The sequence below is a fragment of the Paenibacillus sp. HJGM_3 genome (assembly GCF_045062745.1).
GTDB lineage: Bacteria > Bacillota > Bacilli > Paenibacillales > NBRC-103111 > Paenibacillus_AA.
This window is the reverse complement of the sequence record NZ_JBJGED010000006.1, coordinates 230,687-288,357: the sequence shown is the minus strand read 5'-3', so window position 1 is coordinate 288,357 and position 57,671 is coordinate 230,687. Positions and strand designations below refer to the sequence as shown.

The 57,671-nt window shown below is 51.5% G+C and carries 41 protein-coding genes and 1 pseudogene (2 of these 42 running past the window's edge); 30 read left to right on the top strand and 12 right to left on the bottom strand.

The window, feature by feature from the left end:
- The 5 genes from ACI5FR_RS09695 to ACI5FR_RS09675 all read left to right on the top strand — a co-directional run.
- A protein-coding gene (locus ACI5FR_RS09695) for a Wadjet anti-phage system protein JetA family protein (RefSeq protein WP_405453663.1) crosses the window boundary here: on the top strand, positions 1-254 show its end. 1,162 nt of this gene lie to the left of the window's left edge; the window shows 254 of its 1,416 coding nt (coding positions 1,163-1,416); its start codon lies off the left edge, out of view; it ends in the stop codon at positions 252-254.
- Positions 235-882, top strand: coding sequence for a DUF4194 domain-containing protein (locus ACI5FR_RS09690; RefSeq protein ID WP_405453661.1), 648 nt, complete (start codon positions 235-237; stop codon positions 880-882). Before ACI5FR_RS09695 ends, ACI5FR_RS09690 begins: the two co-directional genes overlap by 20 nt.
- A complete protein-coding gene (locus tag ACI5FR_RS09685) occupies positions 879-4,277 on the top strand; it encodes an ATP-binding protein (RefSeq protein ID WP_405453658.1) in 3,399 nt (1,132 codons plus the stop codon). The genes ACI5FR_RS09690 and ACI5FR_RS09685 overlap by 4 nt, the downstream gene beginning before the upstream one ends.
- Positions 4,270-5,526, top strand: a complete 1,257-nt coding sequence (locus ACI5FR_RS09680) for a Wadjet anti-phage system protein JetD domain-containing protein (RefSeq protein ID WP_405453655.1) — start codon at positions 4,270-4,272, stop codon at positions 5,524-5,526. The genes ACI5FR_RS09685 and ACI5FR_RS09680 overlap by 8 nt, the downstream gene beginning before the upstream one ends.
- 452 nt (positions 5,527-5,978) lie before the next feature.
- Positions 5,979-9,173 carry a DUF3427 domain-containing protein gene (locus ACI5FR_RS09675; protein WP_405453652.1) on the top strand — a complete coding sequence of 1,065 codons (3,195 nt, stop codon included), beginning with the start codon at positions 5,979-5,981 and terminating at the stop codon, positions 9,171-9,173.
- Here the strand turns inward: ACI5FR_RS09675 and mutT are convergent.
- Positions 9,163-9,561: an 8-oxo-dGTP diphosphatase MutT gene (gene mutT / locus ACI5FR_RS09670; protein WP_405453649.1), complete on the bottom strand. Its 399-nt coding sequence runs from the start codon at positions 9,559-9,561 to the stop codon at positions 9,163-9,165. The genes ACI5FR_RS09675 and mutT overlap by 11 nt on opposite strands.
- 541 nt (positions 9,562-10,102) lie before the next feature.
- On the opposite strand from mutT, the pseudogene ACI5FR_RS09665 reads away from it, so the two are divergent.
- A pseudogene (locus ACI5FR_RS09665) lies at positions 10,103-10,453 on the top strand (DUF7737 domain-containing protein); the annotation flags it as partial.
- A 174-nt stretch (positions 10,454-10,627) separates the two neighbouring features.
- Here the strand turns inward: ACI5FR_RS09665 and ACI5FR_RS09660 are convergent.
- From ACI5FR_RS09660 to ACI5FR_RS09650, 3 genes are all read right to left on the bottom strand, one after another.
- Positions 10,628-10,822: a ribbon-helix-helix protein, CopG family gene (locus ACI5FR_RS09660; protein WP_405453646.1), complete on the bottom strand. Its 195-nt coding sequence runs from the start codon at positions 10,820-10,822 to the stop codon at positions 10,628-10,630.
- Between the two features lie 476 nt (positions 10,823-11,298).
- Positions 11,299-11,586 (bottom strand): hypothetical protein, encoded by a 288-nt coding sequence (locus ACI5FR_RS09655; protein WP_405453643.1) that lies wholly within the window; start codon positions 11,584-11,586, stop codon positions 11,299-11,301.
- 221 nt (positions 11,587-11,807) lie between these two features.
- A complete protein-coding gene (locus ACI5FR_RS09650) occupies positions 11,808-12,200 on the bottom strand; it encodes a DUF6223 family protein (protein ID WP_405453640.1) in 393 nt (130 codons plus the stop codon).
- A 303-nt stretch (positions 12,201-12,503) separates the two neighbouring features.
- Between ACI5FR_RS09650 and ACI5FR_RS09645 the strand changes: the two genes are divergently transcribed.
- The 17 genes from ACI5FR_RS09645 to ACI5FR_RS09565 all read left to right on the top strand — a co-directional run bounded on the left by ACI5FR_RS09645 (position 12,504) and on the right by ACI5FR_RS09565 (position 40,555).
- The gene (locus ACI5FR_RS09645; protein ID WP_405453637.1) at positions 12,504-13,409 is read left to right on the top strand and encodes a 3'-5' exonuclease; all 906 of its coding nucleotides are present in this window, start codon (positions 12,504-12,506) and stop codon (positions 13,407-13,409) included.
- Between the two features lie 339 nt (positions 13,410-13,748).
- Positions 13,749-16,811, top strand: a complete 3,063-nt coding sequence (locus ACI5FR_RS09640) for an AfsR/SARP family transcriptional regulator (RefSeq protein WP_405453634.1) — start codon at positions 13,749-13,751, stop codon at positions 16,809-16,811.
- Positions 16,812-16,922: 111 nt separating this feature from the next.
- Positions 16,923-23,360, top strand: coding sequence for an InlB B-repeat-containing protein (locus ACI5FR_RS09635; RefSeq protein ID WP_405453631.1), 6,438 nt, complete (start codon positions 16,923-16,925; stop codon positions 23,358-23,360).
- A gap of 641 nt (positions 23,361-24,001) precedes the next feature.
- The gene (locus ACI5FR_RS09630; RefSeq protein ID WP_405453628.1) at positions 24,002-24,478 is read left to right on the top strand and encodes a MarR family winged helix-turn-helix transcriptional regulator; all 477 of its coding nucleotides are present in this window, start codon (positions 24,002-24,004) and stop codon (positions 24,476-24,478) included.
- Between the two features lie 59 nt (positions 24,479-24,537).
- On the top strand, positions 24,538-25,722 hold the full coding sequence (locus ACI5FR_RS09625; protein ID WP_405453625.1) for an ArsA family ATPase: 1,185 nt from the start codon (positions 24,538-24,540) through the stop codon (positions 25,720-25,722).
- Between the two features lie 9 nt (positions 25,723-25,731).
- Entirely contained in the window at positions 25,732-26,340 is a 609-nt protein-coding gene (locus tag ACI5FR_RS09620; RefSeq protein WP_405453622.1) for a hypothetical protein, read from the top strand.
- Complete coding sequence (locus ACI5FR_RS09615) at positions 26,333-26,602, top strand: hypothetical protein (protein ID WP_405453620.1); 270 nt, start codon at positions 26,333-26,335, stop codon at positions 26,600-26,602. Before ACI5FR_RS09620 ends, ACI5FR_RS09615 begins: the two co-directional genes overlap by 8 nt.
- A gap of 85 nt (positions 26,603-26,687) precedes the next feature.
- Entirely contained in the window at positions 26,688-27,242 is a 555-nt protein-coding gene (locus ACI5FR_RS09610; RefSeq protein WP_405453617.1) for a hypothetical protein, read from the top strand.
- A gap of 39 nt (positions 27,243-27,281) precedes the next feature.
- Positions 27,282-29,036: a sensor histidine kinase gene (locus tag ACI5FR_RS09605; protein ID WP_405453614.1), complete on the top strand. Its 1,755-nt coding sequence runs from the start codon at positions 27,282-27,284 to the stop codon at positions 29,034-29,036.
- The gene (locus tag ACI5FR_RS09600) at positions 29,029-30,636 is read left to right on the top strand and encodes a response regulator transcription factor (protein WP_405453611.1); all 1,608 of its coding nucleotides are present in this window, start codon (positions 29,029-29,031) and stop codon (positions 30,634-30,636) included. Before ACI5FR_RS09605 ends, ACI5FR_RS09600 begins: the two co-directional genes overlap by 8 nt.
- Positions 30,637-30,823: 187 nt before the next feature.
- Positions 30,824-31,774 (top strand): ABC transporter permease, encoded by a 951-nt coding sequence (locus tag ACI5FR_RS09595; RefSeq protein WP_405453609.1) that lies wholly within the window; start codon positions 30,824-30,826, stop codon positions 31,772-31,774.
- Positions 31,775-31,784: 10 nt separating this feature from the next.
- Positions 31,785-32,753, top strand: a complete 969-nt coding sequence (locus tag ACI5FR_RS09590) for a carbohydrate ABC transporter permease (RefSeq protein WP_405453606.1) — start codon at positions 31,785-31,787, stop codon at positions 32,751-32,753.
- A 70-nt stretch (positions 32,754-32,823) separates the two neighbouring features.
- Positions 32,824-34,377, top strand: a complete 1,554-nt coding sequence (locus ACI5FR_RS09585; protein ID WP_405453603.1) for an ABC transporter substrate-binding protein — start codon at positions 32,824-32,826, stop codon at positions 34,375-34,377.
- A gap of 72 nt (positions 34,378-34,449) precedes the next feature.
- Positions 34,450-35,232, top strand: a complete 783-nt coding sequence (locus tag ACI5FR_RS09580; RefSeq protein WP_405453600.1) for a Nif3-like dinuclear metal center hexameric protein — start codon at positions 34,450-34,452, stop codon at positions 35,230-35,232.
- A gap of 14 nt (positions 35,233-35,246) precedes the next feature.
- Positions 35,247-36,503, top strand: coding sequence for a CynX/NimT family MFS transporter (locus ACI5FR_RS09575; RefSeq protein WP_405453597.1), 1,257 nt, complete (start codon positions 35,247-35,249; stop codon positions 36,501-36,503).
- 21 nt (positions 36,504-36,524) lie between these two features.
- Positions 36,525-38,384 carry a heparinase II/III domain-containing protein gene (locus ACI5FR_RS09570; RefSeq protein WP_405453594.1) on the top strand — a complete coding sequence of 620 codons (1,860 nt, stop codon included), beginning with the start codon at positions 36,525-36,527 and terminating at the stop codon, positions 38,382-38,384.
- 2 nt (positions 38,385-38,386) lie between these two features.
- Positions 38,387-40,555, top strand: a complete 2,169-nt coding sequence (locus ACI5FR_RS09565; RefSeq protein WP_405453591.1) for a Sip1-related alpha-galactosidase — start codon at positions 38,387-38,389, stop codon at positions 40,553-40,555.
- A gap of 146 nt (positions 40,556-40,701) precedes the next feature.
- On the opposite strand, the gene ACI5FR_RS09560 is transcribed toward ACI5FR_RS09565, so the two are convergent.
- Positions 40,702-41,844 carry a Fic family protein gene (locus tag ACI5FR_RS09560; protein WP_405453588.1) on the bottom strand — a complete coding sequence of 381 codons (1,143 nt, stop codon included), beginning with the start codon at positions 41,842-41,844 and terminating at the stop codon, positions 40,702-40,704.
- A gap of 273 nt (positions 41,845-42,117) precedes the next feature.
- Here ACI5FR_RS09560 and ACI5FR_RS09555 point away from each other — a divergent pair, with 273 nt between their 5' ends.
- Complete coding sequence (locus ACI5FR_RS09555; RefSeq protein ID WP_405453585.1) at positions 42,118-43,068, top strand: SEC-C metal-binding domain-containing protein; 951 nt, start codon at positions 42,118-42,120, stop codon at positions 43,066-43,068.
- 33 nt (positions 43,069-43,101) lie between these two features.
- Here the strand turns inward: ACI5FR_RS09555 and ACI5FR_RS09550 are convergent, their stop codons facing one another.
- Positions 43,102-44,004, bottom strand: a complete 903-nt coding sequence (locus ACI5FR_RS09550; protein WP_405453582.1) for a phosphotransferase — start codon at positions 44,002-44,004, stop codon at positions 43,102-43,104.
- A gap of 1 nt (position 44,005) precedes the next feature.
- Entirely contained in the window at positions 44,006-45,028 is a 1,023-nt protein-coding gene (locus tag ACI5FR_RS09545) for a phosphotransferase (protein ID WP_405453579.1), read from the bottom strand.
- A 207-nt stretch (positions 45,029-45,235) separates the two neighbouring features.
- Here ACI5FR_RS09545 and ACI5FR_RS09540 point away from each other — a divergent pair, with 207 nt between their 5' ends.
- The 6 genes from ACI5FR_RS09540 (at position 45,236) to ACI5FR_RS09515 (ending at position 52,669) form a co-directional block, all read left to right on the top strand.
- On the top strand, positions 45,236-46,990 hold the full coding sequence (locus tag ACI5FR_RS09540) for a methyl-accepting chemotaxis protein (protein ID WP_405453576.1): 1,755 nt from the start codon (positions 45,236-45,238) through the stop codon (positions 46,988-46,990).
- A 716-nt stretch (positions 46,991-47,706) separates the two neighbouring features.
- The gene (locus ACI5FR_RS09535; RefSeq protein ID WP_405453573.1) at positions 47,707-48,537 is read left to right on the top strand and encodes a vWA domain-containing protein; all 831 of its coding nucleotides are present in this window, start codon (positions 47,707-47,709) and stop codon (positions 48,535-48,537) included.
- Positions 48,538-48,548: 11 nt separating this feature from the next.
- Entirely contained in the window at positions 48,549-49,319 is a 771-nt protein-coding gene (locus ACI5FR_RS09530; protein ID WP_405453571.1) for a protein phosphatase 2C domain-containing protein, read from the top strand.
- A gap of 4 nt (positions 49,320-49,323) precedes the next feature.
- A complete protein-coding gene (locus ACI5FR_RS09525) occupies positions 49,324-51,516 on the top strand; it encodes a protein kinase domain-containing protein (RefSeq protein WP_405453569.1) in 2,193 nt (730 codons plus the stop codon).
- 38 nt (positions 51,517-51,554) lie between these two features.
- Complete coding sequence (locus ACI5FR_RS09520; RefSeq protein WP_405453566.1) at positions 51,555-52,109, top strand: DUF6143 family protein; 555 nt, start codon at positions 51,555-51,557, stop codon at positions 52,107-52,109.
- On the top strand, positions 52,106-52,669 hold the full coding sequence (locus tag ACI5FR_RS09515; protein WP_405453563.1) for a DUF6143 family protein: 564 nt from the start codon (positions 52,106-52,108) through the stop codon (positions 52,667-52,669). The genes ACI5FR_RS09520 and ACI5FR_RS09515 overlap by 4 nt, the downstream gene beginning before the upstream one ends.
- A 51-nt stretch (positions 52,670-52,720) precedes the next feature.
- Here ACI5FR_RS09515 and ACI5FR_RS09510 read toward each other — a convergent pair whose 3' ends face one another.
- The 5 genes from ACI5FR_RS09510 to ACI5FR_RS09490 all read right to left on the bottom strand — a co-directional run.
- On the bottom strand, positions 52,721-53,536 hold the full coding sequence (locus ACI5FR_RS09510; protein ID WP_405453560.1) for a hypothetical protein: 816 nt from the start codon (positions 53,534-53,536) through the stop codon (positions 52,721-52,723).
- Between the two features lie 172 nt (positions 53,537-53,708).
- Positions 53,709-55,853 (bottom strand): MMPL family transporter, encoded by a 2,145-nt coding sequence (locus ACI5FR_RS09505; RefSeq protein ID WP_405453558.1) that lies wholly within the window; start codon positions 55,851-55,853, stop codon positions 53,709-53,711.
- 171 nt (positions 55,854-56,024) lie between these two features.
- A complete protein-coding gene (locus tag ACI5FR_RS09500) occupies positions 56,025-56,270 on the bottom strand; it encodes an AbrB/MazE/SpoVT family DNA-binding domain-containing protein (protein WP_405453555.1) in 246 nt (81 codons plus the stop codon).
- A 39-nt stretch (positions 56,271-56,309) separates the two neighbouring features.
- Complete coding sequence (locus tag ACI5FR_RS09495; RefSeq protein ID WP_405453551.1) at positions 56,310-56,810, bottom strand: hypothetical protein; 501 nt, start codon at positions 56,808-56,810, stop codon at positions 56,310-56,312.
- Positions 56,807-57,671: the 3' portion of an FAD-dependent oxidoreductase gene (locus ACI5FR_RS09490; protein ID WP_405453548.1), read on the bottom strand. Its footprint extends 344 nt past the window's final position; only the last 865 of its 1,209 coding nucleotides appear in the window; its start codon lies beyond the right edge, outside the window; it ends in the stop codon at positions 56,807-56,809. The genes ACI5FR_RS09495 and ACI5FR_RS09490 overlap by 4 nt, the downstream gene beginning before the upstream one ends.

Sequence of the window (57,671 nt, the reverse complement as noted above, 5' to 3'; positions counted from 1 at the left end):
CTGTGGCAAGAATACGAGCCTATGTAGATAGCCTATTTGCTTCGGGCAACAACGAAGTCAGTAGTGAGACGATCCCAGTTGACAACGATACCGATTTTATTTTACTGATTCTAGCTATTATCCGCGCTAATGAACGTGGTATGGCATATAAGGTTCAAATGAAGGAAGGGCGCCATGAGAAAAACGGATACACCATTCCGAATCTAACAATCAGCAGAAAGGAGGCAAAGCATCTTGTGGAGCGAGAAATATGAAGCACTTACTAGTTACGAAAAGGGCGAGTTTAAACGACTTGCGAATTATCTGCTATCCCACACCTATATGGTGCGATATGAATTTCAGCCATCGCAGCAAATGACATTGCCTAGCTATGATTACCAGAATGCGTCACGTTTGTTCGGAGTCTTACGGGATTATTTTGTTGTTACAGGTTGGCGTCTTGAGAAAGACGACCATTACGGCATTATGTCCTTAGTCAACATTTACGACCACAATCGCTTTAGAATCGATCGATTCACTACACTCTTTCTATATACATGTCGTCTCATATATGAGGAAGAACGTGAACAAGCGAGCAGTTTCCACACTGTGAAAACGGATACTCAGGCAGTCGTAGAGAAGATGCAGATGCTTGGGCTTCTGGAAAAAGGGAAAACGACTCAAAAAGAACGTATCGATGCTCAGAGGACACTTGCTCATTATAACATTATACAAAAGATGGAAACTTCTACATGGAACAGCGAAGGAAACCAAATTCTCATTCTTCCATCCATTTTGTCTATTGTCTCTAATCAGGGAATCAATGATATGATGGCAGAGTTAGAGGAACTTCGCAAAGATGATGTCGACAAGACGGAGACGGGACAGGAGGATGCGGAATGAAACTGATGACTAAACTACTGCTGATTCATTGGCACTACTTTGTCCATGAAATGATCGAGTTCGATAAAGTAAATTTTCTGACCGGCAAAAACGCGTCTGGAAAGTCGACAATTATGGATGCGCTTCAGTTATTGCTATTGGCCGATACGAGTGGCAGTTTCTTTAACAAAGCTGCTAGCGGACGGGGGAATCGAACCTTGAGCGGGTATTTGCGTGGCGAATTGGGGGACGATGAGAACTCTGGTTTCAAATACCTGCGAGACGGCCGTTTTACAAGTTATATTGCCATAGAGTTTTATGATGAGGAAAAGAAGAAATATTTTACTGCCGGGTGTTGCTTTGACACCTACTCGGAAAACGACATGCAAAAACTATTTTTCCGATTTGATGGATCCATACCGTCCAATGCACTCGTTGTTAACCGAAAACCGATGGATATTACAGCTCTTAGGACTTATATCAAAGAAAGATACGTAGGACATAGCTATACCACTGATGTAAACCGGGACTTCAGGAATGATCTGTATGGAAAACTTGGGGGATTGCGTGATCGCTTCGGGCAATTGTTGAAAAAGGCTGTTTCGTTTAATCCGGATGTGGACATCCAGCAGTTTATTTCCGATTTCGTATGTGATACGCAGCAAACAGTCGATGTCAGCCGTATGCAAGAGAATATTAGAAGCTATAAGAGATTGGAACAAGAAGCTGATGTACTTAAGGAACGTATTGCCTTGCTTGATCAAATCGTTACTGCTCATCAGAGTTTTGTATCTCACCAACAAAATGAAATGCTCTACTCTTATTTAGTGGACCGGGCTCGGGCTGGTATCATAACGATGGCCTTAGAAGTTGAAAAGAAAAAGGCAGCAGAATATACAGCGCAGGTTTTCGCTCTGAACGGTACATTGGAAGCGGAATTTGAACGGCAAATAAAAATGCAGGAAAAACGTGATATATTACAAGCCCAGTATCTGAACAATGAGCAGACTCAAACCCTGAAACATCTTCAGGCACAGATTGAAGAAAAGGAACTACGAAAAGACGAACTGAAGAAGGAATATGACAAGACCTCGGCAATGCTTGCAAAAAGCGTGGCGTCGTGGCGTATAAATTTGGGTGGAATGATTCGAAAGATAGATGAAATCGATATTTCTTCTCTGAACCCTCTATTGACTACTCGTATTCATGATTTGGTTGCTGGAGGTCAAGAATTCTTCGTCAATTTTGGCACAATTGGTAATTGTGATGCTGGAGCTATTTTGTCAGTAGGTGAGGAAGGGCTTATCCATATCGCTGAAACTGCTGATGCAATGCGAATAGAGTCCGGTGGGCTCGTTTCCCGGTTTTCCGAAGAACAGCAGAAGATTGTTGATGAACGCAAAATGTTGCAGACAGAGCTGCAATCCCTTGAGAGTGGCGTGTATCGCTTCCCGCAGGATGTCTTGGATCTCAAGGAAGCGGTATCAGGGCGGTTACGTGCTAAAACGGGGACAACTGTGAAAGTCGTAATCGTGGCGGAAGCAGCGGAAATAAGGAATAATCGCTGGCGTAATGTCATCGAAGGGTACCTTCATACGCAAAAATTTTATCTCATTGTCCCTCCTGTACATTTCGACACTGCGCTACATGTGTATGACGAAATCAAACGAAAGCGTAGTATCTATGGTACCGGAATTGTAGATATTGAAAGTATTAAGAAAATAAATCCTACTGTGAACCCCGGTAGCTTAGCAGAAGAACTCGACACCAATGATGCCAATGTGCGACTATTTTTGGATTATACTCTCGGCCGTGTGAAAAAATGTGACCGCGTCGGTGACTTGCGTCGGCATCGAACATCAATTACTGACGAAGGCATGATATATCAGAATTTCGTTGTAAGAGCTATGAATCCGGAAAGATGGGAGAAACCAGCCATAGGTCAAGGCGCGATTCGGCAACGTTTGGAAGATGTGAGAAGAGAGATAGCAGAACTAACCGATAAAATAGGCATCTGCTCTTCCATCAAGACTGCCTTCCAACTGGGTAGCGGCCTAATGTCCATAAGTATATCAGAAGTCGGACAAATAGTATCAGCCGCAAAAAACGTCGGGATGATTCCGGAGATTGAGCGGGATATTGTCCTTTTGAAACACGATTTGAAGTCCGTTGATAAGAGCGTTGTTGAAGCCCTACAGGAGCGTATTCGGAGCTTAGATCAAATGTTGAATACGTTGCGTGAACAAATTGACGGATATAAAGACCAATGCAGCACCCTCAAAGAACGCTTGCGAGTATGTCAAGACGAGACGATATTGAAATTGTCCGAAGAACTCTATGCCATGGAGAAGCAGTTATTCGAAAAATTCGAAACGGAATGGCTAGAAAATATAGGGAAACCGAGATATGAACGTGAGCTACTTAGTAGAGGCAGCGCTGTCGATATTGAAAGGGCCTTTCCGCGAGAGCTCAGCCGCTCAACAAATGCCAGAACTGCGATGTGGGACGAGTTGCGAAACTTGCGCCGACAATACAACGATAAATATCTTATGGGTTACGATATTAATGCCTTGCAGAACGAGACCTTCGACAACGCGTGGCTCGAGCTTAGCGATAATAAGCTTCCAGAGTATCTGTCACGTATCGAGGACACACGAAACAAAGCCTTTGAGCAGTTTCAGGAGGATTTTTTAAGCCGCTTGCAAAACAACATTAATGATGCCAAAAGACAAATTGACGGACTCAATAGCGCTTTAAGTGGAAGTTCTTTTGGTGAGGATACATATCGATTCCGTATTATTCCCAAGCCTGAATATAAGCGGTATTATGATATGATCATTGATCCAATGCTGCTAGAGGGTGGATACAATCTATTGTCCGATCAGTTTAATACAAAATACAAGGACGAGATAGCAGAATTATTCGCCATCATAACAAATGAAGGAACTGGATCCAAAACTCAGGAACGCGAAGATTATGAAAAACGTGTTCAAGCCTTCACAGATTACCGTACATATCTATCATTCGATTTGGAGGTTATGAACAGTGAGGGCGAATCGCAGCGTCTTTCAAAAACGCTAGGTAAAAAGTCAGGCGGCGAAACGCAGACGCCATTTTATATAGCTGTATTGGCTTCGTTTGCTCAATTGTATAGGGTTGGTAGGGATAAGATTGCAAACACATCTCGAATAATCCTGTTTGATGAGGCCTTTTCTAAAATGGACGGGGAGCGTATAGTGCGTAGCGCTGAACTATTGCGTCAATTCAATTTTCAAGTTGTGCTTTCTGCGCCACCCGATAAAATTGGAGATATTGCCACTCTCGTTGACAGGAATCTACTTGTGTTACGTGAAGGCAAGCGGGCATGTGTTCGCAGCTTTGATCCTAGAAAGCTAGAGGACCTTGAGTATGAGTGAACTGTATAGGCACCAGCTGATAACAGCATTACTAGACAAATACGAACGCAGTAGTTATTTTTCTGAGAGAAAACGCCCTTCTCGCCGAATCATGTTTAATTTATACGATGGTGGGCAGACGGATTTCCCCGAATATGATATTGAACAATTTGAAAAACGTACGATGATTAATAATGCGGTACTGTCTTTGAATGAGGAGCAGCTCGTTTCCTATCAGTGGATGCGTGGGGAAGAAAACCACATCATAGCAAAGGTCTGGCTGAATATTGAAAATATATCCTCAGCATATACCCTAATCGGTAGAAAGCCAAAGGGTGATGAAGTAGACGACGTGTGCCTTGAACTATTGGATGCCATGGAAATTGTCCAAAGTGACTGGGCCAAGCAGTTCCTAGCCGAAACATATGAAGCTATTTCTAGCAGACGCTCAATTGGAAACAAATTACCCGCCGACAAAAAAGAACGCACAGATCTCATTCGTGCAATATGTTTTATTGAACAATTGGGCGAGCTAGAAATACTTGAGCGAGTTTTTTCGATACACTGTTTCGGTGATTCAAAAAGATTTGAGAAGACGGTAAAAACTCGGCTGCTCGGCATATTGTCAAAATACTTGGATTCCGTAGATGAATCTGAAGATGGACTTCTTAGACAAGTAGGAATTTCTAAGTATCCCGAGCAGATGGAGTTTTGTGGGCACGTCAGCATCATATTTGGTAATGAAGCCGTAGATTTTTCACCGTTAACTTTTGGGAGTACTGTGAGTACAACAGATTTTCAAAGAGGACACCTAAAAGTTTCTCCCAAAATAAAAAGTGTGATTTCAATCGAAAATCGGGCAAACTACATAGAGTATATCTATAAGCAAAAAAGTGAACATGAATTGGTTATATTCCACGGAGGGCAATTCAGCCCGGCAAAGCGGAAGTTTTTACAAAGCATTGCGAATACCATACCAAACACTTGCAACTGGTATCATTGGAGCGATATCGATTACGGTGGATTCTCGATGTTAGCAAGATTGAGGCAGGAAATCAAGCATAATGTCATTCCTTACCGTATGAATAAATCGGAGTTGGCAAAGTACTCTTCATTGACAGCATCAGTGACGCCCAAATACCTTGAGAAGCTTGGCAGCTTGAAGTTGCGTAAAGAGCTTAACGATTGCCAATCCTGCATCGACTTTATGATTGAAAAACGTATTAAGTTGGAGCAGGAGGCTATGTTGACAAACCTATTTTCAGAATAAAGATTAGGTACTTTACGAAACTGGACATCGACGGTTAGGGTGTTTTATCACTCTGCGGATAGGTCTATAATTCTTAACGAACTGCTCGGGCGATGGTGATTATGTAAGGTTTTGCCGACGTGGACGTTCATTTTTGGGGGATTATGCTATTCTCGGCGAGAATCACATATGTTAACCAACTCTTTATAAGTTTTTATTTTAAAGATAAATTAACCAGGGAAGGAGACGCCGAGGCGTCTGTTTTTTTATTTGGTTGAAACACTTTTTGATATGTTTTTAGCTACTTGGAATAGTCATTTTCCCTAAAGGCGGATTTCACTTTTAGGACAACAGCTCACTTTAGTTTTGAACGTCGATCCAATACTGGAAGGGATAACAAATAAAGTGTCGAATTTTGTAAATATAGCTGCATTGATACATGTAAGTATCACAACGATAGCGGAGGAACAACAGTGAAGCGGGAAGAACATGGAATCTTTGAGGAGATTTTTCATAAGAACAGGTCTTATCCAGCTAATCAACATACATTTAATCTTCACCCTGCTAAGCATACGACGTCGTTAATTCAGCAAGTGTTGCGAGATCTATCTGATACGTTCAAGTACTACGAGGAGAACAACCAGTTCCATGAAATCCTCATGTTAACGAATCAACTCAAAAGGCTTCTTCCAATAAACAGTGACCATGAAGTGGATTTGCCGCTAAAGGCAATTCATTATCGAAATGATGAAATGGAGATTCCTTTGTATCCAGAGTTCTTTTTATCCAATCCCTTGTTAATTACGAACTCTAGTGCTGACAACATCCATCTATTTAAGGCGCTAAAATATGAATTGCTAACGGCAGACCATGCGTATTTCATGGTGAGCTTTGTTCGTTGGTCAGGCTTGCAACTCCTGCTAAGAGTCATTGACGATTTTAGAGTAAACAATCCAAATCGTAAGATAATGATTCTAACCTCTACATATTTGAAAATTACTGAGCCTAAGGCGCTGCGACGTCTTCTTGAGCTGCCGCATATAGAAACTAAGGTTTTTGACTCGGGCAAGGTTTCCTTTCACACAAAGGCTTACTTGTTTGAAAGAACTTCGAATTTGCATACGGCGATAATTGGCTCGTCCAATCTGACGTATTCCGCGCTACATACAGGTCATGAATGGAATGTGAAATTACCGGGAACTACGTTTCATTCTATCTTTGAGAGTGCCCATAAAGCTTTCGCGAAGTATTGGAAGGACCCTCATGCGATACCACTGACGACCACGCTTATTGATGCATATGAGAAAGAGTATAACAATAAGAAAGTCATGCTTGTAAATCCGTATGTCGCGGCGCAGCATGTAGATTTCACAGAAAATGTAGCATCCCCCCAAGAATCACAAGAGCAAATCATACCGAACAAAATGCAGCGTGGCGCACTTCAGGCTCTACAAGAAACAAGACAAAACAAGCACTACAAGGCCGTAGTAATAGCCGCGACTGGTACAGGAAAGACATATTTGTCGGCTTTTGATGTGAAGGATTTTGGAGCTAAAACGATGCTCTTTCTTGCACACCGTGACGAGATTCTTGAGAGCTCGATGAAGACTTTCCAACAGGTATTTGGTCATGTAGACCTTTATGGCAAGTTAACGGGCACAAGTAAGGAAGGACATAAACCGTTTCTTTTTAGTACTGTTCAGACCTTATCACGAGATGAAGTTTTAAGCATATATCAATCAGACCACTTTGAGTACATTATTGTCGATGAGTTTCACCATGCTGAGGCTTCTACATACAAGAAGGTACTGGATTATTTTAAACCCAAATTTCTGCTTGGGCTCACTGCCACTCCGGAAAGGATGGACGGCAGGGACGTGCTTGCCCTCTGTGATCATAATGTTGTGTACGAGATCCGCTTAAGGGACGCGTTGGAGGAAGGACTACTTACTCCGTTTCGTTATTTTGGACTCGGGGATCCAACGGTTAATTACGAAGATATCGGGACTCAGAGCAATGGGCTGTTTATTGAAACTGAGCTAGTCAGAGTGCTCAACACTCACGAACGTGTGGATTACGTGATCCAAATGATTCGTAAATATGGTCACGATGGACACTATATGAAGGCACTTGGCTTTTGTGCTTCCATTGAGCACGCCAAATATATGTCTGACGAATTCAACCAACGGGGTTTCAGTGCCGGATATCTTACCGGAAATGATTCTCCAGAACTTCGGCAACAGTTGATTCGAAGATTAGAGGAAGATGCGGATCCTCTTCAAATCATTTTCACCGTTAACATTTTCAATGAGGGTGTTGATATACCAAAGGTCAATGTAGTCTTGTTCTTAAGGCCGACTGAATCCGCAACGATTTTCATTCAGCAGCTTGGCCGTGGCTTAAGAAGGGTGCAGGGTAAAGAGTATGTTACGATTCTCGATTTTATCGGCAACTATCAAAAATCGTTTATCGTACCGTTAGCACTGTCAGGTCAGCATAATCATAAAGCTTTTGACCGAGACTCACTCCGTGTTGCAATTGAAACGGAGTTCGCTGATTTACCAGACGGCTGTTTTGTAGATTTAGAGGAGATATCACGAAAGCAAATTCTAGCTAAAATAGAGACGATTCGCATGGATCGTGATCTCATGCTGATGGATCTTTATAATCAGTTCCGCAAAGAACTAGGGCGTTCTCCGGAAGTTGAGGACTTTTTATATGTTGACGGTGCTCCAAGCTTACATTTCTTCGTAACGAAGTATGGCTCGTGGGTGGAGACTAAGAAAAAAATGAAGGATCTCAATGATTTCGATAATCGCATTCTAAAGGACGAGCTCCTCCTACAAGTAATACAGCGGTTAGAGACTATGCTTCCAATTAAGTGGCCGTATGAGTTGTCTGTATTAGGACTTGCAATAGAGAAGGGCTTGGTTAGTTTTGAAGATGTAGTAGCTGATTTAGAGTTTAGATTCGCTATCCACATAAGTATAGAGCAACAAGCTAATAAAATTTACAGGGCAATGACGAAGCTTGCTGATGTGCAGTCAAGGCAGAATTGGTCATTTGGAATGGCCGATCATGGTAAGTTCTGGCTTGCTCCAGCTATTAGGGAGATGCTCGCCGCGGATCCATTAGTAAAGAAATATGTCATTGAAAGAATTGAATATGGATTGGGAGAGTTTAGGCGGGTTTACCGTCCAAGTACTTTCTTCCATAGCGAGAAAAATGTGATTCTATATCAGAACTACACTCGGAATGATCTAATTTATTTGTTTGAGTCTGAAGCGAAGGAAGGATCTTGGCGTGAGGGAGTAAGTCGGGTTGGTAATCACTATCTACTGTTCATTAATTTGAACAAAGGGGAGCGAGTGGCCGAACACCTGATGTATCACGATTACTTCGTGGATCAGCAGCATTTTCATTGGCAGAGCCAGAATGCTACTTCACACGATTCGACTGTTGGGCAAAATTATATCCATCACCAAACGCGAGACATTCATATCCATTTGTTTGTTAGGAAGTTTGAGAAGATGCACGGGGCGGTGCTGCCATTTACTTATTTGGGTGAAATAGATTATGTAAGTAGTCATGGGGATAAACCGATGAATATCACATGGAAACTTCAGCAGCCTATCCCGGAGGCGTTATATCTGGATTTTATGCGCTAATGTACTTCTTGAGCTCATGAATAGTGGGGATGTCGGCTGGAGCCCAATTCAGCGAATCCAGTTCCGTGAGAGGTAACCATATTAGCTTCTCATGTTCTTTAGGAACGGGAGTGCCTTGTATGATTGCGGATCTATAAGTAATCAGTCTAACGATGACAGTTGGATACTCGTGTGTAGCGTCAGCGATAAGTTCGCTCACTTCGATCGTGCAATCTAATTCCTCTTGGATTTCGCGAATAAGGCTTTGCTGTGGCGTCTCACCAGTTTCGATCTTACCTCCGGGAAATTCCCACATACCTGGGAGTGACATCGATTGGGAGCGGAGCGCACAAAGAACTTCGCTATTGTCGTTAAAGATTACTGCGCCTACAACATTAATTTTTTTCATGTTAGGGTCCTCGCTTAATTTCTTGTTTTTATTTAGAATAGCAGCACACATATAGGAGTTCAAGTTACCACAGAGCGGAGCGAAGTCGATGATCGTATATGAAGCTAAGATGGGTAAGTTGATCGATAGTTAATTCTCTTCATTCAGGCTAGGAACGTTACCTCGATTATGCTTCAGACCATAAGAAACTTCGACTATTCGGGAGTGACGCTCATCTAAGTAAAGAAGAATTCGATAGCATTCAATCAATCCTAATTGATGAAACTCGCTTCCGTTAAATAACTCCTTCTTCACATCAACGGGCGAAGTATAGCCTTTAGAGGTGAATTTAGTAATAAGCTACTTTAAAAATAGGAGGCGTAGATAAGCTAAAAGATAGATGAAATTTTTGTGGAGAATTACAAATTTGTACTTCAAAATATATTGTCATATCAAAGGTATTGTACCAGGGAATTGTGAATTATAACGAAGACAATAATGAAAAAATTCTTTCTTCTAAAATATTTTCAGAATTTGCTCAGGTCCTGACGGCTCACGGAGCGATCCGGAAGCGAGCCTGACAACGATCGAGCTTCGAAAGGTGATCATCACGGAATCCCTGAGACTTCTGAAGATTACCAATGTGAGGCTGGAAGGAAACTTCGCTCGGATTGCAGGTTCACTCGGGGAGTACGGCGTGCATCTCGGGAGCGGAACTGTACAGAAACAAGCGGCCGGCACCTTGTACATCCTACCGGTTCATTCGCAGCATCGGGGGAAGTTGTTCCTTCCGTTTATGGATGAGGACCCGAAGACATCCGAGATTTTGTCCAAAATCGTGATGCTTGCGCAAGATACAAAGATCAAAGATCCGCATATTTTGGAGCAGCTTAGAGAGAGGCAATACATATAAAAATCTGGGGCGGGTTCAACGAACCCGCTTTTTGAATTTATCACGAAACAACCCTCTACTCCTGGTTTGGAGTTGAGGGTTGTTGTTTATTTTTAACTACCGCGTATACACGTCCAACAACAGCGGCGAATTGTGGTTTTGTCGAGTCACGATTCCCAACCACCGTTATAAGACTTAGGAACCTGTAGAGTCAATAAATCTCGCATTTTTAAGAGCATATTCTAAAGCCATATTAACTATTTCGTTACGGGAACGATTACTCTTTCGGGCAAGTTCATCCAATTTCTCCTGTACATGCTTTTCTATGCGAATCGTCATTGTAACAGTCTTATCCTCTCTGGGGGTAATAATAAACTCGTCATTATTCATAAAATCACCTCACGTATCAGTATAGAAAGAAAGTGAGGAGTTAAAACATAACACAATTTGTGTTATAATATGATTACAAAATGTGTTCTATTTTGAACTTGTTGTACTTATGAGCAAATGTACAAATATGGGAGGAGAACATAAACATGACCGAAGATCGAATTGTGACCGTAGTTCTGTTTGGCGTTGCCCTTATTGGAATTGCTATTATAACCATAATGGAGATTAGGTTTAGGAAAGCCAACAAAGATCGGTTCCGAATCAAATGATTGGTATACAAACCTTTTGAAGGAAAAGCCGGCAGACGGGCGGAACGAGCCTGCTTACCTGCCGCACATCCTGCAAACCGTTGCGCGATGTCTCGGGAAACCAGCCGAAGAGGTGGCTAAGGCTACGACGGAGACAGCGGCGGAGTTTTTCGGTATTTGAGATATATAAAAGCTCAAGCGCCGGGCTTCCCTGACCGACGCTTGAGCTTATTTTCTTCTATAGAACTTTTCCCAGTTCTGAATGACTTCAGCCTGAGTTGATAATCGATCTTGCAGCCATGGGGATGTGTTCCATTCGCGTATCGCTTGCTGTCTGGTTTTAAAAAAACGGTAATCGCAAATAGTCCAGGAACAGAACAACTTCCGATACCATTTTCCGTTTTGAACGTCATCTGTGAAGCGGCGCACGGCCTTGCTGGCCTGCTGTTTACTCCAGCAGGTACCAGGCGTATGGTGGTCTGTCCATACGGGTGATTTTTTTACACTCTTGCTCATTTGGCGCTCTAACCCTCCTTATGGGAAGCTAGAGGCCGTCTAATATCTTCATTTTTCACCTCATCTAAAGTTTGTTGTTTTCTGCATATATAAACGCCGCGGATAAAAATATGTTTCTTATAACGGTAATATTTAGTTGGCAGACTTTTGTTGTGTGGAGAATACTGGATAACCTTTTACCTGAGGATAAATTCAGATCAAGATATTCAAACCCATTTAGGTCAGCCAGCACGGCGGGAGCGGATCAGAGTGATACCGGCAAGAACTAAGCTAAGGATCCCCATCACGATGGCGATGACAGCCGCAGCTCTTCCGTCGCCAGTGCCGTAATCACCAGGGAACATGGTCATATGAATGAAAGCATAGATAATCACGACCAGCGCCACCCCTACGGATATGATGGCCCCGTTTCGCCCACCATTGCCAATACGACGGATGGAGCGGGATAGAGACAGCCCAGCGAAGATAGCGTTCGCCAGCCCCACAAACGCGTCTACCGTGGACCAGATTCGCCCGGTCGTGATTACATATCCGACTTTATTTTCAGCATAAGCAATCGTTGGTATGAGTAGAAGCGCACAGAGTATTCCGAATGAAACTAGTTTCATTTTCATATGCTCATTCCTCCTCTTTATTGTTTTTACAAACTGAATCTATATCAGCTTTCACTTTACACAACAAATGTCGAGAACTTATGCAGATCTTCCCTATTTTGCATGGATTTCTTTCAGAGAAAACAAAAATCTTATCTAGAAGGTGAGGAGTATGGATCATAATTCTGAAGAGTTTAGACGGCATTGGGAGAAGGTAATAGCTGAAAACAGGAGTAAGTTGCTGCAGATCAAGCCGGAGGAAGGTTTTAGGAACCACCCCTGGTTCACGATATTCTCGCGGAGGGGCTTACGGGAACGGCTCGTGTGCTAACCAAGTCCAATGATGAAGCTATGCAGGTCGCTGGGTTGCTGGTGAAGCATGGCATGCAGGCCAAACTGATTCAGTCCAATGATGGATTTAGCTTGTATAATCTGCTCGAGGTGCGGTATTTTCTAAGTCAGCTTCATCTGGATCAAGGCATTTATATGATTAGCGACGAGGCTTGGGCTGCTGCCGAGAGGAATTTGGCGGAGAAATTCTACAGCAGTTCGAACCTGGAGCTCTGCATGAACCTCATTCGGGATTTTGAAGCGGCCAATCCAAGGAACAAGTACGTATCCGATCTAGATTTGTTCATCCGAGAGTCCAGCCTGGAAGACTTCTTCCGGGCTAACACCGAGACCATTCTGGTATCCACCATTCATAAGGCGAAGGGTCGAGAGTTCGACCATGTTTTTCTTATGCTGGATCAGTTCAACGTTGGAACGGAAGAAGCATTACGACAGCTATATGTCGCCATGACCAGGGCTAAACGCAACTTGACGATTCACTATAACGGGAGATACCTGGATTTCATCCGAACCGATCATCTTCAGACCGTCGATGAGGATCAAGCTTGTTTGCCGCCTGCTCAATTAGCCGTGCAGTTGACATATCGGGATGTATGGCTGGACTTTTTCCTAAGCTGTCAGCCTTTGATTTCACAGCTTAATAGCGGGGATGTGCTCACCGTTGATGGAGATTGCTGTAGGAATGCTAAAGGACAAGCCGTCGTAAGATTTTCAAAGCAATTGCTAAACAAGATCGAGGCGCTGAAGAAAAAACGATATGAGCCTACGCTAGCCAAAATCAGGTATATTGTATTCTGGCAGAAAGAGAATGTGGACTATGAGGTTCGGGTTGTGTTGCCGGAGCTGTATTTTGAGCAGGTGGAGGATCGGAGGTACTAGGAGCTGCGCCTTTTGGAGTATTTCGATGATATTGCATCCTAAAAAAATCGTGACGCAATTCCTACGTTCTTAAGCCATGAAAATAGCTGCATAAGGAGAACGTATCGATATCGATCTCGAAGCGATCGGTCAACAAAGCTGCCCGGGGCACTCTAATGAGTGCTCTTTGTTTTATTTCAAAAACTTCAAGGAGCAGGAGAAGTAGGGGAAATCATGTACAGGAATATAAGGCAGAGATGTCGAAATAACACGAATCGCTGATACTCTGTCTTTCATTTTCTGGAGGGCTGTCCCATGTTTGCCGCAACAAAATTACATATCCCTCAAGAACGACACGCGATGGTAGCACGAATGGAGCTGCGGAAACTGCTTGACGAAGGCATGGGCGCGAAGCTGACGCTCTTATTCGCTCCGTCCGGCTACGGGAAAACGACGGCGTTAAGCGAGTGGGCGAAACAGTGCGGCAAGCTTGTGGCATGGGTGTCGCTGGGCAGGCAGGACGACGATTGGTCCACCTTCTGGAGCATGGTGATCGCTTCGATCCGGAATCGCGTCGACGGCTTCGGCCTGACCGTAAGTCCGCTGCTGGAGGAGGGGCCTTCGGCTTCTTCCGCATCGGTGGAGCCGGCGATGACAGCCCTGTTGAACGAACTGAATCGAATGACCGGCGAGTTGGTCGTCATGTTCGACGATTATCATCTCGTCTCGACACCGGCTATCCAGCATTCCATGAGCTACTTGCTGGAGTACCTCCCTCCTCATATTCATATTTATTTCGCAAGTCGTAACGACCTCCCCTTTCCGACGGCAAGATGGTTGGCCAAAGGGGAGATGCGCCGGATTACGATCGAGGAATTAAGGTTCCGACCGGAGGAAGCGCATGAGCTCTTCCGAGAGACGACGGAGTTGAATTTGTCGGCGCAGCAGCTCCATATTCTATACAATCAAACCGAAGGCTGGGTTAGCGGCTTGCGGCTTGCGGCCATCGCGCTAAAGCGGAGCGACGATGTGGCTGAATCGATTCGTCAATTCAGCGGCCGTCAGCAGCACATATCCGATTACTTGCTGGAGGAAGTCATTCGCGATCTGCCGGAGGCGATGCGCGATTTTCTGCTGCAAACCTCCGTGTTAAGCCAGATGAATCATAGCTTGTGCGAGGCCGTGACCGGACAATCGAATGGTCAGCGGCAGTTGGAGCAGCTGGAGAAACTTCAGTTATTCATCGTTCCGTTGGACGACGAACGCAACTGGTATCGCTATCACCATCTGCTGTCCGATTTTCTCCAGTCGATGCTGGCTCGAACAGCGCCAGAGCTGTGGGTCCAGGCGAATAGGCGTGCCGCACAGTGGCTCGACAATAGCGGGTTTATCGTAGAAGCGGCGGAGCATTATTTGGCGGGACGGCAGTATGAAGAGGTTGTTCGCCTGATCGAGGCGCATCTGTTCAAGCTTCTAGGGGGCGGTAAGAACACCGTGGTCGCTCGTTGGGTCATGCAAGTGCCCGAGTCGTACATAGCGGACAGGCCGCTGGTCGAGCTGTTCTATATGCTCGTGATGATCGGCGTTCGCCAGTTCCATAACATACCGGATCGAGCGGAACGGCTTCGAGTCCGTTTCGAAGCGTTGAAGGGTCGGATGGACGCTGACGTTTGGCGCATGACGATGGGGGAAATCTATTATTTTTGCGGGACCGCGGCTTATATAAGAAAAGACCTTGAGGGCACGGCCGACTATTTTATTCGAGGGGACACGCTAGTCCGCGAACAAAGCCTCTTCATTCAAGGCGGGAACAATAAGCATTATTCGATTGAAGAGTTCGATGACCATCTGAGTTACGTTAACGATTATCAGGGTGCGGCACGATTGTTCGCTACGATGATTGCGTATTGGCAAAACCGCAGGAACCATCCGTTCGCGACGGCGATGTACGCATCTTATGCCAAAGTATTGTACGAATGGAACCGGCTGGAGGAAGCGCAGGAATGGCTGGACGGAATCATGCATACAGAAGGCTTCGCGCCGGTTCCTCGCAATCGGTTTCAGCTGTTCGTGGCAGCTTCGAGAATTCAGCAAGCGAAGGGAAATGCGCGAGAAGCCGTTACGCTGCTTGAACAACTGAAGCTGGAGATCGACTCGCCCGACTATGCGATCTTCATCCGTAAGATCGAAGCGGAACAGGCGAGCTTGGCGGTGCGACAAGGCGATATGGTGTTCGCCCGGCGGTGGCTGGATCAATGCGGAATGTCTCACTCCGATGAGGCCATGTTGGACACCGTGTCCGAACAATTCGCGCTTGTTCGCGTTCTGGCCGCCTGCGGACGATTCGAACCGGCGTTGACTCTTGCTGAGCGGTTGTATGTTCTGTTGGCGAAGGAAGATCGTCTGCGCGACAGCATTCATGCGCTAATCTTGATAAGTACAACGTTGCATCGCGGCGGGCAGATCGAGCAAGCGCTTGAGAGTCTGGCTACCGTGTTGCGTCTCGCAGAACCGCAACAGTTTATTCGCAGCTTCGTGGATGAAGGAGCGGCGATGGCGGAGCTGTTGACGATCTATGTACGTTCGAATGGAGATGGGGGCGCGGCGAAGGGAGCGAGTTATGCGCGCTCCGTCCTGCAAGCCTTTCCTGATTACCGCGCGACTCCGCGAATGAGAATCCGATGCTTCGGGCGGCTTCGCGTAGAGTCGGAGACTGGTGTCGCGATCAAGTGGCGGACTTCCAAATCCGAGGAATTGATGGCCTTTCTAGTTCACCATCGCGGTGCGGCGGTGAGTCGAGATCGCATTCTCGATGCACTGTGGGGAGGGGTGAATGTGGAGCGGGCTGGCGCTCAGTTCCATACCACGACCTCCTATCTGCGCAGAGCACTCAGTCAAATCGGGTTTGCCGGCATCGTGCAGCACGTGGATAACGGTTACCGTCTCGATATGCGTTCCATGAACTGCGATCTCGAGGAGTGGGATCGCTTAATGGCGGTCGGGACGGAGATTATGGATGTAGCGCTGCGCGACTATTCCGGTGAGCTTATCGATTTTTACGGGGAGGGGTACTTGGCAGGTGCTCCATACGACTGGGCATGGCCCATACGAATGCGGCTGGAAGGCGAATACGTCGCGATGCTGCTTCGACTCCATGAACGCCTGAAGGAGAACGGGCAGCTGGAGGCCGCAATAGAGTTGCTTAAGCAGGCGCTTACACACGATCCGATGAACGAGTCCATTCATGAGTCGCTGATTCGCTTGCTCGTTCTGACGGATGACCGGGTCGCGGCGATCAAGCAGTATGAGGCGCTCAGAATGATGCTGCTGACTGAATTCGGGATCGAGCCGAAGGAAGCGGTCAGGAGGTTGCTCGATTTCGAAGGGGGGCAAGACGAGTTCATGCGTGAGGGAAATACATAGTGCAGTCGCTCTATCGCCATCATTCTACGCAGATCGCGATTTGTTTAGGTTTTGTTTAGGTGGGCTGTGCTATGTTGAAGGATATTGTCTGAAAGCGGAGGGGAAACCGCCTTGTACAAACGTTTATTAAGTGTTTTTCTATCGATCACGCTTCTCGTAGTGTTAGTACCCACTCAAATCTTCGCAGCTGAACGCGATGCCGTTAAGGTCCCTGCGACAATCAATTGGCATGACCTGTCGCCGAATACAACGGTGGCCGCTGTGAACGGTTCAGGTGGACAACCCTCCGTACAGCCTTCTTTCGGCGATGTCGAGCCAACGGACTGGTTCTATAACGCGGTCACCTATGTACAGCAGAACGGCATATTCAACGGTACTGGGAATGATAGCTTCTCGCCTAGCGGGACAATGACTCGTGCCATGTATGTGACAGTACTTGGGCGAATGGCGGGAGTCGATGCAAGCAAGTATACGGCTGCTACATTTGCTGATATCCAGGCAGATGCCTGGTATGCGCCTTATGTACAATGGGCTGTTGAGCAAGGCATAACGAGCGGTACGGGTAATGATAGTTTTACACCGGACATGGATATAACCAGAGAACAGATGGCTACGCTGACTTTGCGTTTTTTCGAAGCCTATCATATCCCTTACCAGACGAACGCCAGCGTAACGACGAAACCGAAGGACTTATCCAGCATTTCTCCATGGGCGGTTGATGCGATCGTCAAGCTCTGGCAGGCAGGGTTGCTTACGGGAGATGCTAACGGCAATTACAATCCGCAATCCAAGGCGACCCGTGCCGAGGCAGCTACTTTTGCCATGCGCAGCAACGAGGTTGTGAAGACAGCTGCCCCTACAGAACCAACTAAACCAGCAGAACCGACAAAAACGCCAACGCCAACGCCAACACCAACAAATGGAGGCTCGAACCCTGGAGGCGGCGACACCGAACCGAACACCACCAGCTACACCGTTACGTTCGAGACCAACGGCGGCTCCGCGATCAATAGCCTCACGCTGTCTCCCGGCGCAAAGCTGAATAATCTCCCGGCGCCGCGTAAGGCAGGGTCTATCTTCCAAGGCTGGTACAAGGATAGCGTCCTTACCCAAGTGCTGCTTAATGACGATGTCGCGAGCGGCAATATGACGCTGTATGCCAAATATATTGAGAGCGTCGATAGAGCGGTTCAAAGTGTTCCTAGCGTAACCGTGCTGGACCAAGCGCCGAGCTTCACGATCGGAGTGAACGATGCTACGGGCAGAATGACGGCAAGCCAAGTAAAAGCTGCGATGGAGTTCGGGTCTCCGGCCAATCCTCAATTCGCGGGTATTGCCGTCACCGGTGCGAATGGTCATTTCACGGTAGCGTCCGCCGCCCAAGACGGCAATTTCGAGGAAGGCAACACGTATCAGCTCACGCTGAAAGACACCAACCTGTCTTACCAGGGTCAAGATGCTACGACGACCCTATATGTGTTCAACATCGCCAAGCAAGAGGTGCTGAATGTACCGCTGAATCCGGACATGATCTATCTTCCATTCGCAGACGTATCGCATATGCTGCTTGATGGCGCGAACGTGGACTCTCCAGCGATTCCGGTAATGACGACAGGTGTAGGCAGTGGAGCAACGCTTAACGAGTCGAATACGGGTAGCGGCACCTTCAAATATTCCGGGGATAAAGAGATTCAAGCCGGCGATATCGTCGCGATCTATGAAGGGGTTCGTCCCGATCTGCGGACAGCCGAGACAAGCGGTACCGATAACGGCAATGTCGCTTACATCCGGATTACGGCGGTCAACGGCGACACTTACACCTATACCCATGCGGATTCCAAGCAAGTGTTGACTAAACCGGATGTTCTGCCCGTGAGCACATCGGCGGACACGGATGGAGACACGGCCAACCACTCCATCACCGTCGTGCAGACCGTGATGAACTTTAGCGGCAGTCAGTATGCGCCACTCGGTCTGAACGAGCTCACGGTGGTTAATGTGGGCGACTTCATCGCTTTCTACAATGGAGCATTCACTAATGAAGCCACTTCGGCGGGTTACGGGCGCATCACGTCGATTATGCATGATGCCGAGATGGATATCATTACGTATACCGATGCCACTCTCGATCAAGTCACGAGCGCTCTAGATGTCTATCAGCAACAAACGCTGGATGGGAATCGGCTATTGTCCGATTCGGATATCGCCACGCTCGAAGGGCGGATTATGCAGCAAGCGATAGCCAGCGGGTTCGTGAAGGAAGCAGCCGATTACTTAGCGGCTGTGGCGCTGCAAACCGACGCGGTCAAGAAGCGTTCCGAAGTGAAGGCGCTATCGGCTGCTTCGGGTTCCAACGTCAGCGTGGAGAACCTGACCGTCGCACCTTCCATAAGCGATCAGTTGAGCAATCTCTCTCGATCCGGTATAAGCGTCACGCTTCAAGTACGCGCAGATATCGTTATACATCTTAACGAGGAGAGTGATCTCGTCATCCATCTCACCGGTAAGTTCGTCGAAGAGATGAGCTTCGATCTCAGCGTGAATGGGGATACCCAATGGCATTGGTATTGGTTCATCCCGGTTCTGGAAGATTATATCGTCACGGCTAACTTGGATGCCTATACATTCACCGGGATCAACATCACGGCCGAGATGGCTACGGTCCAGGTCGATAAATTGCACGATGCGTTGACAGACTGGCTTGGGGCCAAGCGTGCCGGGAGATTAGGTGTCGTTCAGGACATCGCGACAGAGCTCCAAGCGTTGATCGATGGCGTGGAAGATACCGGAGTAGACGCAACGACGCTGAAGGAGAGATACAAGAGCATCCTGGAGAACGAGACGGAATGGGTTTCCATAATTAGAGAGAATCTCGTGAATACAAGCATGAGAGTGTGCCTCGGCATCGTGGAGATCAACTTTTCGGTAGACTTCGTGGTCAGTGCCAATGTGAACCTGACGGTAGGCGTCGATTTCAATTACAAAAGCGCCAAGCGGTACTCGGCCACCGTCCGCATTCTTAGCTTCACGGGCAGCAGCAATACGGTAAGCTTGTCCGGCGATGGCGATTACAAGTTCAGGTTCTATGTATTGGGAACCATGGGGGTGCGGGCAGGCCTTCAGGTATCGCTGCGAGCAGGTGTGGGAAGCGTCAATTTGAACAGTATCGGCATCTCTGTAGAGCCCGGCCTGTACTTGAATCTGTGGGGATACTTCTATTACGAGCTAAAAAATACGGGCGGCAAGAGGACAACAAATTCACTAGGCGCGCTGTACGTGGAGCTCGGCATCTACTTGGAGTCCGCGGTAGGCGCGCAGTTGGGCGACGGCTTGCTCTCCGCAAGCGTGCCGCTCTATGACCATACATGGCCGTTGTATTCCGTGGGGACGCAAACCAATATAGTGGATTTCGCGTACTCGCAAACCAATATGCCCAGTTATGATCTCTCGGGTTCATTAAGGATCGGCAATTTTCCCGAATTATCCGGCAATCTGATGAGGATGGAAGTCATGGATATCAAGACCGGGGAATCGGTCAAAGAGCTGTTCGATCGATCGAATTTCACCATTACGCCGGATAGCAGCGATTTCACTTATGACCCCAAATCCAACTTGATCGGGGTATCAGAGGCTTTACGCCAACGATGGCTAGACGGGTATCCGATCTCCGCGCGCGGGAACCTGATCCTTACATGGAAGAATGCATCCGGGTCTATCTCGGTTGCTCCAACCCGTTCCATCCCCTTGTCTGTGGACGTTAAGGTGGGCGACACTTCATTCGTGCTGGCTCCGATGAACGGCAATCCGTGGACCACGATATCCGGACAATACGGCACCCCGGTCGCCGTCGTCCCCGATCCCGTGTACCCGGGCTATACCTTCGCCGGATGGTATACGGCTCCGACCGGCGGCACGAGGTATACGCTTCCTGCTGTAATGCCGCTGCCCCAGGAGTCTCGTACGCTCTATGCGCGCTGGACGGCACAGACGAATACGCCGTACCGAGTCGAACATTACCTGTTTAATCCGAACGTCACGTATACGTCCACTCCGAATGTCACCGACGTAACGCTCGCGGAGACCGAGCTCTTAGCGGGTACGACTGGCGCGAAGATTACCCTTGCCAACCCGAATCGATTCGCTGCACAGGGCTATCATTCTATATTCACTAGGAATGGAATCAATGTCGGTGCAGGGTACATTAACGCAGACGGTTCGACGGTCGTGAAGGTGTATTACTATCCGGATGCTAGGACGCTAACCTTCAAATCCGGTTATGGAGATCAAGCGGTGGTCGGCAAGCTTAATAAGGAGATCGGGTCCAACATCTCCTGGACGCCTGCCGTGACAAGGCCCGGCTATACGTTCGCCGGATGGTCGCCAACCGTTCCAGACACGATGCCGAGCCAAGACACCACGTACACTGCGACTTGGAGGGCCAGAGAGGACATTCCTTATAGAGTCGTGCACTTGCAGCAGGACATTACGAGGAATGCTCTTGGACTACCGATTCTCGGCAACACCTATACGATCGTCGATCAGGAATCCTATACCGGCACAACCGATACCGCTACTAGTGCGGTAACGCCTAAGAGCTATGAGGGCTTCACCTTCGACGGCAGCGTTCCGGGCACGGTCCAATCGAGCACAATTGCCGGAGAGGGCACGACGATTCTGAAGCTCTACTATACGCGCAACACGTATACGGCCACATTTAATCTCAACGGCGGTACCCGAGCCGGTTCAACCGAGCCTCATACGGTGATTGTTCCCTATGGAGCCAGCATATCGCAGCCATACGTGACTAAGGGAACGGAGGTCCTCTCAGGGTGGTCGCCTGCCATTCCGGCTGCGATGCCAGCGAATAATGTCAGCTTCACCGCACAGTGGAGCGAGCGTACGGCAACGTACACGGTGACCCATTACCGAGCGGATGCAGCAGGACAATACACCCTAACCGAACCGGAAACGTTAAGCGGTCCCGTAGGCGCAACGGTTACGGCAACGCCGAAGAGTTATGAAGGCTTCACGTATGACAGCAGCGTTCCGGGTACGGTTGCATCCGGGACGGTCCCGACGAGCGGTACGCTCCAATTGAAGCTGTATTACAAGCGCAACAGCTATAAGCTGACGTTCAATCCCAATGGCGGGATTGTCAATGGCGTTACAACGGGTAATTACGTGGTCAATATGCGGTATGGGGATTCCTTGTCTGCGATATCCTTAATCCCCATCACGAGGGCCGGTTATGTATTCGCGGGTTGGTCCCCTGCTCTGCCTTCGACAATGCCTGCTGGGGATCTCACTACCGTTGCTCAATGGACACCGGACTACACCATAGCTGCGGTGCATATCGACAATACGACCCCCGGGGTAGGGGACACCCTGAATGCCGTAGTCACGATGGGGGATGGGAATGCGGCCGGCAGTCGCGTGACCTATCAATGGAAGGTCGAGACGGTAACCGGCGGAACGTACGGGAATTTCACGGATACGGGCATTGCAACAGCGAGTTACACGGTTGCAGACGCGGACAAGGGCAAGAGGCTGCAAGTGGTCGTGACGGGCGTAAGCCCGATTACCGGCTCGCGAACCGCCACAACCGATGTGGTGTCTATTCCGATCACTAGCGTCACGATCGATAAGGTCAATCCGGCAGTTGGCGATACGCTATCGGCCAGTGTAACCATGGGTGACGACAGTGCGGCCGGCACTCAAGTGACGTATCAATGGCAAGTCGAGACGGACACCAGCGGAACGTTCGCGAATGCCACCGGTGAGGGCCGTACATCCAAGAATTACACGGTTGCGCAAGCAGATGTAGGCAAGCGGCTGCGAGTCGTCGTGTCGTATATGGGGCGAGCGGCTAGTGCCGTACCAAGCGCACCCACAAGTGCGGTAGTCGTACCGCTTCCTGAATGGATCGACAGCGCCGACGCCTTAGACTTGCACGGGGCGACGTTCACGGTCGTATCTTCAACGGAAGTAACCATAAGCGGTGCTGCGCTGACGAAGGATTGGACCCTTCCGGAAGGCAAGACGCTGAATTTGAGAAATTCCACGCTTAATGGCTTCAGGTTGACCCTTGCGAACGGCGCGACGCTGAAAGTGAGCGACTTGACGGTGGATGGCTATATTGATGTCGGAGCGGGGGCTACGCTGAATGCGAGTAATTCGACATTGGGCGGTGACTTCTATGCATGGCACATTGCGGAAAATGCCACGCTGAATGTGAGCGGTACATTTACCCTGGTTACGTCAGCCCAGTTGATGGTCGACGGCACCTTCCATATCTCAAGCTCAGCGACTGTAATCAATAACGGCGGAATTACATGGAATAAGGACTTCACGAACAATGGCACGATCACGAATAACAGCAGGATCTCGATCTGGGGCACGATGACGAATTATGGCACGGTCACGATTTCCAGCAGCGGCACGATCACGAACTTCGGTAGGATCACGAACAACGGCACGATCACGAACAATGGCATGATCGCAAATGATGGCACGATTACCGGTCCGATCAATGGTAACGCGCCGCTTTAATCGAAACGAGATCGCCGGATGACGCGGCGAAGGGGCTTCTCCCGAAAACGGAGAAGCTCTTTTCTCTAAGGTATTGGACATTTGGTATGGGGATGAAAGGACTACGGGAGCATTGCTTCTTTCGGCGATTCAAGGCAGACCTTGTACAGAAGTGAAGGATGCGAAACTTTCTTTTCAAATTGGCGAGTATCATGCGAGGCTTCATGAGGTAAAAACTCCAGGTTACGGCTACCATGTGACCGATGGGTTTAAGATTCTCGACCAAAATAAGGACCGATCCCAACTGGTCCAACTGTGGTGGGGGGCCTGCGAACTATACGTCACCGAGATCGAAATTGATCTTCGTGAAGGCGGCAAATTATGTATTCTGCATGCGGGCGCCGCAGGAGCAAGGGGGGCAAGACTAGTACAACACCGGCGTCTATACGAAGATCGTTACCTTTGAGCGTCTTGAATTTACACAGAGCCTGTCCGATGCTGAAGGAAATCCGATAGATCCCGCTCAGGTGGGCATGTCCCCCGATTTTCCGAAAGAGGTCAAAGTGACATTGGAATTGGTAAGGATGAAACTTGACATTTACTACGCTTTCGTACTAATATGAACTTAAATTACTTCACTACCGTACTAAAAGGAGTCTTCCATGCAGCCGTTGTTCGATCTCATTCTCAAAACAGGACTGCGGCCCTTCGCCTTCCTCACCGAGACGGCCCATCTCGAACAGAAGGTGACTCGCTCGGACTTGTCTACCCTGCTGATTCTGCTGTTTCGGGGAGACATGACGATGTCGGGGTTGGCCGCTGAGATGGGGGCCCCGCTCAGTTCGATGACGAGCATCGCCAAGCGGCTGGAACAGAAAGGGTATATCGCGCGCGCTGCTTCCGCTCAGGACCAGAGAGTCAAACTCGTCACATTGACGCAGGAAGGACGGCAGCTTGCAGAGGAGTCGCAGCGGATTATCCAGTCGATGCTGAGCCAGATTGGAGAGGCGCTAAGTCCGGAAGAGCTCGAGCAATTTACGGCTCTTCTGCTTAAGGTCGCGCGTGTGTTACAAGACCACGATCCGTCTATTCCGCCTGAGAAGAAAGCGGAGACTAGAAAAATCATCATCGAGGAATGAACGAGTCGTGGTTTTTTTTATACTAATACTACGAAATCGTACTAAAGGAGCGGAGCGAAATGCGAATCATCATTTATACGGGTAAAGGCGGCGTCGGCAAGACGAGCATCGCCGCGGCTACGGCTGTCAAGCTGGCGAAACAAGGGTTGCGCACTCTGATTCTCAGCACCGATGCGGCGCACAGTCTGGCGGATTCCCTGAACACCGAGCTCGGACCGGATCCGGTACAGGTCGGTGACCATTTGTGGGGGCAAGAGGTGAACAGCCTTCGAGAGACGGAGCGGAATTGGGGGATGGTGCAAGGCTGGCTGACCAAGCTGTTCGACAAGGCGCAGCTCACGGATGTGACGACGGAAGAGATGCTCGTGTTCCCCGGCATGGAGGAGCTGTTCAGTCTGCTTCAAATCAAGGAACACACACAAAGCGGGTTGTATGATGTCTTGGTTGTAGACTGTGCCCCGACCGGGGAGACGCTGCGTTTGCTAAGTTACCCGAACGTGCTGAATTGGTGGCTGGAGAAAATTTTTCCGTATGAACGCCGGTTGATCAAGCTGGTCCGACCCGTAGCCAAAGTCGTGGCAGGCGGCATTGAGCTCCCTTCCAATGACGTGCTGGATAGCATGGAGCGGTTCGCTCGGAGCCTCGAGGACATGCAGCGAATCATCCTGAATCCGGACATGACGTCGGTTCGGATCGTCCTGAATCCCGAGAAGATGGTGTTGTCCGAAGCAAAGCGATCGTTTACGTACCTGAACCTGTTCGGATTCAACACCGATGCCGTCATCGTGAACCGGGTGCTCCCGGACGAGGCGGAGGATGGCTTTCTGGCCAAGTGGAGGAGCATTCAGAAGAAGTACGAGGAAGAGATCGTATCCAATTTCCAACCGCTGCCGATCTTGAAGGCTCCGATGATGGCGTCCGAGGTGGTCGGCCTACCGATTCTGGAGGAGCTGGCGGATCTCGTGTTCGGCGATGAGGATCCGGCGTCGATCCTGTACCGCGGCCGAACGGAGACGATTCGGAAGGAAGGGGAGGAGATGGTTCTCGAGCTGGCCATTCCTTTCACCGCCAAAGCCGATTTGGATCTAATGCAAAGCGGAGATGAGCTGACCGTTCACGTCGGGTCTTACAAGCGCAAGGTCGTGTTGCCCAAGCCGCTGATGGGTCGTACGGTGCTGGGAGCCAAGCTCGCGGATGATCGGTTGATCATCCGTTTCGGCCAGCGGCTGGCGGAGAGAAAGTGAGGCGAGCGGATGATTATAGACCGCTACATGCCGAACTATCAGTTCTGTGAGAGGCATTCTGTCATCATTCGAGCGAATCGGGAAGAAGTCTATCATGTGATTAAGCTTTTAAAGCCGACGGATACTCCGTTAATACGCCTGTTGTTCGGCATTCGGATGCTTCCGACTGTGCTCGCCGGCCACCTGACGGAGGCTCGGAAACGATTCGGCCGTATAAAGGAAAATCACGCCCCGCCTTCCCTATTGGACAATATGAAACGCACCGGGTTTATTTTGTTGGAAGAAGATCCGGGTTGCGAGATGGTCGTGGGCGTCATAGGCCAATTTTGGAAACCGATTCTGAATAAACCGGTCGAGCTGGATTCCGCGGCGGAATTTTTGGAATTTGATGATCTGACCTATGCCAAGGGCGTTATGAATGTCATCTTGTCCGAACCCAGGAAGGGCGAAACACTCGTCTTAACGGAAACCCGCGTCTGCGTAAAGGATCCAACAATCGGAAGAAGGTTCGCTTTGTATTGGAAGTTGATTTATCCGGGATGTGCCTTGATTCGACGAATGATGCTTCACACCATTAAAATACATGCCGAAAGTGGGAGGGGTAAGCGGAATGAGTAGTGCATTTAATAGATTGGATCGCGTGCTGGAGCATTTCGACCGGATGGAGCGGTTGTTGGGGCATTTGGAGCAGAACCAGGTGAAGCAGCACGTACGAAATTCAATAAAGGAAGGGCTGCTCGCCTACCGGTCGGTCATTGACAGTATCGTGGATACCCTCGAGGAAGAGAAGGAAACCCCTGAAGCGGAGAAGACGGAGCCGCGTACGGGCTCCAATGGCAAATCCAAAAGCCGCAAATCTATCAAGATCGATGAGGAATAAATAGGACTTCAAAATAAAATCCACGACCGACCGAGGTTGTGGATTTTGCTATAATAGGGAATAGGTACTGGTGGGAGGCACGTCGTTGGGAAAGAAGAAAAAGAACAAGCCAAACACGCCCAGAGCCAAGCGAATGAATCGTCAAGGTCGCCTGCAATCGGCGGTGAGCTGGCTCCGGGAATATAAGGGCAAGAACTACATACACGGCTACAGGAAGCATTATGGGGTTGACACGGGAACGGCCATTGCAGAACTGCGCATGCTGGGCGTGCCGTTGTCAGATGAAGCGGTGCGAACGGCAAGAGCAAGTGCAGCAGCTTCGGTCCGAGCCAAGCAAGCTCGTAAGGAGAAGAGACGGCTCCGCCTCCAAGAGGAGCAATTGGCAGGCATAGAATCCGATGAGACGCTGCTTACATCGTCGGGTATACAGGCTGGGGATTTCCATACGGCATTACATGGGAAGAGATGGAACGGTTCGCCGACCAGGATAGTCTTGACCATACAGTCCCTCCCCGAATCGAGCAACAGCAAAATACCTCGGCGGATGAGAAGGACCGGCCTTATATGGAACTGCGGGATGCGGAAGAAGTTCCCTTCGATCTGGAAGAGTTCGAGCGATATATTGCCGCTTCAAGCTTGACGGGATCAATTTGAGTGATAGGTGGGGGACGAGATTAGAATGAAAAAACCGACACTTCGCATCCGATTGATCCGCAGCTTCCTGCTGCTCCTCACCCCCCTCGCTTTATTCCTATTCTATGAAAACTACTATGCGATCAAGGTGGTCCGCGAGGAAGTGTCGCAATCGACCAGCCAAGTGCTGGGCATCCATATCGCTCAGATCGACCGGACCCTGGAAGAGATCACCCACAATCTGCTGCGGCAGATCATCGCGCCGGACTCGCAATCGGCCTATCTCGCCATGGCCTCGCTGCCGGAGACGAATGGGGACTACACACTGGCCAAGATCAAAGTCCATAATGAATTAGTCGCAGGGAGCAGCGCCTTCGAGAACTTCTTTTCGTTTTTCGCCTACTCCGCGGAGAAGGACGATTTCGTCTTTTCGCGTTCCTCCTATACCGACACCCTCCATCTGAAAATGATGCTAGGCGAGTATTTGAAGGAGAACCGGCAAGCCTTCGGGGAGTGGACGGTGCTCCAGCAAGGGGAGGAAGGCTATCTGGTCCGAGCGGCCAAAGCGAACAACGGGGTGGATATAGGGGCGGTCCTCCGGCTGGACGACCTAATTGTTCCCTTGCGCAGACTGGATTATGGAGATCGGTGGGAAGCGATCCTGCTGGATGCGGCAGGGCGACCGTTAACCCGATCCGATTTGTCCAAGGAAACCATGACGGCGGCCAACCACAAAATTCGGGCCAATCCGCTCGCCTATCAGGTATTCAAGAGCGATGAGGACGGCATCGATTATCTTCTGGTCAGCACGTCTTTTCAGCAGGCGCCGCTGCGTCTGGCCGCGATGATTCCGGAGAAGTCCCTCCTGCAGCAATTGCCTTTTTTCCAACGGGTCATTTATCTCATTCCGGTCGGAGCGATCCTAGTCTTTTTTTTCTACTCCCAGTATTTGCGCAGGATGCTGTTCGGCCCGATGAATTCCTTAATTCTGGGCATGCGTCGGGTGATCCGAGGGGATCTGGAGATTGGGGTGAAGGAGGCGAAGACGGAGGAACTGAACTTTCTCATCACCACCTTCAATTACATGGTTTCCCAGATCAGCCACCTGAAAATCAATGTCTATGAGGAAATGCTCAAAGCGCAGCAATCGGAATTCAAACACCTGCAGGCTCAGATCAACCCTCACTTCTATCTGAATTCCCTTAATATCATTAACAGTTTATCGACACTCGGGGAGAATGAGCTGATCAAGAAGATCACGGAGCATCTGGCCGAATATTTCCGATTCATTACCCGATCGCATAGGGATACGATCCCGCTGGACGAAGAGCTGCGGCATATCCGCAACTACCTGGAAATTCAATTGGTGCGGTTTCCGGAGAAATTGACGTATGAGATCGAGGTGCAGGAGCCGCTTGCCCGGACGCCCATTCTTCCGCTCATGCTTCAGCCGTTTGTGGAGAATGCGGTCATTCACGGCATGGAGGAGGGGAGTACCCCTTTTCATATCCAGATCACCGTGCGTCCCGTGCAAGAGGGGCAGAATCGGTTGGAAGTGATCATTCGGGACAATGGGAGAGGCTTTCCTCCGGAGACCATGGCCCGGTTCAACCGCAAGGAGTTTGGGGACGGGACGGGTACCCACATGGGGGTCTGGAATGTGTTCCGGCGCTTGCATATGGTATTCGGAGACGAGGCGGAGGTGTCGTTCATGCAGGCCGATCCCAAGGGAGCCGTCGTTCGCCTGATCCTGCCGGCCAGAGGCGCACTTCACGAAGCGGGGGAGGAAGAAGATGTATAAGCTGCTGATTGTCGACGATGAAATCTATGTGCTTCGCGCCTTGAGGAAATCGGTCGATTTTGCCGCTCTAGGCTTTGAAGAAGTCCATCAGGCCATGGGAGCGCAGGAAGCGATGGCCGTCCTGCAGGCTCACGCGATCGATCTGATTATCTGCGACATCGAGATGCCAGGCATGGGCGGGCTCGAGCTGATCGAATGGGTCAATGACCATTACCCCGAAGTGGAGACGATCTTCCTGACCGGACATGCCGAGTTTGCCTATGCCCAAAAAGCGGTGCAGCTCGGGAGCTTCGAATATGTGCTGAAGCCGGTCAAGCCGGAGGAGCTGGCCGCGATTGTAACCAAGGCTCTGGACAAAATCCGTGAGGATCGGGCCGCCGCTGCTGTAGTCGAAACGAGCAAGAGATACCAGACACTCTGGGAGCGCCAGAAGGCGGTCGTCGTGGAACGGTATTGGCAGAACGTGCTGGCCGGACGCATGGTTCCGTCGCTGGGAAACCTCCAGTCGGTCAACCTGCCGTTGCAGCCGAGCTCAACGATTCTGCCTATTCTCATCAGTATCGAGCGATGGCACAAGGAATTCAGTCTGCGGGACGAGGATACCTTGGAGTATGCGATCCGCAATGCGGCGGCGGAGCTGTTGCTCGGAGACTTCTCAGGAGATGTCATCAAGGATGAGAATGGGATTCTGTTCGCCCTCGTATACGAATCGTCGGGCGGGTCGCCGGATGGCAACGTCTTGGCAGACGCCTGCCGGGCATTCGCTGACGCTTGCGGCCGGTATTTCTACTGCACGGTGTCCTGTTATATCGGACACGCGGTGCCGTTCCATGAGCTGACGGAGGTGTATCACCGCCTAATCGAATTGGAGCAGGAGAATCTATCCCCCTCCCTATCCATTCAGCGGCTGGATCAGCCTTCACCCCAAGGGAGCAAACCGAAGCATCCGCATGCTATCCCATGGTCGGATTGGGTCGTGCTATTCGAAACCGGCAATAAGGCCGAGCTCTTCAAGCGCCTCGACCAATTGTTCGCCGAGATGCAGGAGGCCCAGGCGGATACGGAATCGGCGAGCGCCTTGTACCACGCCTTGCTCTATATGATCTATCATGTGGCGCACAAGAATGGGCTATCGGTCCGAGAATGGTCCGGCCTGCGGGAACGAAGCGGCGAACTGACGGCGATCCGCTCCATCTCCCAGCTGAAGATCTGGTCGGAGAAGCTGATCGAGACGGGCTCCCGCTATCTGGAGAGGCAGCGCAAGGAGAGCTCCCGGCTGATCGAGAAGACGAAGCAATTCATCGTAGCCAACCTGAAGGACATTACCCGGGAAAAGGCGGCCAGCCATATTCATTTGAACCCCGCCTACTTGTCCCGCGTCTTCAAACGGGAGACCGGACAATCGCTGATCGACTACATCATCCAGGCCAAGATGGATCGGGCGAAAATTTTGCTGACGGAATCGAACCTGAGGATCGTGGACGTATGCGAGGAGATCGGCTATGAGAATTACTCGCACTTCGGCCAAGCGTTCAAGAAAAAGGTCGGCATTACTCCGTTGGAATATCGCAAACGATTCCAAAGCTTGAACAAGAAGTAACGGCACATCTCTCGGAGAGGGGCTCGGCTTAACGGCTGGGCCTCTTTGTTGTTTCCGTGATTCCGCGACGTGGGTGAAGCGGCAAAAGCAGTCACAAAATCGAGGAAAGGGTCACGCGATCCGATAGAGGGGGAGCCGGGACCCCGCTATACTAGATAGAGGAAATGAGCGAAAGGTGTGACAACGAATGGTTTCGACAACCCCCAAACCGCGGAGCGTACTGGTCAAGTTCCTGCGCAATGTGAGAAGGGACAAGGCGCTGCTCGTCCTGCTGCTGCCAGGGGTGCTGTATCTGATCTTGAACAACTACATGCCCATGTTCGGGCTGGTGATTGCGTTTAAGAGCATTGATTATTCCAAAGGCATTTGGGGAAGCGATTGGGTCGGATTCAAGAACTTCGAATTTTTGTTCAGCACGAAGGATGCTTGGATCATTACGCGCAACACCGTGCTGTATAATGCGGTTTTTATTTTGCTGAATTTGGTGGCCGCCGTTGCGTTCGCCATTGCGCTTAATGAGCTGAGGGCCAGGCTGGCGGCACGGTTCTACCAGAGCGTGATGTTCCTTCCTCACTTTTTGTCGATGATCGTGGTCAGCTACTTGGGTTATTCGCTTCTGAGTAGCGAGTATGGGTTCCTGAATAAGTCCTTGCTCGAGCCCCTCGGATTGCCTCCGGTATCCTGGTACAGCGAGTCGGAATATTGGCCGTTTATCCTCCCGCTGGTGAACCTGTGGAAGCATGTGGGGTACTACAGCATCGTCTACTTGGCGGCCGTGATCGGGATCGACAACGAATATTACGAAGCGGCGCTTATCGACGGGGCGAGCAAATGGCAGCAGATCCGCCGGATTACGATTCCGCTCATTCGTCCGGTCCTGATCGTGATGACGCTGCTGCAGATCGGGAAGATCTTCAACTCCGATTTCGGGCTGTTCTATCAGGTGCCACTTGATTCCGGAGCCTTGTTCCCTACCACGCAGGTGATCGATACGTACGTGTATCGCGCGCTGCTGACGCTGGGCGACATCGGCATGTCCTCGGCAGCCGGATTGTATCAAGCCTTTGTCGGATTCGTCCTAGTGCTTACTACGAATTATGTGGTCCGTAAAATCGATAAAGAGAATGCTTTATTCTAGGGGGTCTTCCATGAAAGAGCTCACACACACCGCTTCAACGGTAGCATCCGCCGCATCCCGAAGGGTGACAGGGTCCGGCCGGAGGCGTGAGATCAATTCGATCAAGCCGGTTACGGAATTTCTGCTTCATCTATTCTTCCTGCTGGTATCGGTGGCCTGCGTGTTTCCGGTCCTCGTCGTCCTGGGCGTCTCGCTGACCGATCAGGATACGATCTACATGCACGGCTACAATGTCATTCCCAGGGTGTTCAGCTGGGCGGCGTACGACTATCTGCTGCGCGACTTGGGTCCGATTGCCAAGGCTTACCTGATCTCCATCTTCGTCACGGTCGTCGGTACTTTAATGGCGCTAACCATCACGGCTTTGGTCGCTTATCCTTTGTCCCGGCCAGATTTCGCCTTTCGCGGCTTCTTCTCTTTCTTCGTCTTTTTCACGATGATTTTCGGCGGCGGGCTGGTGCCCTGGTATCTGGTGTATACGAACTTCATTGATATTCGGGATACGTTATGGGCGCTCATCGTGCCGAACCATCTGCTTAGCGCCTTCTACGTCATCATTATGCGAACGTTCTTCACGACCAGTATCCATCCGTCGATTCTGGAGTCCGCCAAGATCGACGGTGCGGGAGAGCTCCGCATCTTTACGAGGATCGTATTGCCTTTATCGCTTCCGGTGCTGGCGACCATCGGTCTGTTCTACACGCTCAGCTATTGGAACGACTGGTTCAACAGCCTGGTGTTCATGAATAACGACAAGCTGATCAATCTGCAGTACATGATGTATAAGGCCATGCGAAATCTGCAGTTCCTGAACACCTTCGCGGCGGTAGGCGGAATCGGCGACCAGACCGCGAAGCTGCCTAGCGAGACGGCCCGGATGGCCATGGCCATCATCGGCATGGGGCCCATCGTGCTGGCGTATCCGTTCTTCCAGAAATATTTTGTCAAGGGCTTAACGGTTGGAGCGGTAAAAGGGTAGGCTTCCTCCGGGACTTGCACCGGTCGAGCATAAAGTAGGCTAGAATAAAACTATGGGAGGGTTAAGAACAATGAAAGGGATGCCTAGTAAAATCAACGCGATCTTAGGACTGACCGTCAGCGCCGGCCTCGTGCTCGGCGGATGCGCGTCGGACTCCGGAAGTCAGCCCAGCAGCTCGCCGGCCGCCAGTCCGGCCGCTTCCGCTACCGCGACGGCGGCTAAGCCTAAGCTGGAGCCTTACACGATCAAGATGTTCGTGCCTGGCGTGCCTCAGAAGGATCAGGCGCTCGTCAACGAAGAGATTAGCAAGTACCTGAAGGATAAGATTAACGTGACGCTGGACATGCAAGTGATCGACTGGGGCAGCTGGGCCGATAAGATGAACCTGAAGTATGCCTCCAATGAAGTGTTCGACATTACCTGGACGACATCGTGGGACAACTGGGTAGGCAAGATCAACAACAAGTCGATCATCCAGATCGACGATCTGATGGCCAAACATGCCCAAGAAGCTATGAAGATTATTGATCCTAAGGTCTTAAACGGGATTAAATACAACGGCAAGACCTACGGGATGCCGACCAACAAAGAGTTTGCCGCCAACAAGGGAATTCTGGTTCGCCAGGACCTAGTAGAGAAATATAAGTTCGACCTCAGCACCGTGAAGAAGCCCGAGGATATGGAGCCCTTCTTCGAGGTGATCAAGAAGAACGAACCGGGCATGATTCCGTTCCTGAGCGGCAAGAGCAATGGTCTGCCGATTGCCTTGCAGGAAGCCAATTTCGTCTCGGCCGGCTCCAGCGCCACGAATCTGGGGGCGATGGACCGGAACACCAAGGAGCTCAAGACTCTCGATACGTACACGGATCCCCGTTACATGGATATCCTGAAGCTGGCGCACAAATGGTATAAGGCTGGGTACATCAACAAGGATGCGTCAACCCTGACCGACTTCGCAGGGACGTATCGCTCCGGCAAAGTATTCTCCTTCCCGGAGACGCTGAAGCCGGGTAAGGATATTGAAGTCTCCCAGGCGAGTGGACTTAAGTGGGTACAGGTGGAATTTACCAAGCCGTTGATCACGACTAACAGCACGCTGGGCAATATGCTCTCGATCTCCCGCACGTCCAAAGATCCCGAGCGCGTCATGATGTTCCTGAACCTGCTGTATACGGACAAAACGTTGGTGAACATGATCGCCTTCGGGATCGAGGGCAAGCATTTCGTGAAAAAGGATGCGAATACGATTGATTTCCCGGCTGGCATGACGGCTCAAACCTCCGGGTACTCCTTGGGTGCTCCCTATATGTTCGGCAACCAGTTCAACGATTATCTGTGGGCGAACGAGGATCCGCAGAAGTGGGACAAATTCCGCAAGTTCAATGCGGATGCCGACGAAGCCAAGGGTCTCGGATTTATTTTCAACAGCGAGCCGGTCAAGAACGAGATCAGCGCTTACAACAATGCCTTGGCCGAGTTTTATCCGGGCTTGATCACGGGAACGCTGGACCCGGTCGAATATTTACCCAAGATGGTCGAGAAGCTGAAGGCGGCCGGGATGGATAAGATCAATGCAGAGGTTCAAAAACAGCTGAATGAATGGGCTGCGGCCAACAAGAAGTAAGTGTGGCAAGGATGAACAAGAGGGCGGCTCCGATATTCTCGGGGCCGTTCCTACTTGAGAGGGAGGGGCTCCGTGATTACAGTACAGCAGATTATCGATAAGCTCATGGAGCCGGTGGGCGTACTGAAGGGCACTACCGATCGGCTGATTGCAGGAAGCGCCTCTAAGAGGGTGAGCCGGATCGCCGTAACGTTCAGTTCTTCCTATGCGAGTATCCGAGCCGCGGTGGAAGGGAAGGTGGATCTCTTGATTACGCATGAACCGACCTTTTATTCCCATCAGGATGAGACGGATTGGCTGGAGGGCGATGAGGGATTCGAGAAGAAGCGGCAGCTGATCCAAGCGTCCGGTCTTGCCATCTATCGCTTCCACGACTATTGGCATCGCTATGAACCGGATGGAATCTTGAGCGGGCTGCTGGGTGCCATAGGGTGGGAACGTCATGCCAGAGCGCAAGCTCTCTATGTGCTCGACTTCCCTCCCACAACCGTTCGTCGAATCGCGGAGGATCTGAAGGGGAAGCTGGGAATTCCGGCCGTGCAGCTGTTCGGCAACCCGGATCAAGAAATTACCGTAGCTTGTCTAAGTCCAGGCATGGAAGGCGGGCGAAGGCAAATCGAGAAGCTGATGCGGCACAAGGCCGATCTGCTGATCGTGGGGGAGACTCATTCGTGGGAGACGAACGAATATGTGCAGGATGCGGTGGCCATGGGGCTCTCGAAAGCGCTGCTGATCCTGGGCCATATGCCTAGCGAGGAGGCGGGGATGCAGCAGGTCGTTCCATTGCTGGAGGGCTTGTTCCCGGAATTGCAGGTATCTTTTATTTCAAGCACGTCGAGTTCCCAATGGTTGTAAGTAGAGCAAGGGTGATGATCATGTGGAAAGCCGTACCCGTACATACAAAGCTAGTCCTGGTGTTCGCCGTCATTCTTATTGCCGCTAATCTTCGGGCTCCGCTCACTTCGATCAGTCCGCTGCTGGAAACGATGAGCGCGCAGCTCGGGATGTCCCATCCGCTTGGGGGCACGCTTACGACACTGCCCCTCATGGCATTCGCCGCGTTCTCGATCCTATCGCCCCTATTATCCAATCGCTTCGGCGTGGAACGGGTACTGCTGGCGGCGATCTTCCTCTTGTCGGCAGGGCTCCTGCTGCGTCCCTGGTCGGGCGTGGGCCAGCTGCTTATCGGAACGGCCTTGGCGGGGGTGGGGATCGCCGTTTGCAACGTGCTGCTTCCCGTCCTGATTAACAAGCATTTCCCCCGAAGGCTGGGGTTAATGACGGGTACGTACACGGTGTCTATGAATTTGACGGGATCGATCGCATCCGCGGCGAGTATCCCGCTCGCGCGATCCTTGGGCTGGGGGTGGGAGCGGACGCTCGCTTTGTGGGGCGCGCTTGCCCTATTTACCGCCGCCTATTGGCTAGTCTGCTGCATACGGTTCCGTTCTGAAGCCTCTTCTTTGGCCGTCAGGCCGAGATCCCATGGGAGTCGTATGCCGCTCTGGCGTTACAAGCTGTCCTGGCAGATTACCTTGTACCTGGGTCTGCAATCGTTCCTCTTCTATGTCGTGATGGCTTGGCTGCCCGATATCGCCGCGGAACGGGGGATCGGAGCCGGTACGTCGGGAGTGATGGTGGCGTTGATGCAGTTCGGAGGGCTACCCTTTAATTTTGTCGTGCCCCTGCTCGCCGCGAAGGTCAAGAATCAACGCTCGCTTGCGATGATGGCGGCGGTTATGTCCCTGGCGGGGGTGGTTTGCTTATTCATGGACCACATAGCGCTGCTGGCCCTTGGGGGTGCTCTGATCGGCAGTGCGGCGGGCTCCGCCTTCAGTCTGTCCATGATGTTCTTCAACCTGCGTACGAATAGCCCGCGACAGGCCTCCGCTATCTCCGGCATGGCGCAATCGATCGGCTATACGTTGGCTTGTACGGGACCCGCCCTCTTCGGTTGGCTCCATGACCGGACCGGAGGCTGGAATGTTCCCCTATTGGTGCTCTTGGGGGCTGTACTCGTGTTTATGTGGGCAGGGCTTGGCGCAGGACGCAATATTCGGCTTCCGGAGGAAGCGAGCGGCAGAATGTCGATACCGGCATCGCCTGAGAAAACCCTTAAGTCCTAATGCAAAGGAGAGATTAATGGCATGAACAAGGACTGCATACTCGAGGAGCTGGCCGGCGGCCGCTTCGGGCTGCCCCGCGAACATAGCGATGCGCACCGCAACCGCATCCGGACCCAGGCCGCCTTCCGGCCCATTCTGGAGAGATTAACGGCAGAGGGGGAGCGGTTTCTCGGGACACCCATTCCCGATTTGCCGTGGACGCTCTTCCGCCGAGTCTGGGAAGACGGCAACCGCAAAACGTACGAGCCCGTCTTCTTTCAACGGAGACAAAGACTTACTGCCTTGGGCCTATTAAGCTGGCTCTGGCCGGAACGCGAGGATTACCGGGACGGGCTGCTGGATACGGTTTGGGCGATCTGCAACGAATTCTCCTGGTGTATTCCCGCCGGCTTCGCCAGTCTTCCCGGAAGCCAACCGGTTAAGATGTCGGTGCGTGAAGAGCAAGCGGGGATGGTCGATCCCGCAATCGAGATCGATCTGTTCGCCGCGGAGACCGCATTCGCGCTGGCCGAAGTGATGGCATGGACCGGACAATCCTGGCCGGAGGCGGTACGAAGTCGTATTTATCGGGAAACCTATCGCCGAATCTTTCGCCCTTTCTTGCATGGCGGTCCGTACTTTTGGGAAGCCGTACGCAATAATTGGGCTGCCGTCTGCGCTGGCTCGATCGGCGCGGCAGCCATTTATTTGATAGAGGATCCCCAGGAGCTTGCCTTGATATTGAATAAAGCCATGCCCACCCTCGACCTCTTCCTGGAAGGCTATGGAGAAGACGGCGCTTGCTTGGAAGGGTATATGTATTGGGGCTACGGCTTCGGCTTCTATACCTACTTCGCGGAACTTCTCCATCGCCGGACGGCCGGAGCCGTAAACCTGCTCACGAACCCGAAGGTCAAGCAGCTGGCGCTTTTCCAGCAGAAATGCTTCCTGACGGGCCGAAAGGTCGTGAATTTCTCAGACTGCCCGGCTGAATTCGATGTCTACATTGGGCTCACGCACGAAATGGCTAGGCGGTTTCCCGAGATGCACGTCCCGGAGCATACATTCGAGAACAAAGCGATTTATGATCATTGCGGCCGCTGGGCGCCGGCGCTGCGCAATCTGATCTGGTATGATGCCGGCAACCCGGGCAGGGGATGGGAGGAAGCTTCCTACTATTTGCCGGATGCGCAGTGGCTGGTATCCCGTGTCGTGAAACCGGAAGCCAGCTATTGCTTTGCTGCCAAAGGCGGGCACAATGACGAGCCCCATAATCATAATGACGTCGGGCACTTCATTCTGTCGGCAGGCGAAGATACCTTCCTGGCCGATATGGGCTGCGGGCTCTACTCCAAGCAATACTTCGAGCCGTCGTCCAGGTATTCGTTTATTTGCAACAGCGCGCTGGGGCATTCCGTCCCGATTATCGATGGGACCGGCCAGCATGCCGGTTCGGCGAGCAGGGCCGACGTGCTTCAGGCGGACATCGCACCCGAACAGGACCGCTTCGGCCTGGAGCTCAAGGAGGCTTATGCGCTATCAGGCTTGCAGAAGCTGGAACGACAGTGGACGTGGCAGAAGGATGGCCCTTCTCCGCGGCTGCAGATGGAGGACCTATTCGTGTTCTCGGCGGGGGAGCATACGGTAACCGAACGGTTCATTTGCGCGATGCAGCCTGCGGTCAAGGGACCGGGTCATGTCGAACTAGAAGGCCGCCAATACAAGCTGATCCTTTTGTTTGACGGAGCTAATCTGGATCCGACTGTTGAACCGCTGTCCTTTATGAACCATTTCGGCAAGGAAGAACTGTTTTATGCGCTGGATCTGAATGGGCGAGGCCTGGAGGGCGGCTTCACGCATCGAATGCGCTTCGAATTTCGCTTCGAAAAACGGGGGTCCTAATCATGTTTTCATTTAGGGATTCGGCTATATTTGCCTCCTCGGACATGCCGGCGCTAAAAGGCTTCGGAATAACGGTCTCGCTGGAGGGGGAAGCGTCCAAAAGGCTCGTATTGCAAGCCAGCGAGAAAACCGGCGGTACCAATAAACTCGGAATATTCGAGGAGATTACCTTGCAGTTCCAGGACGGAACCGAACCGGCGGAAGTATCCGTATCCTTGAAGCTGCGCTGTTATGAAGACGTTCTCCTTGGATTCGTCGAAGGGCGGATTCATGGCGGGCACCCCTTTATGAGCCGCAAATCGTTTTCCGCGAGACAGAGTATCGTGATTACTATTGAGGAGATGGAGGGCGTATCCGCCTTATTGGCGAACTACCAGCATAACGACTGGTGGACTCGGCCGCATTTCGATCCGGATCCCGCGAAGCTTCCGGCCCGCACGCTTTCTTTGCTGTGGCGTACCGATTCCTCGTATTACAGGCTGCTGCCGGTGTGCGGCCCCCTATTCCGGACCGATCTGGCAGGCGGGGGATGCACGAACGGCCAAGGCTTCTCGGTGAGCTTGTCTTCATACCAGGGAGGGCTGCAGCGTAATGAAGGCCTCGCTTTCGTGCTGGGAGGCGGCACCGATCCTTACACGCTGGCCGAGCGTACAACCGAAGCGGCTTTAATGGAACTGGAGGATCCGGTACTCATGCGGAAGCATAAACCGTTTCCCGAAGTCCTGGATTACTTGGGCTGGTGCAGCTGGGATGCCTTTTATCAGAAGGTCGATGAGCAGGGGGTGTTGGAGAAGGCGGAGGAATTGCGCCGTCTGGGGCTGCCGGTTCGATGGATGATGATCGACGACGGCTGGTCCGCCACGTCTGACGGCAAGCTGCAGGCCTTTGATGCCAGTAGGGAGAAGTTCCCGGATGGCCTCGCCCATACGGTCCGCTTGTTGAAGGAGCAGCACGGAGTGCGATGGATCGGGGTCTGGCATACGATCGTCGGCTACTGGGGAGGCGTCCATCCGGAAAGCCCTATGGCGAAGTCGCTGGGGAAATACCTCTATACCTCCGCCGACGGTAGTCTTCTACCTTATCCGGATCCGGCTTTGGGCTTCGGCTTCTGGAATGCCTGGCACGGGTATCTTCGCCGGCAAGGCATCGATTTCGTCAAGGTAGACAGCCAGGCCGCGATCAATAACTATTTGCAATACGAAAGGTCGATAGGGGCATCGGCATCGGCCGCTCATCAGGCCATAGAAGCCTCGGTTGCGCTTCATTTCGATTGTGCGATGATCAACTGTATGGGGATGGCTCCCGAGAACATCTGGCATCGGCCCAAATCGGCGGTATCGCGCAACAGTGACGACTTTATGCCGCAGAACCGGAACGGGTTTCCCGAGCATGCGCTGCAGAACGCCTACAATTCGTATTATCACGGCCCCTTCTATTGGGGCGACTGGGATATGTTCTGGACCGTCCATCCCAACGCTGTTCAGAATGCGGTGCTGCGCGCTGTAAGCGGGGGCCCGGTCTATATCAGCGACCCTGTGGGGCGAACCGATCCCTGCCAGCTGCTGCCGCTCGTGTATCACGACGGGCGGTTGCTGCGATGCGAGCGTACGGCCGTTCCCACAGTCGATTGCTTGACCCAAGATCCGACAAGCGCGCCTATTCCGCTGAAGCTATGGAATTATGCAGGCGAAGCGGGCCTAGTAGCGGCTTATCATATCGGGGGAGACGGCCTCGAGCGGAGAGGCGTTGTCTCGGCTGCGGATGTGCCCGGGCTTTCGGAGAGGCGCATCGTCCTTTACGAGCATTTCTCGCGGGCCGGCCGGGTGCTGGAAGCAGGCGAAGCGTTTCCGTTCGTCCTGCAGCCGGAGCAATGTCTCTTGTTCTTGCTCGTTACGGTCCAGAGCAGAGTGACTCCTTTGGGGTTGACCGACAAGTATGTCTCCTCGCATGCGGTCTTGGACCAACAGAGCCGTGGGAACACGGAATTCATTCGCCTTCGGGAAGGGGGCCGGTTTGCCTTCTACTCGGAGACGGCACCGACGCAAGTGTTGGCGAACGGAGAAGAGAGGCCGATCGCAGCGATCGGGAACGCCTTGTACGAGGTCGACTGCGGCGATCAACGGCAGGAGGTTGTCGTTGAGGTTGCTTTGCCGGCCATGAAGCGGGGCTAACTACTGACCTTGCAGGTGTCAACGAACGGAGACCCCATTGTATCCTCTAGGAAGGGCTTGGAAAAGCCCGTATTTATTACACGAGAAGGGGCTTTCATTTGTAGCAGATGAAAGGCCCCTTTCTATGCATGGATAACGTCCAAACTCTAATCCACAATACTAACGATATATTCGCCTCGGCCGTCACCGGGTTTAATCACACCTAAATCCTTTAGTTTGGCAATATTTTTGGCGATACTGGAGGATGAGGCGGCTAACGTGTCGTCAAACAGTTGTCTGTGAAACACCTCTCCGTCATCCATTCGGCTGATCAACTCAAACATCGTTTTGGCATGCCCTTTGCCAAGCAACTCACGAACATGCTTGATTCGATCGTAACGCTGAAGCTCTCTAAGCACTTTGGTCAGAGAGGCGTTGACGCATTCGAGATAAAAGACAAGAAAAGGCTTCAGGTCCCCTTGTGAGGCAGCCATCAAAGTATCGTAATACTCCTCGATTCGTTTGTCGAAATATTCTTCTACGCTAAAGGCATCCTTAATGGTGGCAAGATCGGGGTGTATGAGGCCCACCAAAGCCGAAAATGCTCTGGCTGTTCTACCGTTTCCATCTGGAAAAGGGTGGATGTAGCCTATTAAATGATGCGTGATACCAGAGATAATCAGAGGATGGACCTTCTTATTATAATGTACCGTTGAGGTCTCATAAGGGTTCTCATACCCGGTAACACTAGTGTAAAGCCAGGAAAAATAAGCCTTCATCAAACGCGGGACATCATTGCATGCCGGGGGTTGATAGCTGACATCTCCATCCTCATCTTGAAGAGCAACCTGAATCGTTCTGTACCCCTCAGGATACCCGGTCAGATCATTCATTAAGGTATACTGTATTTTTTTGAGTACGGGCTCATCCATTTCAGAAAAATCATGACTCGGATCCAAACTATAAATATACTCGTAGGTATCAAAGACGTTTTTAACTTCCAATTGAGCTTTTTGCTTGATCGATAGCGGATTTTTTTTGTAGTGCTGATAGAGCTGTTCTACTTCCTTAAGCTCAAGCTTATTTTGTTCAATTTTCGTCGTGAAGTGAGCGGTTCTCACTAAGGAATTTCTCAGGATTGTGGGCTTTAGAGGGTGGCTTTTTAAGCCGAGTCTAGCTAGTGCCCCTATATTTCTTTCGGCTTCCAAGATTAATTGTTGGATTTCATACTCGTAGGGATTTAGATTTGGGTTAAACACTAGTCGATCTTCAATCATATCGAAGTGTTCATAAGCAAAAGTGTAAGTCATTTTACACCGCCTTTTACACGTTAAAAGCCTATAATATCAGTGGGTTTAGCTTATCTTTAGTATATTCCATTACACTAATTATGTACATTTTTTTTGGGTATTAAACAGTCTAGATGCGGAAGGAATGGCGATTCGGAAGAGTTCCCTACCTCGAACGGGGCATGAATGGGAATTTGGGGCAATTTAGCTTCATTGAGGAACAATTATTGTGATGAAGCAGGAAAAACGGCTATCATAGATTAAGAGAATCCAATGAGGTTGAGGTGAAGAACGATGAAGGTCGGTAGAAACGATCCGTGCCCCTGCGGCAGCGGAGTCAAATATAAGAAGTGCTGTATCCCGAAATATGACACACCTACTCCTAAAGCAGACAATACCTTCTGGGATTACGAGAGCTTCTTGGCGCGTGCGGAGAGGCTGAAGGCGATGAGTGAATCCGAGATCTTGCACAAGCTGCACGAATTGGGGATTCGAACGGAAAAGGCGCAATTTATCCAAGAGGTGGGCGACTATTTCAGTGTTAAGAATATAAGTGACAAGTGGAGTAGCCTGTTACGGCGGAACGTCGGTGTGCTGGATGAGGAGTTTCCTTTATTGGCGGCAAGGGAGCTTTGGAACCGATGGCTGCCCGACCGCTTCTCTTTGCACGGGTTGGAGTCAATGATCGTAGATTATCTCGATCATGAACCGGGTCAAAGAGTAGTGGAACGATTCTGGGCGATATGGGCGGCCATCCGAGATCACTACCTGCTCTGTTACAAGTGCCACTCGTTTGAAGAGTTCGGGATGAAAACCGACCTTCCTTTTGATATGACGGTCATTTTCTTCGGCACCGAACACGAGATGATTGAGGAGTGCCGCAACCGGCAGGAAGAAGACCTGGAGAGCTGGGACCGTCTCATCCTCCTCTATCGGGATATGCTGGAACATTTAACGGAAATGAATGAGCACAATAGATTGAATCTACGTCGCTCGATGGCGGAAACCCATTTTTATAAAAGCGATTATGAAACCGCTGAGACGCTCTTCCATCAGTTGATTGATGAGCATCCGGAATGGGCCTGGGGCTACATCGGCTGGGGAGATTTGTATAATCCTCGCTATAGCACTACCTCCACAGCAGATAAGGACAAAGCTTTGCGCTTGTACCGCCAAGGGTTGGACAAGGTTTCGTCCGATCGAGAGGACTTGGAGGAGCGGATAGGGGAATTGAGCGCACTATGAATGTCATGCCTTCCGGAGCACGAAGTGAAACCGTCACGAGCCGGACAAAACACTAAGCTCCCGCTGATATTTTTGCATCCGTGCTTGAGACGGAATGACCCGTTTGGCGTGACGAATGCCGCCGATCCGGATGTTTCGGACGACGTGATACGGAGCCACGAGAAGGGCGTGCAAAAGGCATCGGTCACCTGAGCTCAAGGACCGGTGCTTGTGATAATAGTCGATCCAGCGAAGCATCTCCGTCCCGTCCCATAGGCAATTGCGATGCAGAATGTGGGACAAGTCCTTCATTCTGACATGGAGCGAGCTGTTGTCGAAATCGATCAGGTGGATTTTGCGATGCGGATCTTTAATCATATTGGGATAGTTGTAATCGCCATGAGTGAAGGCGGATAATTGGGCTTCCGTATCTATAGCTTCGAGGCTTCCGGCTTGCTGCAACCGGCCGAGCGCTTCCTCGCATAGAGGGACCAAATGCCCGGTATGCGTATAGGAGCTTAGCAACTCTTTATATTCCGTCACTTCAGAGCTCAATCCCGAATAGCGGACCCTGCCGGCTGGAACCTCCTCGAGGGGAAATCCCTCGGCAACTGCATGAAACTTGGCCAAGGTTCGAATCCCTTTCTTATAGTCCATCCGCTTGGAGAAGTCGGGTCTATCGCCTTTCACCCAATTCGTTAGCATATAGAAGACTCCATTATGAGTCATGAAGGCGGCTTGTTCCACGGTAGGGTAGACCTTGGGGCCGCGGGAGAATCCTCGCTCCTCCAAGTAACCGAGGATTCGGCCAATAAACTGCACATCCTCTGCGTGGAATTCGTAGGGCTTCAGGCAATACACCCCGTTCTCCGTTCGAACCTTGTACACATCGTGGAAGGGACGGCTATCCCGAATCTTGATTCCATAAGACTGCTCTACGATCGACCAGAAGGACATTTCACTCCCCGCTTTCTTCTACAGGATTGGCCCAGGCGTCCAAAAAACCCACAGCGTTTAATCGGACCCCCCAACTTCCGTCCAAAATGTCAATTAATGCACTGTTACTTTTCCGCTTAGGGAAACAGGCTACCGTCCAGGCTTCTCGGGGGAAACGAAATAAGGCGGCAATTAATCTCCGTTCCGTTCGCGTTAAGGGTCTAATCTCCTCGTACCCGTTCAGAAGGGATTGGAGGAATTCCGGATTGAATTGCGCCGTGTTGGCGAGCGTTTTGGCCAGTTCGATATAGATGGAGCCTATCTTGACGCGATCCCAATCGAGGATGTATAGCCGGTCGTCATCGGATATCATCACATTGGTCGACGTGATGTCGCCGTGGATCAAGGCGGGGCGGGTGCTTTCCTGATCCAACAGGGCCGCAATCTCCGGGTCGTTCATCTCGGCCCAAGACCGTTCGGACAGGCTCCGGCAGTCCTCTCCATATTTTCTGAACCATCTCCGGAGCTTGGCATTTCTAAGGGCCCCTACCTTGTCATGAAGTAAACGGCGCTCTTGCAGCTTCCATAATCCGAGTTGTTTCCGGGTGAAGGAATCGGATTCCTGGCTCTGAAGCAGTTCGCTCGAGGTATGATGAAGGGTGGCGATCGCCCTCCCGAGATTGGCGAAATCCCCCGCCCCCTCCAAGCCCCGCCCCGTGATCCATTCGGTCATATAAAATGGCCTTCCTTTGCTTACGATCCAAAGCTTGCCGCTGTCCGCATAAAGCCACCTGGGCATATAGCTGTAACCGCTGCTCGTCAACCATTCGGCATGCTTAGCCGTGGTTTTCATTTGCTCGACTGTTCCCGAGGGGAAGGACGTACTCCGGTAAAAAGGTTTCAACGCGAAGGCTCCCGTGTCCGTTCGTACGCGGATGACCGCTTTTTTGCGATAAATGGAAGGTCGCCAACCAAATTTTATGGGCGTTATGCCGAAACGACGCGTTAGTTTACGAACATAGCCCTTAGTATACAAGCCGGCCATGGACAATCCCTCATTTCATTCGGGATGAATACTTCCCTTACCTTATTCAGTCCGCGGATAATGGTATGGCCTGCTATCCTGCCGTCCCAAAAAATTGTCATGGCCTGTACGAAGGAAAACCTGAGCTCTTTGTCGAAACTTGTAGGAAAAATAGGGAAATTTGCGCGATTTATCTCGCAAACTAGGTAAAGAGGGGCAAGGGACATCATGAACATGGTTAAGAACCGTTTGGTCGTCAAAATTTCAGTTACGCTGCTCGCGATCCTCCTCATTCTGTCGGGCAGCTTGATCTTCATCCAGATCCAGAACACCAAGAAGGCCAGTCAAGAAGCGATCGGCAATTTCAGTATCCATACGGCGGAAGCTTATGCCGGGCAGTTCGATTTGAAATCTTATGAGACCTACATCAAGGATGCCAAGGAGAACGATTTGTACTGGAGGCTTCGGGATGAGCTGAATCGCTTCCGCATGCAGATCGGAGCCTTGTATGTCTATACCGTGAAGATCGATGACAAAGGGCAACCCCTCATCCTGATCGACGGCCAGCCGAAGGATGATAAGGACGCCTCCCCGATCGGGGAAGTGACCGATATGCCGGAGGAAGCGATCCAAGCGGTCTTGAAGGGGCAGTCGGCCAAAACCGGCATCATCGTGAACGAGATGTACGGGGAGTATCTCTCCTCGTTCGCTCCGCTTCGCAATGCGGCGGGCGAGGTGATCGGGGCGCTCGGCATCGATACGGACGTGTCGGTGGCGCAGTCGGTGTATCGGGACGTCCTGAAGCAAAATGCGCCGTTGTTCATCCTGGTGGGGGTTGTGACTCTGATCGTATTCGGTCTTATCGTGTGGGTGATGTCCCGCACCTTGCGGCCCCTGGGTGTGATCGTGAAGGGAGCGGAAGCCATTGCGCGGGGAGATCTGGCCGAAGCGAAAGCCCATCTAACTGCGACAACAGTCAAATCGAAGGATGAAATAGGCCAAGCCTACACCGCGATGTTGCAGATGAATGAGCGGCTCAGCATCACCCTGGGGGACGTCGTTCAAGATATGGCGAAGACCGCCCACAGTCTCGTGCATTCCACGGATCAGTTCAGCTCCGAGGCGGACCAGATGCTGGCCTTGAATATGCAGCTGAAGCAATCGATCGCGCAATTGACGGACGGGGCGCAGCACGGGCGGGTCGGAGCCGAGGAGAGCGCCAAATCCATGGAAGAGATAACGATGGCCATTCAGCGCGTCTCCGAAGCATCGTCACATGTGTCGGTAGCCTCGGGCGACGCCTTAGAGACGGCGGAGCAAGGCCGGAACTCGATCCGCTGGCTGAGGGAGCAGGTCGCCTCCATCTCCCATGTGGCTCAGATGACGTCTCAGTCGGTCGAGGTGCTCAATACTTACATGCATGAGATTGAGCCGGTTCTCCAGTCCATTGCGAGCATCGCCGATCAAACCAAGCTGCTAGCCCTGAATGCCTCGATCGAGGCGGCGCGGGCCGGCGAGCATGGAGCGGGCTTCGCCATCGTGGCGGGAGAGGTGCGCAAGCTGGCCGAGACTTCGGCGGGGTCTGTGCAGCACATCACCTCGCTGCTGCAGCAAATCCAGCAGGAATCCACCCGTATCGGCGAGAGCATGCGGGAGAGCGGCCGGGAGATGAGCAAAGGAACGGAGCTGTCCCATCAGGTCGAGCAGCTGTTCGACGACGCGATGGAACGGTTCCAGGTGGTGAACCACCAAATTGAAGAGATTTCCGCCGCGGCGGAAGAAGTGCTGGCCGGATCGCAAGAGGCGGCTGCCTCGGTGGAACAGATCGCTCACATCTCCAACACGACAGCCGACCATACGGCGTCCATTCAGATGATGTCCGCGCGTCAGCTGGAGGCCGCGAAACGAATCGCCGATACCACGGAGCTGTTGAAGGAGCGGAGCTCGGGTCTGGAGGCGGCCGTGGAGAAGTTCAAACTGTAAGGGATGCAGGAGATCCTGAGTCGCTTCCCATTAGCAAAAAACCACAATCGCAGTTGTGGTTTTTTTATTCGGACGAACCGGGCGCTGTGCAGGGGAGTTAATTAGTGAGTTCATTCATTATAGCGGAAGCGTCTCACACGTGAAGAACTCTCGCATATCCTGATAGTGGGACGCGCCTCCCAACTCACTCCCATCGGAACCTCTCTGGATGTTCGATCGGGAGTATTCTATCATTTGTTCTTCACTAATGGGAGGAATATTTCGTGAGAGAAAAAAACTCAAAAAAGCGTGCACGGAACACGTTAGGCACAGTCGACAACCGCAAAGCAGTACGGCGACGAAGAAAACCAATCCGAAAAATCCGGTACTCGAACCCGTCTCACAACTCATCTCACCAGAGCCACCGATCGTTGTTCGACATGAAAAGTTCGATCGGAGAAAGAATGAACAGCTCCTTTAATGAATTGGGTTTCTTGATAGATCTTCCACCTACGGAAGACTGGGATGACCAAGTTGAGGAAGCGTCCACGAGCTGATTCCGATCTTTGACCTCACAGCCGCTAACACTTCATAACCCACGATGTTATCCAGGGATGTGGCCCGGGAGCATCTGGGACAAGCGCGTGCTTGCCGAATCAACGGACACCGAATGCGGTGTCTTTTTTCGTTCCTGCCGGAATAAGATTGAACTAGGCAACAATTTCGAGGAGGAGACCATGTATTCAGCCGAAATCAGCCGTTCCAATCCGTCCTGTTTCCTGTTCATTATCGACCGGTCCGGTTCGATGTCCGACCCGTTCGGGGCTAGCACGAAGGCCGAAAGCGTCTCGGATGCGATCAATCGTTTATTGCAGAATCTCATTATAAAATGTGCGAAATCAGAAGGAATCCGCGATTACTATCACGTGGGGGTGATCGGCTATGGCTCCAGTGTGGGGCCGGCCTTCGGCGGGGTATTAGCGGGCAAGGAATTAGTACCGATTAGTGAAATCGCCGATAACCCGTCCAGACTGGAGAAGCGTCTGAAGAAAATTCCCGACGGGGCAGGCGGGCTTGTAGAACAATTGGTTAAGTTTCCGGTTTGGTTCGATCCTGTCGCGAACGGCGGGACGCCCATGTGCGAGGCGTTGAATACCGCCCATACGATTCTTAGTCAGTGGATCGGTGAATACGCGCATTGCTTCCCGCCGGTGGTCATTCATATTACGGACGGGGAATCGACCGACGGGGATCCGACTCCCGCCATGGAACAGTTGAGAGCACTGGCTACGGATGACGGGAATGTATTGCTGTTTAACTTGCATATCTCCGACAATTCTAGTGCGGTCGAGCTGCGTTTCCCGGAAACCGCGGACGGACTGCCCGATCAATATGCCAGGGTGCTCTATGAAGGCTCAAGCGTGCTGACCCCCTTCATGATCCGGGTGGCCAATCAGGAACATGAGCTGAATCTGTCGGACGGGGCCAGGGGATTTGTATTGAATGCCGATCTCACCCTTGTAATTCAGGCGCTCGACATCGGTACGCGTCCCGCCAATCTTAGGTAGGGGTGGCTGCGGTGAGAGTAGAAAGCGAGTGTTTCTCGTTGCAGAAGGCGGGAAATCGCAAGGACGAATATGAAGATGCCTTCCATAGCAGCCTTACGGTTCATAAGGATACGGCGTATTATAGATTCGCCATTGCGGATGGAGCCAGCGAATCGTCGTTTGCCGACATCTGGGCCGATTTGCTCGCAAGCGGGTATTGCAACGGCCAGTTCGATAGTAAACATCTCGATAAATCCATCGCCAAATTGTCGAAAGCTTGGAAGCGAACATTAAATCCCAAAGCCCTGCCCTGGTACGCTCAAGAGAAGCTGGCGAGCGGGGCGTTCTCTACGTTAGCCGGCATCACGTTTCGTTTGACGGATGCCTCATCCGCCGCGTTTGATGCGATCGCGGTCGGGGACAGCTGCATATTTCACATTCGGGGTGATACGATTATCGCCTTTTTTCCTTTGGGTTCGGTCGAGGATTTTCGGAATAGGCCGGTACTCATCTCCAGCAACGCAGCCAGTAACGTGCATCTTCAATCGTTCGTTAAAAGATGGAGCGGGATGGCCCAAGCGGGAGACTCCTTTTGGCTGATGACCGATGCCCTGGCATGCTGGTTCTGGACCCGTTACGAGGAAGACAAAAGTGTAATCCAGAGAATACGCGGGTTGGCCAGTGAACAGGACTTTATCCATTTGGTGCAGGCGGAAAGGCAGTTTCGTTGCCGCGACGGCAGCTTTTCTCTAAGAAACGATGACGTTACCTTCATTCGAGTTCATCTTGTTAAGGGGATGTGAGGCGATGTTTTGGCCCACTCCACAGGATTATAGGGAAGCGATCCAAAATCCGCGCATTTGTTTCCAGGACCCGGAGCTTCAAGCCGGACTCCCTGAATTGGATAAGCTTGGGTTGCCTCGTCCCATTTCGGGCAATTTCGCCAGTGTTTACAAAATAAACGGCGTTGGGACGGAATGGGCGGTCAGGTGCTTCACCAACAACGTGAAGGATCAGAAGATCCGTTACGATACCATCAGCTTGCATTTAAGCTCCGTGAATCTCCCTTATATCGTCCCTTTCGAGTACTTATCGGAGGGCATCCGCATAAACGGCAGCTGGTTTCCCATCGTCAAAATGCAGTGGGTGGAAGGGGAATCGCTGCTTCATTATATCCAAAGAAATTTGCACAACGCTGAAATTTTAAAAGAACTGGCCAATAAATGGCTAAAAATGATGAATGACCTGCACATGGCTGATATAGCGCATGGGGACCTGCAGCATGGGAACATCCTGGTTCGCGATGATGAAATTATTCTGATCGATTATGACGGGATGTACGTGCCAGGCTTGAACGGCATGCCAAGCAACGAGCTCGGTCACCGAAATTATCAGCACCCCGGAAGAACCGAAGAACATTTTGGGCCGTACATCGATCACTTTTCCGCGTGGGTCATTTGGATATCCCTACTAGCCCTTGGTGCGGACGCTTCCTTATGGAATTCGCTCGGCGCGGGAGAGGCGGAAGAAAGTCTCCTCTTTCGTCAAAAGGATTTTGTCTCGCCGGGCGAATCCCGCGTTTTTGCATTACTGGAGCTGGTGCATGATGAAACGTTGCGTTCATTGGTAAGCTCCTTTCGCGATGTTACAGGAATGGAAGTGCCGGAGGTGCCTCGGCTTCCCGAACCGGAACGGGTTGGTGCCGCCCATGAGCCCAGTGCCTCGATCTCTGCCGGCTTCACATCGAAAGTACTCCCCTATCTCACCGTTCTCTCGGGTCGGCTCGCTTTGAAGAAGGGGTTAGCCGAGGTCCGATCACAAGCCGAAATTTCAGCCTATCCTCCCGGTGCATCGTGGGTACTGGATTACCTCTCTACAGAAGCAACTCCTTATAAGCCTCTGGATACATCTCGGTTCCTGTTGGAGAGAACCGTTTCGTTCACCGTAATCACTTCGACGGCATTGGCTGCGGTTGTTATGTACGGGTATGCTCCGGTTACGGGTTTAGTCTCCTGCACGGCTTTCGGTTTAGGTGTCGAGATGGCTTTCCTGAGCTGGCGGTATAGGAAGCTTTCCACGGTTAAGGAAAAAAGAACGGCGTCTGCAAAAATAAAGGAGCTTCAAGAGGCAGCCTCCGATCTCACAAGCGAATTGAACAAAATGAACGAGATGAAGCAAGCGTTCCAACAAACAGAGCAAAACAAGCTCGACGATCTATTACGGAGGCAAAGAGAAGTATCGGAACGGGAAAAGCAGGAGACGGAAGAAGTGGAGAAGGAGCTCCTGAGCCATGTAAGCGAAATCGTTCGAGCCAGGCAAACCCTGGATCAGGAGGAAAAAAAGGAGCTTGCCGACGCATTGGCTTCCTTCCAAAAAGCTTGGCTGGAGGACCAATTAAAGAAATATAGGATCAGTAAAGAAAAAATACCGGATCTCGACGATGACATCAAACGGCGGTTAAGATCGAGTGAAATTCGTACGGCGGCTGACTTCACGGACATTACGATCATCCAGTCCTATGGCCGCAAAAAGATTGAAAAGGTGTATGTAATCTTAAAAAACGGGGGATCGATTCATGTAGGCATGCGTCCATCCCAAGCGAAAGCGCTGCTGGAGTGGAGAAAAAAGTTAGAGCGTAAGTATAGACCTAAAATCCCCCAATCGCTTCCTCGTAGTGAGATCGCGGCCATTACATCCAAATTTAACGACCGGAAAACTAAATTAACTCACGCAGAACAAACGTATAAAACCAAGGCCCAGCACACGATCTTTAATATAAGGCGAATCTATAGGCCGGAGCACGATCGCTTGAAGAGGGAAGAAGATGCTCTGAGAATCCAGCTGAATCACGAGCTCCATCAATTTGATACGGGAATAGCGGAACTAAGTAAGCATCTTGCCGGAAACCAATGGGAGCTTAATGGCCTGAGCAAGCGATTGGATATTATTAAGGACGTTAGTTTCTTGAGATTTTTAAGGAAAGTGTTCCTTTTCCGTTGAGGAATGGGCCGAATGCTGACAAGAAGGAGGGAACGCGTGTGTTTGGTTTAATCAAAAAGAAGCGCCGCCCGACGGAAGTGACAGATAGGACGAGTCTGAATTCGATGAAGGGGAAATTTATCGGACAGACAGAATCGCTCGCGATGGAGGGTCAACAGCAGCACGCTTGGGGCGGACTCTTCAATCCGGTTGACTCCGGAGTCCATATGGTTTTTGACACGTTTACCATCACCAACTTTTCAAGCCAATTCCTCAATGCAGAGATATGGTTTAACTCGAAGCTTCCGGGAAAGGGGATCCCTTCATCCCTCATCCATCCCGCCAATCTCGCCCTAACTCCTCTTCCCCAGCCTAAAGTAGAGCTTCTCTACGCCAGCGAAGTGAATGGTACACCGATGGGGGGCATCAACGTGTTTAACCGAACGGTTGCCCCGAGTACAACGTTGATTAGCGAGTCCGGCAAAGGATCCATCATTCTTCCGCCTGGAGGGTCCTTGGCCATTTTCGTGAGATCCCCAGGACCGTTTAAGTATGAGACTCGCTTCGCATTCACCTGGTGGGAAGACCAAAACGCCGCCGGAGGTCCATTATGAGCCTTCAGCGCGGAAAAGCATTTGAACCGTTTGTTCAAGCGATTGATGGGACCGGAGCCGACTACCGTACCGGAGTTGGAACTTATTTTTTCGGGCAGACGGGCTTGTTGACGTTTGGTGACGGTTCCCACGCTTGGGGAGGGTTGTTTAATCCGGATGATTCGGGGATCCATTTGGGTTGGAACGGGTTTACGGTTACGAATTATTCACCCGAGCCTTTTACGGTTGAGGTTTGGTTGCTGAATCACTCCTTAGGCAAAGGAACGATCTCCCGGAATGTGGCTTCCGCCAATCAGGCGATTCGCCCCGTACCGATACCCAAAGTGGAACTTCGCGATGCGGATCGGCTGTATGAGGCTCCCAAGGATGGACGGTTTTCCTTTGTCCGAATAGCGGAGCCCAAGGCTACTTTAACTGAACACGATTTTCCAGGCCTGATCCTATTGCCTCCGGGAAGCTCTGTCATCGCGTTTTTGCGCTCCCCGGAGGCTGGAACGGTACGGTCCCGAGTGGCATTCGGCTGGTGGGAAGGAGCGGATGTAAAGGAAAGGCGAAGATGAAGAGCCCTCAGACCCTCCGCTTGGGAGCAGATGGCCTGAGGGTTAACGGCGTTAAGGGATCATCGCCTTAGCCGCCGCGATAATATCGCTAACCTTCGTCTCCAGCGCGACGATCTTCTGCTTCTCGTCGTTGATCTGGCCCGAGAGGGTGACGAGCGAGGAGAGCGTCTCGAGCGTGCTGGAGACATCGCCTTGCTTCGCCGCCTGCTTGAACGTGTTCCACAGAGGCGAGAGGCCGCGTTCGGCGATTTTGATCGCGCTTTGCTTGGCTTTGATCTGCTCCTTGAGCGGGTCGGCGTCATCCAGTTTGGCGCGGATTTTCTTCACGAGCTTGGCGTTCGTGTCCTTGGCCGCCTTGAGCGGCTCTTCCTTGGTCTTGATCTCGGCGCGCGCAGCCTGGACGGTCAGCTTCACGACCTCGGCCTGGAAGCGCAGCATCTCCGTCAAGGGCTTGTTCTTCAGTTGCCGCGCCAGTTCGAGCTGCTTGTTCAGGTCGGTGTAGCTCGTGAATAGAGGCTTGTGCTTCTCCTTCGTCTGGGCTACGTCGGCTGTCAGCTTGTCCAGCTTCTCGCGGTCGAGCCCCTTGATCTGCTTGGAGAGGGCGGCTGCGGCGTCCGTGTTCCCGCTGTGCAGAGCCTTGATACGCGCATCGAGCTCGTCGTCCTGCTGCAGGAGCGAGAGGAGCTCGTTGTACCTCGCATTGAGCTTGTCCGCCTGGCCGCTGTCCGCCTTGGCGATCGTACGGTCGAGCGTCGTCTTGACGGTAGACGTGAACTCGATCGTGGCGGCGGATGCAGCCAGCGGGGCCGCCGTGAAGGCGAGCAGTACCGCAGTGAGCCAAGCGATGATTCTTTTGCCGGTGAGCATGGTTCTTTCTTCCTCCTTCTTAATGGGGTGAAATATAGGTGGCGGCCAACACAAAAAGCACCCGAAAGAAAGGCTCAAAGCCTTCTCTTACGGGTGCTTCCATCGTAAGCGGTTATTGAAGTAGTTTCACTTTACCGGAAGTTCCACCGGCTGTCAAGACGAACATGTCCGGCTATGCTGAGTCCCTCCAACCCTGTCTGGCTGGCACCTTGCTTTTGCGAAACGGCAGCCACCAGTTCCAATCCCCCAGCAGCTTCATCAGGCTCGGGACGAGCATCAGCCGGATGATGGTCGCGTCGATGGCCACCGCGATGGCGATCCCAACCCCGATCTGCTTGATCGGAACGACGTCCGTGAAGGCGAAGGCGCCGGTGACGACGATCATGATCAGCGCTGCCGACGTGATGAGCTTACTGGTCGAGGTCAGGCCGTTGACCGTGGCTTGCGTGTTGTCGCGGCTCTTCTCGTATTCCTCCTGGATGCGCGAGATCAGGAACACCTCATAGTCCATGCTGAGCCCGAAGACGAGACAGAAGACGATGACCGGAATGATCAGAGCGAGCGACACCGCCTCCATGCCGAAGTGCCCGTATTGGAAAATATAGACGAGAATTCCGAAAGTCGAGCCGAGTCCGATGACGTTCATCAGGATCGCTTTCAGCGGAATCAGCACCGAACGGAAGGCGAGCATCAGGATGAAGAAGGTCGTAACCATGATAATGGCTATGGCGACTCCGATTTTGCTGAACGTTTCATCGAAAATTTCCTGATTGAACTTAGGATCGCCTCCCAAGCGGAAAGGCACTCCGAGCTCCCGGTCCATCCAACTATAGAGAAACTGCTTGGCATCGTCCGACGTGCTGTTCGAGTGAAGCGTGACCGGAATGAATAGCTTGGTGCCCTGGATGAATGTCTCCTGTAAAGGCGCTAGCTTGGGCGCAGTCTGCGGGGCAGATGAAGCGAGCTTCCACGCTTCCACCGAATCGAGTTTCGACTCGGTGTAGATGGTGGAGACCGCCTGCACCCGCGAGTCTGTCTGGAGCTGCTTTTGGATGTCCAGTATTTTCGCTAAGCCCGCGTCATCCTTCCATCCGGATTCCCGCTCCGCCAGCATATACACGACGGCATGTTGACCCAAGCCGAATTGGTTCCGCAAATCCTCAAAAGACGCCCGTGATTGGTAGGAGGCAGGCAGCGATTCCAGCTGAGGAATGGCCAGCTTCATGTCCCTCGCTGGGATGAGTCCGGACCCCAGCAGCAGCAGGGCGGCCCCTGCGATCAGGACGGGATGTCTCATGACGAACCGGGCCATCCGATTCCAGATGTTGGAGCCGGTCGCTTTCACGCGAATGACCGTCCACTTATTCAACCGATCCTGCAAGACGCAGATCAGTGCGGGCAGCAAGGTGAGTGCGGTGAGCACCGCCATCGCGACGACGAGGGTACCGCCGAGGGCGATGTTTTCGAAAATTTTGACCCGGATCACGATCATCGCCCCAAGACCGATCATGACGCATAAGGCGGAGAAGAGGATCGACCGTCCAGCAGTCCGAAGCGTAGTCTGGACAGCTTCCGGCACCGAAGAATGGAGGCGCTCCTCCCGGTAGCGGTTGATGAACAGCAGGGCGAAATCGATGCTCAGCGCCAGGCCCAGCATCGGCACGATATTCATGATGAAGATGGACAGATCGACCCGGTCGCCCAGCAGCGCCATGATGCCGAATGCGGCGACCACCGTGAACACCCCGATGACGATCGGTACGAGCGACGCGACTACGGAGCCGAACGCCAAGAGCAGCACGATCAGGGCGATAGGCAGGCCGATCGCTTCGGCGCTCGCCAAGTCCCTCTGACTGGCCGTGTTGATGTCATTCGAGATGACCGGTCCCCCGGTAACGGCCACGCCGGGCTCATTCGCCAGCAGCTCGCGAACGGACTGGACCGCTTTCTGCATCTCCATAGCCTTATCCTCCAATTGAAGGGTCGCGTAGGAGAGCTTCGGCATGTGTTGCTCGGGTGTGTCGAGCGGCGATTTCAAAGCGTGCACAGCGGGGGAGCTTTTCAATTTGTCCAAGACGGCTGTGATCTCGGAATCGCTTTTCTCGTAGAAGACTATGAAAATAGAATGGGTGGACAGCTTGAAGGTCGCCTGCAGCTCGTCCATCACCTCGGCGTGCTCGCCTTGGACGTAGAAGCCGTCGCCGTGCAGCTTGTCGGGCAGCCGGACCGCGAAGACGGCCAGCAGGGCGATCAGGAGGACCCAAGCGGTAATGATGATTTTGGGGTATTTTGTAACGAACTGACCTAGAAGACGCAAGAAGGAGACCGCCTTTCACGGGGAATGCCCGTGTCGTAATGGAGCTACTTCTTGCAGTATAAAGGAAAACGGGAAGGGGAAGCAAAAAATAGCCCTCAGATCGGCCGCCGCGCGGGGCCGTAAGGGCTAATGCTATGACCCCTTGTAGGGTTTGATAACGTAGGGAGCGTTTTATCGATCCTTCAAGCCTTTGATTGTGGAATCGTACTGTTCCATGACTTGAGTCAAGGTGTCCATAAAATCGGGGCTGATCCTGGTAGGTGGGGTCATTTTGGTTACTTTTTTGATAATGATTTCGCCCGTCTCTTTATGGACGTCTACGATAACGGTATCGCCCAACCCCAGACCAATTTGTTTAAAGGCTTCCGTCAACATGAGCCCTAGACTGTTTCCGAACTTGGTTACTCTACGTTCCATCTCCATCACCTTGCTCATTGGATTGTTATCGTAATTATACTATTTCAATCCTTCACCGGCTTCTCTTTTCCCGGGATGGATGAGGGCGAGCAGCAGCAAGACATTAATGCCAATCTCACCTATCGTCCGCAACCAGCTAAGCACGGTCCATCGTTCGGCGCGATCGGCTAGCTCCGGGGAGAAAGGCCCAACCGCAGGGGTATTTTCGAAATCGATAATCTCGGGCGCGAAATAGGCAAACGTAACGACCCGTATGACCAGATACAGACCCAGAACGACCCAGAGGTATGTTCGCTTCGTTCGATTAGGCCAATTAAGGATGAGAGCGAGGAGGAGCAGGATGTTGGCCGCGATATGAAACGGGACCCAAAAGCTCGTCAGGCTCAGGCCGTTAGGCTCCTGAATCAAAGCGAACGTGGTGGGCGGCGAAGCGCTCCAAACCGGAGATACGACGATTTCCTCGTACAGGCCTCCGCCATTAAGCACGCCGAACAGAAGGACGGTGAGGAATAAGGACAAGAAGGCGAGTTTGGTTTTCATATCGGCACCTTCTCACTCCAATCGACTTGGTAATCATACAACCAGCCCTGCGTGTCCTTATTCGCGGATTTCAGGAAGAGCGGCAGCATCAAGTCGCGGAAAAAGACTTGAACCGGATTGGTCGCATGCTTGCGCCGGCCGATCATTCTGGAGTACTTCACGATGCGTTCGACGCGATCGTGGCGCAAGCGTTGAAACTCGGAGAAAGCCCGGCTCACGTCCGGGACATCCCGCAAGCATTGGGCCAGCACCAGGGCATCCTCAAGCGCCAAGGAAGCACCCTGTCCGGCATTGGGAGAAGTGGCGTGGACGGAGTCGCCTACCAGGACGACCGATTGCACATGCCACACTGGCAAGGGCGGCATATCGTAGATCGGGTAGACGCCGATCTCGTCTTCGGTCGCCCGCACGATCTCCGGAACCGGTGCGATGTCTGAAGCATACAACCCCTGCATGGTCTTGCGCCACTCGGCTTGCGGGATTTGCTGCAGATCCCGGCGTGTCGGCGTTCCGGGATAATCCATGTTGCCGAACCAATACACCTCTCCGTCCGGTCGGACTTGGTAGCCGAAGAAGGCGCGCTTCCCGAACACCATCGTCTGAAGCCCTCGTTCGAAGGGGACGGTGGAGCCTTGCACAAAACCACCAAAACTGAGTAAGCCGGTGTAAGAAGGGGCTGGGGCGCCCGGTAGAACCAGCCGCCGGACGCGGGAGTGAATGCCGTCGCAGCCGATCAAAATATCCCCGGAAGCCAGCGTCCCGTCCTCGAAAGAAACCTTCACGCCCTCCGGTCCATTGGTCCCGATCCCCTTCAGTTTTTTTTCATGCTCAATCGAGATGCCTTGTCGCTCGGCGGCCTCC

Bases quoted from the DNA above. Each gene is read 5' to 3' on its own strand.
- ACI5FR_RS09535 (WP_405453573.1), top strand. From the start codon at position 47,707: ATGTATTCAGCCGAAATCAGCCGTTCCAATCCGTCCTGTTTCCTGTTC.
- ACI5FR_RS09595 (WP_405453609.1), top strand. From the start codon at position 30,824: ATGGTTTCGACAACCCCCAAACCGCGGAGCGTACTGGTCAAGTTCCTG.
- ACI5FR_RS09650 (WP_405453640.1), bottom strand. From the start codon at position 12,200: ATGAAAATGAAACTAGTTTCATTCGGAATACTCTGTGCGCTTCTACTC.
- ACI5FR_RS09680 (WP_405453655.1), top strand. From the start codon at position 4,270: ATGAGTGAACTGTATAGGCACCAGCTGATAACAGCATTACTAGACAAA.
- ACI5FR_RS09515 (WP_405453563.1), top strand. From the start codon at position 52,106: ATGAGCCTTCAGCGCGGAAAAGCATTTGAACCGTTTGTTCAAGCGATT.
- ACI5FR_RS09545 (WP_405453579.1), bottom strand. From the start codon at position 45,028: ATGGCCGGCTTGTATACTAAGGGCTATGTTCGTAAACTAACGCGTCGT.
- ACI5FR_RS09555 (WP_405453585.1), top strand. From the start codon at position 42,118: ATGAAGGTCGGTAGAAACGATCCGTGCCCCTGCGGCAGCGGAGTCAAA.
- ACI5FR_RS09540 (WP_405453576.1), top strand. From the start codon at position 45,236: ATGAACATGGTTAAGAACCGTTTGGTCGTCAAAATTTCAGTTACGCTG.
- ACI5FR_RS09585 (WP_405453603.1), top strand. From the start codon at position 32,824: ATGAAAGGGATGCCTAGTAAAATCAACGCGATCTTAGGACTGACCGTC.
- ACI5FR_RS09560 (WP_405453588.1), bottom strand. From the start codon at position 41,844: ATGACTTACACTTTTGCTTATGAACACTTCGATATGATTGAAGATCGA.
- mutT (WP_405453649.1), bottom strand. From the start codon at position 9,561: ATGAAAAAAATTAATGTTGTAGGCGCAGTAATCTTTAACGACAATAGC.
- ACI5FR_RS09620 (WP_405453622.1), top strand. From the start codon at position 25,732: ATGATTATAGACCGCTACATGCCGAACTATCAGTTCTGTGAGAGGCAT.
- ACI5FR_RS09615 (WP_405453620.1), top strand. From the start codon at position 26,333: ATGAGTAGTGCATTTAATAGATTGGATCGCGTGCTGGAGCATTTCGAC.
- ACI5FR_RS09625 (WP_405453625.1), top strand. From the start codon at position 24,538: ATGCGAATCATCATTTATACGGGTAAAGGCGGCGTCGGCAAGACGAGC.
- ACI5FR_RS09600 (WP_405453611.1), top strand. From the start codon at position 29,029: ATGTATAAGCTGCTGATTGTCGACGATGAAATCTATGTGCTTCGCGCC.
- ACI5FR_RS09495 (WP_405453551.1), bottom strand. From the start codon at position 56,810: ATGAAAACCAAACTCGCCTTCTTGTCCTTATTCCTCACCGTCCTTCTG.
- ACI5FR_RS09655 (WP_405453643.1), bottom strand. From the start codon at position 11,586: ATGAGCAAGAGTGTAAAAAAATCACCCGTATGGACAGACCACCATACG.
- ACI5FR_RS09550 (WP_405453582.1), bottom strand. From the start codon at position 44,004: ATGTCCTTCTGGTCGATCGTAGAGCAGTCTTATGGAATCAAGATTCGG.
- ACI5FR_RS09525 (WP_405453569.1), top strand. From the start codon at position 49,324: ATGTTTTGGCCCACTCCACAGGATTATAGGGAAGCGATCCAAAATCCG.
- ACI5FR_RS09660 (WP_405453646.1), bottom strand. From the start codon at position 10,822: ATGAATAATGACGAGTTTATTATTACCCCCAGAGAGGATAAGACTGTT.
- ACI5FR_RS09640 (WP_405453634.1), top strand. From the start codon at position 13,749: ATGGTAGCACGAATGGAGCTGCGGAAACTGCTTGACGAAGGCATGGGC.
- ACI5FR_RS09500 (WP_405453555.1), bottom strand. From the start codon at position 56,270: ATGGAACGTAGAGTAACCAAGTTCGGAAACAGTCTAGGGCTCATGTTG.
- ACI5FR_RS09510 (WP_405453560.1), bottom strand. From the start codon at position 53,536: ATGCTCACCGGCAAAAGAATCATCGCTTGGCTCACTGCGGTACTGCTC.
- ACI5FR_RS09630 (WP_405453628.1), top strand. From the start codon at position 24,002: ATGCAGCCGTTGTTCGATCTCATTCTCAAAACAGGACTGCGGCCCTTC.
- ACI5FR_RS09605 (WP_405453614.1), top strand. From the start codon at position 27,282: ATGAAAAAACCGACACTTCGCATCCGATTGATCCGCAGCTTCCTGCTG.
- ACI5FR_RS09570 (WP_405453594.1), top strand. From the start codon at position 36,525: ATGAACAAGGACTGCATACTCGAGGAGCTGGCCGGCGGCCGCTTCGGG.
- ACI5FR_RS09590 (WP_405453606.1), top strand. From the start codon at position 31,785: ATGAAAGAGCTCACACACACCGCTTCAACGGTAGCATCCGCCGCATCC.
- ACI5FR_RS09575 (WP_405453597.1), top strand. From the start codon at position 35,247: ATGATCATGTGGAAAGCCGTACCCGTACATACAAAGCTAGTCCTGGTG.
- ACI5FR_RS09565 (WP_405453591.1), top strand. From the start codon at position 38,387: ATGTTTTCATTTAGGGATTCGGCTATATTTGCCTCCTCGGACATGCCG.
- ACI5FR_RS09685 (WP_405453658.1), top strand. From the start codon at position 879: ATGAAACTGATGACTAAACTACTGCTGATTCATTGGCACTACTTTGTC.